The organism is Pseudomonas sp. DCB_AW, from assembly GCF_026240895.1.
In the GTDB taxonomy this organism is placed as follows: domain Bacteria; phylum Pseudomonadota; class Gammaproteobacteria; order Pseudomonadales; family Pseudomonadaceae; genus Aquipseudomonas; species Aquipseudomonas kermanshahensis.
Genome location: NZ_JAPFCE010000002.1, coordinates 229,513 through 286,987, shown reverse-complemented (window position 1 = coordinate 286,987; position 57,475 = coordinate 229,513). Strand labels below are relative to the sequence as shown.

The 57,475-nt window shown below is 61.8% G+C and carries 49 protein-coding genes and 1 pseudogene (2 of these 50 running past the window's edge); 18 read left to right on the top strand and 32 right to left on the bottom strand.

Translation table 11 applies throughout. The features are described from left to right. Positions 1 to 1,275 carry the 3' portion of an MFS transporter gene (locus tag OO306_RS03175; protein ID WP_265967660.1) on the top strand. It extends 18 nt beyond the left edge of the window, so only the last 1,275 of its 1,293 coding nucleotides appear in the window; its start codon lies beyond the left edge, outside the window; the stop codon is at positions 1,273 to 1,275. 11 nt (positions 1,276 to 1,286) lie between these two features. Further along, the gene (locus OO306_RS03170) at positions 1,287 to 2,261 is read left to right on the top strand and encodes a D-glycerate dehydrogenase (RefSeq protein ID WP_265967659.1); all 975 of its coding nucleotides are present in this window, start codon (positions 1,287 to 1,289) and stop codon (positions 2,259 to 2,261) included. An 18-nt stretch (positions 2,262 to 2,279) separates the two neighbouring features. Here the strand turns inward: OO306_RS03170 and OO306_RS03165 are convergent, their stop codons facing one another. The 7 genes from OO306_RS03165 to OO306_RS03135 form a co-directional block, all read right to left on the bottom strand. Further along, positions 2,280 to 3,245, bottom strand: a complete 966-nt coding sequence (locus OO306_RS03165; RefSeq protein ID WP_265967658.1) for an endonuclease — start codon at positions 3,243 to 3,245, stop codon at positions 2,280 to 2,282. 198 nt (positions 3,246 to 3,443) lie between these two features. Continuing rightward, the gene (locus tag OO306_RS03160) at positions 3,444 to 5,081 is read right to left on the bottom strand and encodes a BCCT family transporter (RefSeq protein ID WP_265967657.1); all 1,638 of its coding nucleotides are present in this window, start codon (positions 5,079 to 5,081) and stop codon (positions 3,444 to 3,446) included. 72 nt (positions 5,082 to 5,153) lie between these two features. After that, positions 5,154 to 6,290, bottom strand: a complete 1,137-nt coding sequence (locus OO306_RS03155) for a hybrid-cluster NAD(P)-dependent oxidoreductase (protein WP_265967656.1) — start codon at positions 6,288 to 6,290, stop codon at positions 5,154 to 5,156. A gap of 5 nt (positions 6,291 to 6,295) precedes the next feature. After that, on the bottom strand, positions 6,296 to 7,552 hold the full coding sequence (locus OO306_RS03150) for an aromatic ring-hydroxylating dioxygenase subunit alpha (protein ID WP_265967655.1): 1,257 nt from the start codon (positions 7,550 to 7,552) through the stop codon (positions 6,296 to 6,298). A gap of 257 nt (positions 7,553 to 7,809) precedes the next feature. Further along, entirely contained in the window at positions 7,810 to 8,943 is a 1,134-nt protein-coding gene (locus OO306_RS03145; RefSeq protein WP_085272986.1) for an MFS transporter, read from the bottom strand. A 249-nt stretch (positions 8,944 to 9,192) separates the two neighbouring features. Then, entirely contained in the window at positions 9,193 to 10,422 is a 1,230-nt protein-coding gene (locus tag OO306_RS03140; RefSeq protein WP_265967654.1) for a pyridoxal phosphate-dependent aminotransferase, read from the bottom strand. Next, on the bottom strand, positions 10,419 to 11,087 hold the full coding sequence (locus OO306_RS03135) for an RraA family protein (RefSeq protein WP_265967653.1): 669 nt from the start codon (positions 11,085 to 11,087) through the stop codon (positions 10,419 to 10,421). Before OO306_RS03135 ends, OO306_RS03140 begins: the two co-directional genes overlap by 4 nt. A 104-nt stretch (positions 11,088 to 11,191) precedes the next feature. On the opposite strand from OO306_RS03135, the gene OO306_RS03130 reads away from it, so the two are divergent. The 3 genes and pseudogenes from OO306_RS03130 to OO306_RS03120 form a co-directional block, all read left to right on the top strand. Further along, complete coding sequence (locus OO306_RS03130) at positions 11,192 to 12,088, top strand: LysR family transcriptional regulator (protein ID WP_265967652.1); 897 nt, start codon at positions 11,192 to 11,194, stop codon at positions 12,086 to 12,088. A 93-nt stretch (positions 12,089 to 12,181) separates the two neighbouring features. Then, complete coding sequence (locus tag OO306_RS03125; protein ID WP_265967651.1) at positions 12,182 to 12,997, top strand: alpha/beta fold hydrolase; 816 nt, start codon at positions 12,182 to 12,184, stop codon at positions 12,995 to 12,997. 57 nt (positions 12,998 to 13,054) lie between these two features. Further along, positions 13,055 to 13,586, top strand: a pseudogene (locus tag OO306_RS03120) (alanine:cation symporter family protein); the annotation flags it as partial. Positions 13,587 to 13,864: 278 nt separating this feature from the next. On the opposite strand, the gene OO306_RS03115 reads toward OO306_RS03120, so the two are convergent. From OO306_RS03115 to OO306_RS03070, 10 genes are all read right to left on the bottom strand, one after another. Then, positions 13,865 to 14,860 carry an aldo/keto reductase gene (locus tag OO306_RS03115; RefSeq protein ID WP_265967650.1) on the bottom strand — a complete coding sequence of 332 codons (996 nt, stop codon included), beginning with the start codon at positions 14,858 to 14,860 and terminating at the stop codon, positions 13,865 to 13,867. Between the two features lie 116 nt (positions 14,861 to 14,976). Beyond that, a complete protein-coding gene (locus OO306_RS03110) occupies positions 14,977 to 15,828 on the bottom strand; it encodes a LysR family transcriptional regulator (RefSeq protein ID WP_085272897.1) in 852 nt (283 codons plus the stop codon). Positions 15,829 to 15,865: 37 nt separating this feature from the next. After that, positions 15,866 to 16,486 carry a TetR/AcrR family transcriptional regulator gene (locus OO306_RS03105; RefSeq protein WP_265967649.1) on the bottom strand — a complete coding sequence of 207 codons (621 nt, stop codon included), beginning with the start codon at positions 16,484 to 16,486 and terminating at the stop codon, positions 15,866 to 15,868. 2 nt (positions 16,487 to 16,488) lie between these two features. Next, complete coding sequence (locus OO306_RS03100) at positions 16,489 to 17,313, bottom strand: CoA ester lyase (RefSeq protein ID WP_265967648.1); 825 nt, start codon at positions 17,311 to 17,313, stop codon at positions 16,489 to 16,491. Beyond that, positions 17,310 to 18,152, bottom strand: coding sequence for a MaoC family dehydratase N-terminal domain-containing protein (locus OO306_RS03095; protein ID WP_186702760.1), 843 nt, complete (start codon positions 18,150 to 18,152; stop codon positions 17,310 to 17,312). The genes OO306_RS03100 and OO306_RS03095 overlap by 4 nt, the downstream gene beginning before the upstream one ends. A gap of 40 nt (positions 18,153 to 18,192) precedes the next feature. Further along, entirely contained in the window at positions 18,193 to 19,395 is a 1,203-nt protein-coding gene (locus tag OO306_RS03090; protein ID WP_265967668.1) for a CaiB/BaiF CoA-transferase family protein, read from the bottom strand. Between the two features lie 63 nt (positions 19,396 to 19,458). Continuing rightward, positions 19,459 to 20,622: an acyl-CoA dehydrogenase family protein gene (locus OO306_RS03085; protein ID WP_265967647.1), complete on the bottom strand. Its 1,164-nt coding sequence runs from the start codon at positions 20,620 to 20,622 to the stop codon at positions 19,459 to 19,461. 69 nt (positions 20,623 to 20,691) lie between these two features. Beyond that, on the bottom strand, positions 20,692 to 21,288 hold the full coding sequence (locus tag OO306_RS03080; RefSeq protein ID WP_265967646.1) for a thiamine pyrophosphate-dependent enzyme: 597 nt from the start codon (positions 21,286 to 21,288) through the stop codon (positions 20,692 to 20,694). Next, positions 21,276 to 21,806 carry a thiamine pyrophosphate-binding protein gene (locus OO306_RS03075; protein ID WP_027593331.1) on the bottom strand — a complete coding sequence of 177 codons (531 nt, stop codon included), beginning with the start codon at positions 21,804 to 21,806 and terminating at the stop codon, positions 21,276 to 21,278. Before OO306_RS03075 ends, OO306_RS03080 begins: the two co-directional genes overlap by 13 nt. A gap of 201 nt (positions 21,807 to 22,007) precedes the next feature. After that, positions 22,008 to 23,375, bottom strand: a complete 1,368-nt coding sequence (locus tag OO306_RS03070; RefSeq protein ID WP_265967645.1) for an MFS family transporter — start codon at positions 23,373 to 23,375, stop codon at positions 22,008 to 22,010. 190 nt (positions 23,376 to 23,565) lie between these two features. Here OO306_RS03070 and OO306_RS03065 point away from each other — a divergent pair, with 190 nt between their 5' ends. Further along, entirely contained in the window at positions 23,566 to 24,489 is a 924-nt protein-coding gene (locus tag OO306_RS03065; protein WP_027593329.1) for a LysR family transcriptional regulator, read from the top strand. On the opposite strand, the gene OO306_RS03060 is transcribed toward OO306_RS03065, so the two are convergent. Then, positions 24,486 to 25,685, bottom strand: a complete 1,200-nt coding sequence (locus OO306_RS03060) for an MFS transporter (protein WP_265967644.1) — start codon at positions 25,683 to 25,685, stop codon at positions 24,486 to 24,488. The two genes, OO306_RS03065 and OO306_RS03060, sit on opposite strands and share 4 nt — an antisense overlap. Before the next feature lie 92 nt (positions 25,686 to 25,777). Beyond that, complete coding sequence (locus tag OO306_RS03055; RefSeq protein WP_265967643.1) at positions 25,778 to 26,713, bottom strand: LysR family transcriptional regulator; 936 nt, start codon at positions 26,711 to 26,713, stop codon at positions 25,778 to 25,780. Positions 26,714 to 26,819: 106 nt separating this feature from the next. Here OO306_RS03055 and OO306_RS03050 point away from each other — a divergent pair, with 106 nt between their 5' ends. Beyond that, entirely contained in the window at positions 26,820 to 27,092 is a 273-nt protein-coding gene (locus tag OO306_RS03050; RefSeq protein WP_027593326.1) for a PepSY domain-containing protein, read from the top strand. Between the two features lie 7 nt (positions 27,093 to 27,099). Here OO306_RS03050 and OO306_RS03045 read toward each other — a convergent pair whose 3' ends face one another. Further along, positions 27,100 to 28,023 (bottom strand): LysR family transcriptional regulator, encoded by a 924-nt coding sequence (locus tag OO306_RS03045; RefSeq protein ID WP_085272891.1) that lies wholly within the window; start codon positions 28,021 to 28,023, stop codon positions 27,100 to 27,102. Positions 28,024 to 28,125: 102 nt separating this feature from the next. On the opposite strand from OO306_RS03045, the gene OO306_RS03040 reads away from it, so the two are divergent. Then, positions 28,126 to 28,878, top strand: a complete 753-nt coding sequence (locus tag OO306_RS03040; protein WP_265967642.1) for an SDR family NAD(P)-dependent oxidoreductase — start codon at positions 28,126 to 28,128, stop codon at positions 28,876 to 28,878. A 51-nt stretch (positions 28,879 to 28,929) separates the two neighbouring features. On the opposite strand, the gene OO306_RS03035 is transcribed toward OO306_RS03040, so the two are convergent. Together OO306_RS03035 and OO306_RS03030 are read right to left on the bottom strand one after the other, a co-directional pair. Then, the gene (locus tag OO306_RS03035; RefSeq protein ID WP_265967641.1) at positions 28,930 to 31,476 is read right to left on the bottom strand and encodes an HWE histidine kinase domain-containing protein; all 2,547 of its coding nucleotides are present in this window, start codon (positions 31,474 to 31,476) and stop codon (positions 28,930 to 28,932) included. A 186-nt stretch (positions 31,477 to 31,662) separates the two neighbouring features. After that, positions 31,663 to 32,670, bottom strand: a complete 1,008-nt coding sequence (locus OO306_RS03030; RefSeq protein ID WP_265967640.1) for a zinc-binding alcohol dehydrogenase family protein — start codon at positions 32,668 to 32,670, stop codon at positions 31,663 to 31,665. A gap of 234 nt (positions 32,671 to 32,904) precedes the next feature. Here OO306_RS03030 and OO306_RS03025 point away from each other — a divergent pair, with 234 nt between their 5' ends. Continuing rightward, positions 32,905 to 33,849: a GlxA family transcriptional regulator gene (locus tag OO306_RS03025; RefSeq protein ID WP_265967639.1), complete on the top strand. Its 945-nt coding sequence runs from the start codon at positions 32,905 to 32,907 to the stop codon at positions 33,847 to 33,849. A 39-nt stretch (positions 33,850 to 33,888) separates the two neighbouring features. Here OO306_RS03025 and OO306_RS03020 read toward each other — a convergent pair whose 3' ends face one another. From OO306_RS03020 to OO306_RS03000, 5 genes are all read right to left on the bottom strand, one after another. Beyond that, on the bottom strand, positions 33,889 to 35,265 hold the full coding sequence (locus OO306_RS03020) for an amino acid permease (protein ID WP_099454213.1): 1,377 nt from the start codon (positions 35,263 to 35,265) through the stop codon (positions 33,889 to 33,891). A 625-nt stretch (positions 35,266 to 35,890) separates the two neighbouring features. Then, positions 35,891 to 37,279, bottom strand: a complete 1,389-nt coding sequence (locus OO306_RS03015; protein ID WP_265967638.1) for a tripartite tricarboxylate transporter permease — start codon at positions 37,277 to 37,279, stop codon at positions 35,891 to 35,893. Beyond that, complete coding sequence (locus tag OO306_RS03010) at positions 37,276 to 37,752, bottom strand: hypothetical protein (RefSeq protein ID WP_265967637.1); 477 nt, start codon at positions 37,750 to 37,752, stop codon at positions 37,276 to 37,278. Before OO306_RS03010 ends, OO306_RS03015 begins: the two co-directional genes overlap by 4 nt. Before the next feature lie 58 nt (positions 37,753 to 37,810). After that, positions 37,811 to 38,713: a hydroxymethylglutaryl-CoA lyase gene (locus tag OO306_RS03005; protein WP_265967636.1), complete on the bottom strand. Its 903-nt coding sequence runs from the start codon at positions 38,711 to 38,713 to the stop codon at positions 37,811 to 37,813. Then, on the bottom strand, positions 38,713 to 40,122 hold the full coding sequence (locus OO306_RS03000; protein WP_265967635.1) for a hydroxymethylglutaryl-CoA reductase, degradative: 1,410 nt from the start codon (positions 40,120 to 40,122) through the stop codon (positions 38,713 to 38,715). The genes OO306_RS03005 and OO306_RS03000 overlap by 1 nt, the downstream gene beginning before the upstream one ends. Before the next feature lie 15 nt (positions 40,123 to 40,137). Between OO306_RS03000 and OO306_RS02995 the strand changes: the two genes are divergently transcribed. The 3 genes from OO306_RS02995 (at position 40,138) to OO306_RS02985 (ending at position 42,657) form a co-directional block, all read left to right on the top strand. Continuing rightward, positions 40,138 to 41,517, top strand: coding sequence for a PLP-dependent aminotransferase family protein (locus OO306_RS02995; RefSeq protein ID WP_265967634.1), 1,380 nt, complete (start codon positions 40,138 to 40,140; stop codon positions 41,515 to 41,517). A gap of 85 nt (positions 41,518 to 41,602) precedes the next feature. Then, positions 41,603 to 42,025, top strand: a complete 423-nt coding sequence (locus OO306_RS02990) for a hypothetical protein (protein WP_265967633.1) — start codon at positions 41,603 to 41,605, stop codon at positions 42,023 to 42,025. Between the two features lie 14 nt (positions 42,026 to 42,039). Then, positions 42,040 to 42,657: a dTMP kinase gene (locus OO306_RS02985; protein ID WP_265967632.1), complete on the top strand. Its 618-nt coding sequence runs from the start codon at positions 42,040 to 42,042 to the stop codon at positions 42,655 to 42,657. A gap of 38 nt (positions 42,658 to 42,695) precedes the next feature. Here the strand turns inward: OO306_RS02985 and OO306_RS02980 are convergent, their stop codons facing one another. Beyond that, positions 42,696 to 43,586 (bottom strand): LysR family transcriptional regulator, encoded by an 891-nt coding sequence (locus OO306_RS02980; protein ID WP_265967631.1) that lies wholly within the window; start codon positions 43,584 to 43,586, stop codon positions 42,696 to 42,698. A gap of 143 nt (positions 43,587 to 43,729) precedes the next feature. Between OO306_RS02980 and OO306_RS02975 the strand changes: the two genes are divergently transcribed. Both OO306_RS02975 and OO306_RS02970 read left to right on the top strand, forming a co-directional pair. Then, positions 43,730 to 45,070 (top strand): aromatic acid/H+ symport family MFS transporter, encoded by a 1,341-nt coding sequence (locus tag OO306_RS02975; RefSeq protein WP_265967630.1) that lies wholly within the window; start codon positions 43,730 to 43,732, stop codon positions 45,068 to 45,070. Positions 45,071 to 45,239: 169 nt separating this feature from the next. After that, positions 45,240 to 46,487, top strand: coding sequence for an OprD family porin (locus tag OO306_RS02970; protein WP_265967629.1), 1,248 nt, complete (start codon positions 45,240 to 45,242; stop codon positions 46,485 to 46,487). Positions 46,488 to 46,529: 42 nt separating this feature from the next. Here the strand turns inward: OO306_RS02970 and OO306_RS02965 are convergent, their stop codons facing one another. Genes OO306_RS02965 through mdlC form a run of 3 tightly spaced genes read right to left on the bottom strand, consistent with a single transcriptional unit; the run spans position 46,530 to position 50,387 of the window. Continuing rightward, a complete protein-coding gene (locus OO306_RS02965; protein WP_265967628.1) occupies positions 46,530 to 47,609 on the bottom strand; it encodes an enolase C-terminal domain-like protein in 1,080 nt (359 codons plus the stop codon). Continuing rightward, positions 47,606 to 48,790, bottom strand: a complete 1,185-nt coding sequence (locus tag OO306_RS02960) for an alpha-hydroxy-acid oxidizing protein (protein WP_265967627.1) — start codon at positions 48,788 to 48,790, stop codon at positions 47,606 to 47,608. The genes OO306_RS02965 and OO306_RS02960 overlap by 4 nt, the downstream gene beginning before the upstream one ends. A 10-nt stretch (positions 48,791 to 48,800) precedes the next feature. After that, positions 48,801 to 50,387, bottom strand: coding sequence for a benzoylformate decarboxylase (gene mdlC / locus OO306_RS02955; protein WP_265967626.1), 1,587 nt, complete (start codon positions 50,385 to 50,387; stop codon positions 48,801 to 48,803). 149 nt (positions 50,388 to 50,536) lie between these two features. On the opposite strand from mdlC, the gene OO306_RS02950 reads away from it, so the two are divergent. The 4 genes from OO306_RS02950 (at position 50,537) to OO306_RS02935 (ending at position 57,357) form a co-directional block, all read left to right on the top strand. After that, positions 50,537 to 51,238, top strand: coding sequence for a helix-turn-helix transcriptional regulator (locus OO306_RS02950; RefSeq protein ID WP_265967625.1), 702 nt, complete (start codon positions 50,537 to 50,539; stop codon positions 51,236 to 51,238). A gap of 100 nt (positions 51,239 to 51,338) precedes the next feature. After that, positions 51,339 to 52,826: an indoleacetamide hydrolase gene (gene iaaH, locus OO306_RS02945; protein ID WP_265967624.1), complete on the top strand. Its 1,488-nt coding sequence runs from the start codon at positions 51,339 to 51,341 to the stop codon at positions 52,824 to 52,826. Positions 52,827 to 52,834: 8 nt separating this feature from the next. Beyond that, positions 52,835 to 54,145, top strand: a complete 1,311-nt coding sequence (gene mdlD, locus OO306_RS02940) for an NAD(P)-dependent benzaldehyde dehydrogenase MdlD (protein WP_265967623.1) — start codon at positions 52,835 to 52,837, stop codon at positions 54,143 to 54,145. Positions 54,146 to 54,507: 362 nt separating this feature from the next. Further along, positions 54,508 to 57,357, top strand: a complete 2,850-nt coding sequence (locus tag OO306_RS02935) for an HD domain-containing phosphohydrolase (protein ID WP_265967622.1) — start codon at positions 54,508 to 54,510, stop codon at positions 57,355 to 57,357. Positions 57,358 to 57,447: 90 nt separating this feature from the next. On the opposite strand, the gene OO306_RS02930 is transcribed toward OO306_RS02935, so the two are convergent. After that, positions 57,448 to 57,475: the end of a hypothetical protein gene (locus OO306_RS02930; RefSeq protein ID WP_265967621.1), read on the bottom strand. 506 nt of this gene lie beyond the right edge of the window; the window shows 28 of its 534 coding nt (coding positions 507–534); its start codon lies off the right edge, out of view — the gene reads right to left on this strand; its stop codon occupies positions 57,448 to 57,450.

Genomic DNA, 57,475 nt, shown 5'->3' with positions numbered 1-57,475 from the left:
GCGCGTCGCCGTTGGTGGTACATCATCCCAATCGTGTTCATCACCTACAGCCTGGCCTACCTGGACCGTGCCAACTATGGGTTCGCGGCAGCGTCCGGCATGGCCGACGACCTTAAAATCACCCCGGTGCTGTCGTCGTTGCTGGGGGCGCTGTTTTTCCTTGGTTACTTTTTCTTCCAGGTACCTGGGGCCATCTACGCCGAAAAACGCAGCGTCAAGAAGCTGATCTTCGTCAGCCTGATCCTCTGGGGCGGCCTGGCCACGCTGACCGGCATGATCAGCAATGTGTACATGCTGATCGGCATCCGCTTCCTGCTTGGCGTGGTGGAAGCCGCGGTGATGCCGGCGATGCTGGTGTACCTCTGCCATTGGTTCACCCGCGCCGAACGGTCGCGGGCCAACACCTTCCTGATGCTCGGCAACCCGGTGACCATCCTGTGGATGTCGGTGGTGTCGGGCTACCTCATCAAGCACTACGACTGGCGCTGGATGTTCATCATCGAAGGCCTGCCTGCGGTGATCTGGGCGTTCTTCTGGTGGCGCCTGGTGGACGACCGCCCGGCTCAGGTCAAGTGGCTTAGCGAGCAGGAAAAGACCGATCTAGAAAACGCCCTGGCAGCAGAACAGCAGGGCATCAAACCGGTGAAGAACTACCGCGAAGCGTTCCGCTCGTCTCAGGTGATCATCCTGTCGATGCAGTACTTCTGCTGGAGCATCGGCGTGTACGGCTTCGTGCTCTGGCTGCCGTCGATTCTGAAACAGGCGGCCAACGTCGACATCGTCCAGGCCGGCTGGTTGTCGTCGGTGCCCTATCTGGCGGCGGTGCTGGCCATGGTCGGGGTGTCCTGGGCGTCGGACCGCTTGCAGAAGCGCAAGCGCTTCGTCTGGCCGCCCCTGTTGATTGCGGCGCTGGCGTTCTATGGGTCCTATGCCTTGGGCAGTGAGCACTTCTGGTTGTCCTACGCATTGCTGGTGGTCGCCGGCGCCTGCATGTACGCGCCCTATGGGCCGTTTTTCGCCATCGTGCCGGAGATCCTGCCCAGCAACGTCGCCGGTGGCGCCATGGCCTTGATCAACAGCATGGGCGCGCTGGGTTCGTTCGGCGGCTCGTGGCTGGTCGGTTACCTCAATGGCGCCACCGGCGGGCCGGGCGCCTCGTACCTGTTCATGTGCGGTGCACTGCTGACGGCAGTCGCGCTCACGGCGGCGCTTAAAACCTCACACACCGCTGGCCGGGCCAAGCGCGGCGGCTCTCATCTGGCCACGAGCCACTAGGAAATCCTGCTATGAAGAAGCGAATCGTCCTTTACAAGCGCCTGTCCGACACGTTGATGGCGCGCCTGCAGCAACAGGTTGACGTGACGTGGGTGGACACGGCCGGGCCCGATGGCCTTGCCCGCCTGCGCGATGCGTTGCCGGGCGCTCACGGGCTGTTGGGTGCCAGCCTGCGCTTGGACAGCAGCCTGCTGGACCTGGCCCCGCAACTGGAGGTGGTCGCCAGCGTGTCGGTAGGCGTGGACAACTACGACATCGCCGACCTGACCCGGCGTGGCGTGATGCTCACCAACACGCCCGATGTACTGACCGAAACCACCGCCGACACCGGCTTTGCCTTGATCCTGGCCAGTGCGCGTCGGGTCGTGGAGCTGGCGGGCTGGGTGCGTGACGGCCAGTGGCAAGCCAACCTTGGGCCTGCGCACTTTGGCACGGATGTGCACGGCAAGACCTTGGGCATCATTGGCATGGGGCGGATTGGCGAAGCGTTGGCCCGGCGCGGCGCGGCCGGTTTTGGCATGCGGGTGCTTTACCACAGCCCACGCGCCAAGCCTGCGGTGGAGGCCCGTTACGACGCCCGCCATTGCAGCCTTGACGACCTTCTGCAACAGGCCGATTTCGTCTGCCTGACCGTGCCGCTGAGTGCCGCCACCGAGGGCTTGATCGGCGCGCGTGAGCTTGCCCTGATGAAGCCTGAGGCAATGCTGGTGAACATTGCGCGTGGGCGCGTGGTGGACGAAGCCGCGCTGATCGAGGCCTTGCGGGAGAAACGCATCCGCGGCGCGGGCCTGGATGTGTTCGTCCAGGAGCCGTTGCCCAGTGATTCGCCGCTGCTGCAACTGGACAACGTGGTGGCGACCCCGCACATCGGTTCGGCCACCCACGATACCCGTGAGGCCATGGCGCGCTGTGCGGTAGACAACCTGCTCAGCGCGCTGGCCGGTGAGCGCCCGGCAAACCTGGTGAACCCAACAGCCGGGCGTTGATGCACCGAAGCGCAGCGGTTACCGGCAGTTGCCCGCCTTGCGGTAGCCGGCCGCTTGCGCCTCGCCCTCGGAGCCGAACATCACCTGGTTCTTCGAAGCCACCTGGGTGTAGCCCGGGCAGCCATTGGCCAGGTGATAGACATGGCTGTTGCGGTTGCCGAGCACAGCGCCTGTTGCTGCAGTGCTGGCCAGGCTGGGCTTGGCCGCTTCGCTGACCGGTTTGGGCGGCATGGCTTGCACGACGCCACTGCCAGCAGGCTTGTAGTCGGCTGTCCATTTGCGTTCGCCCGTCACGAACGGGTTGGCGTGCCCCATGATGGCGGCGATGCGCCGGTCACGTTCTTTTTCCCAGGCCGAGACGGGGTGCTGTTTGTCCCAGGCCATCAGCAGTTGCTGCTGTTGACGCGACATGCTCAGCTTATAGCGGTCGAACATGTAGAAGGTGGTACGGGCAACCAGGCCCTTCACTTCGTCACGCGGCTCGGCGGCGCGCTGCACGAAATCGACCTTGGTCGAGCACTGGCCGTATTGCCCGGCGTTGCCAGCGACCATGCCGTAGTTGAAGTTGCTGCGGTCACCGTTGACTTCGCCCACGGCCGGGTAGAGGTTGAACAGGTCGGCTTCCATCGCGCGGAAGACCGGGTCGTCATCGACACAATGCTCGCGGCCGCCGTTTTTCCAGCATTGGCGCTGATTGCCGAAGGTGTAGGCCGGCACAATGTGTTCCCACTCGGTACGCTCGGCGCGGTTTTGCTGTTTGCGGGTTTCATAACCGCAGGAGGCAGCATCGATGCGCCCACCTGACTTGCCCACCCAGGTCCATTTGCAGCCGCAATACAGGTCGCCCATGGCGCTGCTTGCCTGGTCCAGGTAGACCTTTTGCTTGGCGACGACCTTGGCTTCGGTGAAGGTGGAAGGCGGGTTGGCGAAGGCGGGGAGGTTGACGGCGAGCAGGAGCGATACGGCATAAAGCAGTTTTTTCATGGGGGGCAGCAGGTCTCAGTTAAGGAACTGCATTCTAATCGAAATCTAACCTGTTGATTTGGATTGAATCCCCCTCCGGTCAAGCGCGGTCCTGGTAGGAGCAGCCTTGAGCTGCGAAGAGGCCGGTACAGACCACAGTATTTCGTCTCTGGTACTGGCCTCTTCGCAGCACAAGGCTGCTCCTACAATGCGATGACGTCAGCTGGCTGCCAGTTCGTTGGCAGGCTGCGGCGTTTCTGCGCCCGCATGCACCGGCGCCGGTCCAGTAATCACCGCATCACTGGCAAACAAGCTGCGCATCAGGCTGTACCCGGTCATCAGCATGTAGAACGCAATCGGCAGGCCGACCACGATGCTGGCCATCTGGATCGCCAGCAAGCCGCCGGCAATCACCAGGCTGGCCGCGATGGCGCCCTCCAGCACACACCACAGCACGCGTATCCAGTTGGGTGGGTCGATGCTGCCCAGCGAGTTGAGCATGCACAGCACCTGGGTCCCGGCATCGGCCGCAGTGACGAAATGCACGGCCAGCAGCAGGCAGATGATCACGCTGAGGATTGCTCCCAGCGTCGGGCCGTCGAGGCGGTCGAGCAAGATGAACATGGCCGTGGTGGTTTCCTTGCGCGTGGCTTCCAGAACCGGGCCACCCTGGAACGCGCCGGCCGCTGCCTGCTCGGCGACCGGCAATGCTTGATAGGCGTGGCGCACTTGCTGCTCATCCTTCAGTGCGGCACCGCCGAACACGGCCATCCACAGAATAGTCACCAAGGTCGGCACCAGCAACGCGCCGAACACCAGTTCGCGGATGGTCCGGCCACGGGAAATCCGGGCAATGAACAGGCCAACGAACGGCCCCCAGGTCATCCACCACGGCCAATAGAAAGCGGTCCAGCTCTTCTGCCAACTGCTGTCGGCCTGGGCGTCGGTCCAGAAACTCATGCCGATGATGTTCTGCGCGTAGTCGCCCGCCGACTCGAACAGCAGGTTCATGATGTAATGGGTTGGGCCCACGGCCAGCACCACCAGCATCAGCCCCAGGGAAATCCACATGTTCAGCGTCGACAGGCGCTTCATGCCGCGCGATACACCGGCCACCAGCGAGATCGAGGCGATCACGGTGACGACGGCGATGATGCTCAGCTTGAACGACAAGGTGACTGGCGTGCCGAACACCTGATGCATGCCCATGTTGATCTGCTCGACGCCCAACCCCAGCGATTGCGACACTCCGAATGCAGTGACCGCGCCACCAATGATGTCAACCGTATGGCCAATCGGCCCGTAGATGCGGTTGCCGATGATCGGGTAGAGGATCGAGCGCAGCGCCAGCGGCAGCCCTTCACGGTAGGCGAAGTAGGCCAGGCCCAGGCCGATCACGGTGAAGATCGCCCAAGGGTGCAGGCCCCAGTGCAACAGGGTAATGCGCATGGCCATGGACGCGGCCTGGTCGGTGAGCCCCGGTGTGAACGGGTTGCTGGCGTAGTGCAGCACCGGCTCTGCAACCGACCAGAAGATCAGCCCAACGCCCATGCCCGCACTGAACAGCATGGCGATCCAGGCGGCAAAACTGAACTCGGGTTTTTCGTCGGGGCGCCCGAGCTTGAGGGTGCCATAGCGGCTGAAGGCGATGTACACCAGTAAGCCGAGGATGGCGCTGACCAGCGCCAGGTAAAACCACTTGAGGTGGTCGAGAATGGCGTCCGACGCGCCTTTGAATACACCCGCGGCTTGGTCGCCGTGTGAGGCGCAGAGCACCACGAACGCCACCACGATTGAGATCGACCCTACCGTTACAATAGGGTTCAGGCCTTTGAAAAGGCCTTGTTTTGCACGCATCGTCCATATCCTTTTTATTTTCGCAAGACGGCAAAAAAGGACGCCCCAGTAACAGGGCGTCCTTGTCGAATGTCAGAGGTCGATCACCAGGTCCGACGTCGGCCGGCTGCAGCACAGCAGCCGCAGGCCTTTGTCGATTTCACGCTGGCGAATGCCGCCGTTGTGCTTCATCTCGACGCTGCCCTGCAATACCGCGGTCTTGCAGGTACCGCATACACCTTGGCTGCACGAGGAGGGGACTACGGCACCGGCTTTTTTGGCAGCGGCCAGTACGGTCTGGTCGGCGCTCATGGTGAATGCCTTGCCAGAGCGGGCAAGGCGTACGGTGAAGCTGTCCAGGGCCTGGCCGGGGGCGGCGGGGGCGGCTGCCAGCTCGGCTTCGGCGTTGATGTCGAAGCTTTCCTGGTGGTAGCGGGCCAAGTCGAAACCAGCACCCGCCAACAAGGCCTTGGTCGCCTCCATGTAGCCTTTTGGCCCGCAGGTGAATACCGCCCGCTCCTTGAAGTCGGGGATCTGGCGCTGCAGTGCGTCCAGTGACAGGCGCCCGATCGGGCCGTCCCAGTCGGGCTCGTCGCCAGCGCCTTCGCAGAAGAACAGCGTCCGCAGCCCTGGCATGGAGCGTTCGAGGCGCGCCAGTTCATCGCGGAAGATGATGTCTTTAGGCGTACGCGCACTGTGCACGAAGACGATGTCCAGGTCGGCGTGCAGGTCGGCGGCGGCGCGGGTCATCGCCATCAGCGGGGTGACGCCGGAGCCGGCCGACAGGTACAGCAATTTGCGCGCAGGGCCCGCCACTGGGGTAAAGACGCCCGCGGGGCCAGAGGCAGCCAGGGCGTGGCCAGGGCGCAGGTTATCGTGCAACCAGTTGGACACCGTGCCGCCCGGCACCCGCTTGACCGTGATGGCAAAGGTGAACGGCCGGGTCGGTGTCGAGGACAGGGTGTAGCAGCGCGACACGCTGGCCCCCGCAATCACAGGCGACACGGTGAGGAACTGGCCTGGTTCGTAGGCAAGCGCCGGGTAGTCTGGGCTGTGGAAGGTGAAGGTCTTCACGTCGTGGGTCTCGTCCACGACGCTCAGGCATTCGATGCGTTTGCTTTCACCGCTGGCCCACTGGGCACCATGGGTGGCCCAGTGGTCGGTGTCGGTGAAGCGCTGGTCGGCACGCAGGCCGGCAATGTTCTGGGCAAGGTTCTCGAGCACGGTCATCTCCTTCACACCCCATGTGCCGCGAGGCGCGAGGTGTACCAACGGGCGAACTGGTCGACGTACGGCTCGGTGTAGGTGGAGTAGGGGCCTGGGACGAAGGCGGGGTCTTGGGTGCCACTGTGGGTGATGGCGACCAGGGCTGCGTCCTGTTGGGTGGTGGCGACCCAGACCTCGGTCAGGCGCTGCAGGTTGTAGTCGACCCCTTCGACGGCATCGCGGTGCACCAGCCATTTGGTGCGCACCAGGGTGCGGTCCGGCGAGAGCGGGATGATCCAACTGATCATGGCGTGGTCGCTCATCACGTGCGCCCAGGCGTTGTTGCCCCACAGGTGGGTGTCGCCCAGGTCGCGACGGGTCAGGTTGCCCAACAGTTTACGGCAGGCAACCTGGGTATCGAGTGTCTGCGATTCACCCGCACCGGCGATGATCATGCGCTGGGTGCGAAACTGCGTGGGGGCGTCATCCTGCAAATGCTCCACAGTCTCGTAGAGCAGGCCCGAATTGGCCCAGTCAGCTTCGATGCCGGCCTTGCGAATTTGATAGGCATCGTAGGACGCGCGAGCCTCGTCGCTCATCTCTTCCAGGCTGACGCCAAGGTCTTCGGACTGGTAGGACACGATCAGTTCCGGGTGGGTGCCGGCGCAGTGGTAGCACTCCCGGTTGTTCTCCATCACCAGCTTCCAGTTGCCGTTCTCGATGTAGTCGAGTTCGTAGGCGATGCGGGTATTGGTCAGGTCGAACGGCGCGAAGCGCGGCCCCATCACCGCTTCGAGGTCCTTGATGTCTTCAGGCGGGTTGTCGCCCAAGCACACCAGCACATGGGCCCCGACAACCTTGCAGTGCACCGGGATCAGGCTGCGGCACTTGGGGTCGAAGCCCTTGCCCATGTGGCTGGCATGCTTGAGGCTGCCGTCCAGGTCGTAGGTCCACTGGTGGTAGGGGCATACCAGCATGCCGACAGTGGATTTGCCTGCTTCTTTCAGGCGCGCGCCGCGGTGGCGGCACACATTGCGGTAGGCGCGGATCTGTTCATCATCGTCGCGCAGGATCAACACCGACGATTTGCCGATATCGACGGTAAAGACATCACCGGGTTCATCGACATCGGCGGTAACGGCGACCTGTATCCAATGCTGGTTGAAGAAGATTTCCATGTCGGTTTCGAAAACATCCTGGCGGCTGTACAACGCGCCATTCATGCCAAAACCAGGTTGGCGGGATGCAATCAGTTCGCGATGGGTTTTGCTCGATGAAGGGCGCATTGTTGTCCTCAGGCACTTTTATTTTTAATCGACCAAGACGTCTGGCGCGGATTATTGAAGTGGCCCTGAAAAGGCGTCAATGCGCTTAATTTTCTGTGTGGTATTACTTGAGGTTATGCGAGCGGAGGCCTGTAGGGCGGGGGTTTTGAGCGATATTACGGATGGGACAATTAATAGAAGTTTGCTGCGTTAATTAATCAAAGTTGTTCTGCTTCATAACGGGATCGGAGGCGCACAGCGCCCCCGAATAACCGGTTTTAATGCCCACCCTTCATACGCCGGGCAACGAGATAAATGCCCAAGCCGACCAACGCGGTTGCAGCGCCGATATAACCCGTACTCGTCCAGCCCATGCCTGCGGTGATGGCCATGCCACCCAACCACGGCCCAAGCGCATTGGCCAGGTTGAACGCGGCGTGGTTCGAGGCTGCTGCAAGGCTGGGGGCTTCATGGGCAATGTCCATCAGGCGGATTTGCAAGGGGGCTGCCAGTGCAATCATGGTGCCCACCAGGCCGACGCCCAGCAGCAGGGTCCATAACGAATGCGCTGCAAAGGTGAAGAACAGCAGCACTGCAATCGACCAGATCAGCACCAGCCCGACGGCGCGGAACTGCAAGCGGTCGAACAACTTGCCACCGGCGATGTTGCCGACGATGCCGCCGACCCCAAAGGCCGCCAGGCCGAAGGGGATCCACTGCGGCGATACCTGGGTCACGTGCAGCATGGTGGGCGCCAGGTAGCTGAACACACAGAACATGCCGGCAAAGCCGATCGATGCAATGGCCAGCGCCATCCACACCTGGGGCAGGGCGAACGCTTTAAGTTCCTTGCGCGGGTCGCTGCGCACTTCATCGTGCGGTTGCGGCACGAAGCGCCAGACCAGGGCGATGGTGCACAGGGCGATCGCCCCGACCAACACAAAGGCAGAGCGCCAGCCGAAGTACTGGCCCAGTAAAGTGGCAACCGGGTTGCCCAGCAACATGGCCAGCGTCAGGCCCATCATCACCCGCGCCACGGCACCTGCCCGTTGGTTGTTGGCGACCATGCTCGATGCCACCACCGCAGCGATGCCGAAGTAGGCGCCATGGGGCAGGCCGCTGATGAAGCGGAAAGCGACCAGGCCGCCGAACGAGGGGGCGAACGCCGTGGCCAGGTTGCCAAGGGCATACAGCGCCATCAACAGCAGCAACATGTGCTTGCGCAGTAGCTTGGCCCCCAAAATCGCCAGGGTCGGGGCACCGACCATCACGCCCAGCGCGTAGGCACTGATGGCGTGGCCCACCTGGGGCTCGCTCAGCTGCAGGTTGCTGGCGATGTCCGGCATCAACCCCATAATGGCGAATTCGCCGGTACCGATGGCAAAGCTGCCTAGCGCCATGGCGGCTTCCATCTTGGCGACAGTGCTTTTCGGCAGGGCTAGCGGTGGTGCTTCATGGACAGACATTTGAATCCCTTTTGAAACATGCTGAAACGTTCAACGCGGGATCATAGACAATCTCTGGCCAAAACGTCGAGGCCGCAGCCTCGCCCACAGGCGCAACCCTTCGGTGTAGGCGCAGCCTTGTGCTGCGAAGAGGCCGGTGACAACACCCTCAATCTTCGCTGCTTGCACCGGCCTCTTCGCAGCACAAGGCTGCTCCTACCTGGCCGCGCGACAGAAGCGCCCGAGCGCATCACACGCTGCCATCAGCGACGCATCATCCAGCGCGTAGGCAATGCGCAGGTAAGGCCCGAGCCCGAAGGCACTGCCATGCACCACGGCGACATCGGCTTCGTCGAGCAGGGCCAGCGCGACATCCTCGTCAGTGGCCAGGTAACGACCACCCGGGGAGGTCTTGCCGATCAGCCCGGCGCAATTGGCAAAGGCATAGAATGCCCCGGCCGGTTGCTCGCAGTGCAGCCCTGGGATCCCATCAATCGCCTTCACCATCAGGTCACGGCGGCGCTGAAACACGTCCCGGCTTTGATGGATGAACGCTTTCGGGCCTACCAGCGCAGCAACCGCCGCCTGCTGAGAGACCGAACACGCACCCGAGGTCTGTTGCCCCTGCAGCTTTTCCATGGCCGCCAGCAGCCAGCGCGGGCCCGTGGCGAAACCGATGCGCCAGCCCGTCATGGCATAGGCCTTGGATACGCCGTTCATGGTCAGCGTGCGTTCGGCAAGCCGAGGTTCCACTTGGGCCAGGGTATGGAAGCGCTGATCGTCGAAAATCAGGTGCTCGTAAATGTCATCCGCCAGCACCAATACCTGTGGGTTTGCCAGCAGCACCGTAGCCAAGGCCTGCAGCTCGGCAACGCTGTAGACCGCGCCGGTCGGGTTGGACGGCGAGTTGAGGATCAGCCAGCGGGTGCGCGGCGTGATCGCGGCACCAAGCGCTTCAGGCGTCAGCTTGAAACCGCTGCTGGCCTCACACGTGACGATCACGCTGCGGGCGCCACACAGTTGGACCATCTCCGGGTAGCTGACCCAGTAGGGCGCTGGCACGATGACCTCGTCGCCGGCATTGAGGGTCGCTGCCAAGGCGTTGTAGATCACCTGTTTGCCGCCGCTGGCGACCAACGTGTCCTGCCACTCGACCTGCAAGCCATTCTCGTGGCGGAACTTGGCCGCCACCGCTTCGCGCAGGGCGCGGCTGCCAGCGACTTGGGTGTAGCGCGTATGGCCTTGGTCGATCGCCTGCTTGGCGGCGTCGCGGATGTGCGCTGGTGTGTCGAAGTCTGGCTCGCCCGCGCACAGCGAAATGATCGTGGCCCCCGCCGCGCGGCGTTGGGCAACGCGGTCCATGATGCCGTAGGTGGCCGAGGGGCGGGCGCTGGCCAGGTTAAGGTTCAGGCGCTGGATGCCGCCGTCGGTGTCCTGCTCGCTCATCGGTGGTGCTCCGTATTGATCGCATCAAATTGGCTGTCATGCATCACGTCGGCCACCGAGCGGCCATCGCGCACGGCATCCACCATGCCGGCCTGGCGGCGGGCGATGCGCTCGGCCAGCTCCAACACCTTGGCGATGTGGGCTTGGGTGACGAAGACGGTGCCGCAGTTGTCGGCAATCACGTAGTCGTTTTCATCCACTGCTACACCTGCCACCTGGACGGTGCAGGCTGCGTCGACCTGGACCACGCGATTGCGTGCGCTGACCATGGTCACGCCACGGCCATACACCGGATAACCGATGTCGGCGCTGCCGTCGATGTCGCGGCTGCAACCGTCGATGATGCTGCCGCGCACGTGCCGGGCCACGGCGGCATTGGCCAGAATGTCGCCCCAGCAAGAGATCCCGTCGATGCCGCCGGCGATCACCAGTACGCGGTCATCACTGGCGATCGCTTCGATCACCGGGCTGATCAAGTGCACGGTCGGTGCACGGTCGGTCTTGGCGGCCAGTTGCACAGTGCTGGCGCGGCCGACCACCTTGGGGCAGTGCCATAACGGGCGCAGACCGAACGTGGCGCCAGGCAGGCCGAGGAAGTCGAGGGCGTCGGACACGGTGTTGGTGTCCAGCGCCGCCAGGCGTTGTAGCACGCTGTCTTGGCTCATGGGTGAACCTCTTTGGTGAAGGAGGCATGAGTGTCCGACAGGCTGTTTGATAGGTATATTCCTTATCAAGGATGTTAAACATATGCCCAACCTATGGAACCGCCATGATCAATTTCCGCCTTATCCGCCACCTTTGGCTGTTCCTGGCTGTTGCTGAGGAAAAGAACTTTGGGCGGGCCGCCAAACGCCTGGGCATGACCCAGCCGCCGCTCACCGAGCAGATCCAGATTCTTGAGCAGGCATTGAAGGTCAAGCTGTTCGACCGTTCCCGGCGCGGTGCGGCGTTGACCCCGGTGGGCGCCGCCATCCTGCCGGCGGTGCGCAAGTTCGCCGACCAACTCGAACGCCTGGAACTGGCCGTGGAAGAAGCCGTGGCGGGCCATCAGGGCATGGTCACCATCGGTGCCATCTCGTCGGCCATGTTCGACGTGCTGCCGGAGGTGATCGAGCGCTTCAAGCAGGACCACCCTCAGGTCACGGTGTCGGTACGCGAAATCGACAGTGTCGAGGCGGTGCCTTCGCTGAAGGCGGGCGATATCGACCTGGCGTTCGCGAGGCTGGATGGCGACCTGGGCAAGGGCATTGAATGGCGCCCGTTGACCGAAGAGCAACTGATGGTGGCACTGCCGGTTGATCACCCTCTGGCGAACCATAGCGAGATTGCGCTGGCGAGCCTGGCCAGCGAGCCGCTGGTGATGTTCGCGCGCAAGGTCAGCCCCTTGTACTTCGATAACCTGATTGCCACCTGCCGCGCCAACGGGTTTTCGCCTCGAGTGCTGCACGAAGTGCGTTCGGTGGCGTCTCAGATAGCCTTCGTCAGCTGCGGGCAGGGTATCGCCCTGGTACCGGCGGCCATGAAAAAGCTGGCCCCGGCGAACGTGGTCATACGCCCGCTGGCGCAGCAGGTGAGTGTGGTGACCACCACCTACGCCTGGAATGCCGAGCGCGCCAACCCACTGGTGCAGGCATTGGTAAACCAGCTGAGCGAATGCATTTCATAGGTTTGACCTATGAAATTGATCGCTGATGAGGAATTTACAGATTGTTGGTGGGCGTCGAGAGTGTGCCTCTCAACTACAAGAGGAGTTTACGGCGTGCCCGAATCCCAATCGTTCCGCCAGTTCGTCCTGCCTTTGAACGTGGAGGGCGTCGACCTTGAACTGTCCACTGTCCACCGCGAGGGCCGTGGGGCGCCGATCCTGTTTCTGCACGGGTTCGGCTCGACCAAGGAAGACTATGCCGGGCTGACACGCCAGCCGGCGTTTGCCGGCCGCCCATTCGTGGCCTACGACGCACCTGGGTGCGGGCAGACCCACTGCAGCGACCTTTCACGTGTTTCGATTCCGCTGCTGCTGGCGACCGCGTTGCAGGTGCTGGAGCACTTCGGTATTCAGCGTTTTCACCTGGTGGGCCACTCGATGGGCGGCCTGACGGCGTTGCTGCTGGCGCATGAATGCCCCGAGCGGGTGATCAGCTTCATCGACATCGAAGGCAATATCGCCCCGGAAGACTGCTTCCTCAGCCGTCAGATCGATGACTACCCGGCCAATGATCCGCAGGTGTTCTTCGACGCGTTCATCGAGCGCACCCGGCACAGCAGTGACCCGGCCAGTGCCTTGTACGCTGCCAGCCTGCCTTACAAAGTGCGGGCAGAGGCCGTGCGTGGGATCTTCAGCTCGATGGTAGAGCTGTCTGACCACGGCGACCTGATGAGCAAATTCCTCGGCCTGCCGTGCCCACGCATGTTCATGTATGGCGAGCAGAACAGTCACCTGTCTTACCTGGCGGACATCCAGGCGCAGGGTGTAGAGCTGGCCAGCACCCCCGCGTGCGGGCACTTCCCGATGTATTCCAACCCTATCGAAATGTGGCGCCGAATCGCCGGCTTCCACGCGCGTCACGCCGGCTAAGGCTGTCAGCACCCCCGGCTTCGCGGGGGTGCCATTTCCACCCTAAAGAATCGATGTGCGGCCGCGGGCCTGGAACCGGCGTTTGCGGGCCTGGTGGGCAGTGCAATCGTCATGGGCGTGAAGCGCGGCGTGTTCGCCAACGAGGCTGGGCTGGGCAGTGGTATTTATCAGCGTTGCGCTGGCGCTGTTCGTGTTTACTTCGATTCTTTACAACTACTACCTGGGCGAAAACAATTTGCGTTACCTGGCGGGTAACCGACGGTGGCCGATCCTGCTGTATCGTGGCGTGGTGCTGTTGCTGATTCTGTGGGGTTCGGTGCAGAACCTGGGCACGGTGTTCGCGTTTGCCGACATCACCATGACCTTGCTGGCCCTGATCAACCTGGTAGCACTGGCGTTGTTGGGCAAGGTGGTGCTGCGCCTGATTGACGATTATGACCAGCAGCGCAAGGCCGGGGTGCAGATACCGGTATTTGATGCTAGCCAGTTCCGCGATCTAGACCTGGACCCACGCGCCTGGCCGGAGGGCGATCAGGTTGCGGCTGAGGGGGAGGGGCGTAGCGAGACGCGCATGCCTCAAGCTCTTTAGCGCCTGCGAGATCGAGCGCCGCCCGCGCGGCGCTTCGCAGCACAAGGCTGCTCCCACATCTGTTTCGGGCCAGTGAGGCCTGTGATGTTTGCGCGCGACCGCCTTGTGGGTTTGACGCAATATTGCGCCATGCACCAAGACGGTCGCGTGCGTTTGCCCCAGGAATAATTGGCCCGAAACAAACGTAGGAGCGAGCGTTGCTCGCGATGCGCCGCGCGGGCGGCGCTCGATGTCTGCAGCCCCACAAAACGCCAGCCTTGCACCAGGGCCTACAACCCCTACTTAAACCCGGTAACCGCATGCGGCACATACGGTGCTTCCAACCGCGCAACCTCTTCATCAGACAACTGCACCCCCAATGCCGCAATGGCATCGTCAAGATGCCCAGGCTTCGATGCGCCAATAATCGGCGCCGACACGGCGCGGTGCCTGAGCACCCAGGCCAAGGCAACCTGAGCCATGGGTAAGCCACGCTCGCTGGCAATCTGCTCGACTACATCGATCACACGGCCATCCTCGACTTCCGTCCCTGCATAAAACGACTTGCCAGAAACATCGCTGAGCGTGCGCGCGGTTTCCTGGCCCTTGGGCCGGGTCAGCCGGCCACGGGCCAGCGGGCTCCAGGGCATCAGCCCGACGCCCTGGTCCTGGCACAAGGGGATCATCTCCCGCTCTTCTTCCCGGTACAGCAGGTTGAGGTAGTTCTGCATCGACACGAACCGGCTCCAGCCATTGGCCGCTGCGACGTGCTGGGCTTTGGCGAACTGCCAGGCATACATCGAAGACGCCCCGATATAGCGCGCCTTGCCGGCCTTGACCACGTCGTGCAGGGCTTCCATGGTTTCTTCGATCGGCGTGTGATAATCCCAGCGGTGAACCTGGTAGAGGTCGACGTAATCCACGCCCAGGCGGGTCAGGCTGGCGTCGATGCCGCTGAGGATCGCCTTGCGTGACAGGCCTTGCTCGTTCGGCTTGCTTGCGCCTTGCCACATGTTCGCCGGGTAGAAGACCTTGGTCGCGATGACGGTGTCTTCACGGCGGGTGAATTCCTTCAGCAATTGGCCCAGGATCACTTCCGATGTACCCGCCGAGTAGCTATTGGCTGTGTCGAAGAAGTTGATGCCTTGCTCTACCGCGTGGCGAATGATCGGGCGGCTCTGTTGCACATCCAGGGTCCAGGGATGGGTACCGGCATCCGGGTCACCGAACGTCATGCACCCCAGGCACAGTCGGGAGATGTCCAGGCCGGTGTTGCCGAGTTTGACGTACTGCATCTGTGAATCCTCTTGGTCAGCATTGCCCGGCGTGTGCAGCCGAGCGATGGAACAAGGTTAGCGGCGCGACGTGAGCGTGCAAATTCCCAGGATGTGCAGGTGATATCTGCAAAAATTCACAAGCGCAGCAGGGGTTTGACCTGCTCGAGCAGAAAATCCGTTACGGCTTTGATGCGGGGGGTGTTGCGCACGTCCTCGTGCACGGCCAGCCAGATTTCGATGCTCATCGACCTGTCGTCCTCGCAGGCTTGCTTGAGCCCGTACTCCTCGGCCATGAAGGCGGGCAGGCAGGCTACCCCCACGCCACCGGCCGCAGCCTGGGCCTGGATGCGCAGGTCGTTGCTGTGCAGGGCGAAAGGGCGACCTGCGGCCTGCTCAAGCAGCCAGCGCTGCTGTGGGGATTTCGCCTGAGAGTCGTCGTAGCCGATGTACAGGTGCGGTTCGCGTCGGCGCACGTAGGGCGCCGATGCGTACAGCCTGTATTCGAGATGCCCGAGCAGGCTGGCCACCAGGGTTGGCTCGGTGGGCCTGGCCAAGGTGATTGCCACGTCCGCCTCGCGGCGGGCCAGCGACGCGCGCGACTTGCTGCCGACCAAGGTGAGTTGCAAGGCAGGGTAACGTTTGTACAGTTCGCCCAGCCTACGCGCCACCATGCTGCCCAACAGCGCGGGCGGGGCGGCAATCACGACTTCGCCTTCAACGGCCTGTTGGTCGGCACTGGCAAAGTGCTCCAGCGCAAACGAGGATGCCAGCATCTGCTCGGCAAACTCGCCAACGCGCACGCCCTGCTCAGTCAGGGCGTAAGCCCGTGGGCGGCGGTCCACCAGCTTCAACTGCAGCGAGGCTTCCAGCGAACTGATCCGCCGCGCCACGGTGGCATGGTCAACCCCCAGGCGCTTGGCAGCGGCCGACAGCGAGCCGGCGCTGATAAATGCAGAAAAATGACGCAGGTCTTCCCAATCGAACATGACAGGCCTCTGGTGTGAGGCCCGATGATACGCGGTTTCAGGCGGCTCCCGTCAGCCGGGCGGCGCGTGCCGGTCGTTTCGCAGGCGGGCATGCTGACAGCAGCGCATGGCTCATCTGTATCACCCAGGCCTCGATTTTCGCGTCATCCACCGGCATTGGCCGACGGCGCATACCTTCGGCGGTATCTATCAGGGCCAGAATCGCCTCGGCTGCGCTGGCGATATCCCCCACCGTGAAACGCCCCTGTTGCTGGCCGTGTTCGATGATCTGGCACAAAGGCGCTCGTGAACGATTGAGCGCCTGCTCCAGCCACCCTCGTTGGCCAGGCTCGACATGGCGTGATTCGTGGCGCAGCAACAGCGCCTCAAAGGGATGCGATGCCTGGCGCGCGAGTTGAAACCGCAGGTAGCCGCGCAGGTCGCGGGTGTAGGGCCCTCGGCGCCAGGCTTCGAGGCGCTGGGCGAGAATGTCCAGCAATACATCGAGCAGCAGGTCCTGTTTGCTCGCAACGTGGTGGTAAAGGCTGCCCGGCTGCAGGCCAGCCCGGGCCGCGAGCTGGCGCATGCTCATGGCGCCATAGCCGACTTCTGCCATCAAGCCCTGTGCCACAGTGAGCAGAGGGCTGGGGCAATGTTGCACGTGACGGGCGTCGGGCATGGCTATTCACCCTTGCCTGCGGCGTGCACAAGGGCACGGGCGCGCAGGATCACCGGCGCATCCACCATCTGCCCATCCAGGGTGAACACGCCGGCACCGCCTTCGGCCGCAGCCAACACGCGGTGCGCCCATTCCAATTCGTCGGGCGAAGGTTGCAGGGCGCGATGAATCACGCTGACCTGGCTGGGGTGAATGCACAAGGCCCCGCCAAAGCCCATGTCGCGAGCGAACTGTACGTGCCGCTGCAGGCCAGCGACGTCCTGAATGGCCGGGTGCACGCCATCGAGCGGCGGCGCAAGGCCGGCAGCGCGGCTGTGCAGCAAGACGGCATAGCGCGCATGCCCGAGCACCTGTTCGGCGGCTTCGCTGGCCGTGCGCAGGTTCAGGTCCAGGCCGAGGTCGAGGCTGCCAAAGGACAAGCGTTCGACGCCCTCACAGGCCGCCAGCAAGGGCAGGGCGACCAGCCCACGTGCGCTCTCGATAATTGGCCAGACCGGCTTGCCGGTAGCACGCGCACGCTGCACCTGCTCGACCGTTTCGGCCTTGGGCAGCAGGATGCCACTGACACCGGCATGACGCTGGCACAGCGCAAGGTCAGCCGCGTGCGCCCAATGCTGCGGGGCGTTGACCCGCACCAGCACGCAGGCCTCGGGCTGCTCGGCCAGAAATGCCTGCAGGTTGTCCCGCGCCTGCGCCTTCGCCGCTTCTTCAACGGCATCTTCCAAATCCACAATCACCCGATCAGCGCCGCTGGCCAGCGCCTTGGCGATACGTTCCGGGCGGCTGGCCGGGACAAACAGGGCAGAGCGCACAATGGCCTGGCTCATTGGCTGGCCTCCAGGCTGAATTCGACTTCTGCGGTTTGCGCCATGCCCGCTTCGGCGGTTGCCCAAAGCTGCGCCTTGCCGCGTTCGAGCAGGCGCCCACCCACCTCGAAGGTGTTCGGCGAAATCAACGGCCGCAAGCCGCGGAAGCTGAATCGGCGTATCTGGGCGGCGGGGTTGGCACGGGCAAAGGCGCGCAGATTGAGCGTGGCAATCAAGGGCCCGTGCACCACCAGCCCCGGGTAGCCTTCGGTGTCAGTGACATAGGGCCAGTCATAGTGGATGCGATGGCCATTGAAGGTGACGGCCGAGTAGCGGAACAACAGGGTTGCGTCGGGCGTCACGGTCTCCTGCCAAGCGCCGGCGGGTGCCGGCTCGGTACCGCCAAGCTTGGGTGGGGTAGGCTCGCGGTAGACGATGTCCTGTTCTTCGATCAGCGCTTCATGGCCATCCTGGACATACACGTGCCTGACCGTGACAAACAGCAGCGACCCGGTGCGGCCGTGTTTTTCTTCGACGTTGAGAATCGTCGAGTGGCGTGCTACCTGCGCTTCCACCTGTAAAGGGCTGATGAAGGTCAGGCGGCTGCCGGCCCACATCCGGTTGCGGTTGTCTGCTGGCGGCAAGAAACCGCCGCGCGCGGGGTGGCCATCGGCGCCCAGCCCGGTGGCCTCGACGGGGTCCTGGAAGAACGCCCAGTGCCAGAGCAGGGGCAGGGGTTCTCCCGCCGAGGGTGCGGGCTCGCTGAGGGTCGCTGCGAGGCGCTTGACCAGGTTGTGGGTGATGCGATCGTGGCTGGTTTCGCTACGGCCAATCCAGCGGCTGAGGTCGTGTGTTGTCATTGTCGTGGTCCTCGATCATTTAACGCTGTGCCTGAAGGGGTCAGATGACCCCATCGCGGCGCAGTTCCTGTATACGTTCGGCAGACAGCCCAAGCTGGGCGAGGATGCATTCGCTGTGCTCCCCCAAGGCTGGCACTGGGTCCATGCGTGGGCGGTAGGCATTGCTGCTGGCCGGGGGCAGCAGGCTGGGTATGCTGCCGTTTGACGTGGCTACCTGGCGCCAACGGTCGCGGGCTTGTAACTGCGGGTGCTGCCACACCCCCTGCATGTCGTTGACCCGTGCGTTGGCAATGCTGGCGCTATCGAGGCGCGCAACCACCGTGTCCAAGTCCAGGGCGGCGAACGCCTCGATGATCAGCGCACGCAATGCCTCACGGTTGGCGACCCGCAGGTAGTTGGCAGAGAACCGCGCATCGTCGGCCAGCGCGGGTTGCAGCAGCACCTGCTCACAGAACAGGCGCCATTCGCGCTCGTTCTGCAAACCGAGCATTACGGTATTGCCATCGCCGGTGGGGAAGGGGCCGTACGGGTAGATGGTCGCGTGCGCCGCGCCGGCGCGTGGCGGCGGAGTCGCGCCTTCGTAGGCGTAGTACAGCGGGTAGTTCATCCACTCCACCAGGCTTTCCAGCATCGACACCTCCACATGGCTGCCTTCGCCGGTGCGGCCACGCAGCAGCAGGGCCGACAACACGCCGGTGTAGGCGTACATGCCGGCCGCGATGTCGGCAATCGAGTTGCCCGCCTTGGCCATCTGCTCGTCACCCGGGCCGCCGGTTACCGATAAAAAGCCGCCTTCGCTCTGAATCAGCAAGTCGTAGGCCTTTTTCTGTTCAAAAGGGCCGCCCGCGCCGTAGCCCGAAATGTCGCAGACGATCAGCGTGGGGAACCGCGCATGCAGCGCCTCGAACGACAGCCCCAGGCGCGCAGCGGCGCCCGGCGCCAGGTTTTGAACCAACACGTCGGCCTGCTCCAGAAGCTGGTCGAGAATGTCGCCGGCGATGTCCTGCTTAAGGTCCAGAGCAAGGCTTTCTTTCGAGCGGTTGGTCCAGACGAAGTGCGAAGCCAGGCCGTTGACCCGTTGATCGTAGCCCCGCGCAAAGTCACCGACCCCCGGCCGTTCGACCTTGATCACGCGGGCGCCAAGGTCCGCCAGTTGGCGAGTGCAGAAGGGCGCAGCAATGGCATGTTCGAGGCTGATGACGGTGATGCCGTCTAGCGGGCGGATTGCCGTAGGCTGGCTCATGATGGTTATCTCTCTTGTCATGGCAGGGCCCCTTGGCGCCTTGGCGGCCAGGGGCGGCATCGGTCAGAACGAGCGTGGCAGTTCCAGCAGGTGCTCGGCGACGTACGACAGGATCAGGTTGGTCGAGATCGGGGCCACCTGGTACAGGCGCGTCTCACGGAACTTGCGCTCGACGTCGTATTCGTTGGCAAAGCCGAAACCGCCGTGGGTTTGCAGGCAGGCGTTGGCGGCTTCCCAACTGGCCTTCGCCGCCAGGTACTTGGCCATGTTGGCCGCGGCGCCGGCGTTCTTGCCGCTGTCGTATTCGGCACAGGCACGCCAGCGCATCAGGTCGGCTGCTTCGATCTCGATGTGCGCCTCGGCGATCGGGAACTGCACGCCCTGGTTCTGCCCGATTGGGCGGCCGAACACCACGCGGTCGCGGGCGTACTGGCTGGACTTTTCGATGAACCAGCGGCCATCGCCGATGCACTCGGCGGCGATCAGCGTGCGCTCGGCGTTGAGGCCGTCGAGGATGTAGCGGAAGCCTTTGCCTTCTTCGCCAATCAGGCTGCTGGCAGGGATTTCCAGGTTGTCGAAGAACAGCTCGTTGGTCTCATGGTTGACCATGTTGGCGATGGGCTGCACGGTCAGGCCGTTGCCGATGGCTTCGCGCAGGTCGACGAGGAAAATCGACATGCCTTCGGATTTTTTCTTCACCTCTGCCAGCGGTGTGGTACGGGCCAGCAGGATCATCAGGTCGGAGTGCTGGATGCGCGAAATCCAGACCTTCTGGCCGTTGATGACGTACTTGTCGCCCTTGCGCACGGCCGTGGTCTTGATCTTGGTGGTGTCGGTGCCGGTGGTGGGCTCGGTGACCCCCATCGACTGCAGGCGCAGTTCGCCACTGGCGAGTTTTGGCAGGTAATAGCCTTTTTGTTCTTCGCTGCCGTTACGCAGCAGTGTGAACATGTTGTACATCTGGCCGTGAATGGTGCCGGAGTTACCCCCGTATCGGTTGACTTCCTCAAGAATCACCGAGGCCTCGGCCAGGCCCAGGCCGGAGCCACCGTACTCTTCCGGAATCATCGCCGAAAGCCAGCCCGCATCGGTCATGGCCTTGACGAAGGCCTCCGGAAAGCCCTTTTCTTCGTCGATCTTGCGCCAGTATTCGGCAGGGAAATCACCACACAGGGCGCGCACGCCCTCGCGGATGGCGTTGAGTGCTTCGTTGTCGTAGTCGCTCATTATTGTTCTCCAGGCGGCGCAGGCTGGCAGCCTTGTCGTGGCTCGGTTGCCACCCTGCGCCTGACACAGTCAAAGAGGCTGGAAGCCCAGGGCAGCGCGGAAGCGGTTCTTGATGTAGTGGCCGTCACGCGGCGGCAGCACGCGGGGTGGGTTCTCGGCCTTGATCTTGACGGTAGCCAGCTTCACACCTTCTCGGCTGGCGAAGCGTTCGCGCAGGTCATGCACGCCTTCCATGTCGCCAATCTCGCGGGTCCAGCTGAAGCCGCAGGTCTGGGCAACCTGGTCGAGCTTGATGCCGAAACCGGCATGGCTGACCTGCATGCCGGTCTCGCCGAAGTGGCCGTTGTCCAGCACCACAATGGTCAAATTGGCAGGCTTCTGCAGGGCGACAGTCGCCAGCGCGCCGAAGCCCATCAGCAACTCGCCGTCACCAGTGATGACCACCACCGACTTGTCGGGTTGCGCGTTGGCCAGGCCCAGGCCTACGGTGATGGCGCTGCCCATGGCCGCCCAGAGGTAATAGTTGCCATCGTGGTCACCGGCAGCCATGACGTCGTAAGACGCCGAACCCAGGCCGGTCACGACCAGTACATCCTGGCGATCAGCGAGCAGGGTACGCACCACCTCACGGCGGCACAGCGTGTGGTTGGCGCTTACTTGACCCATTTCTTTTCTCCGATCAGGCGCTGGCCGAGCAGCAAGGCAGTGGCGGAATCACCATTGAAGGCCATGGTGGCGGCGCCATGCAGCAGTGGCGCGACGTCTTCTGGCACATCGGCACGCCAGGTCATGACTTTCATCAGTTGCAGCGAGGCCTCGGTGGCCTGGCCCATGGGGTTTTGCCAAGCGTTGAACTCGGCCCAGTCACCGCGCATGGTCACCACCATCAGCAGGGGGAAACCCGCGCAGTTCTGCAGGGCCAGGGTGTTGATGCAGTTACCGACGCCGCTGGACTGCATCAACAGTGCACCGCGTTCGCCGCCCAGCCAGGCGCCGGCCAGATAACCAATGCCTTCTTCTTCGGTGGTGAGGACGACGGCCTTGATATCAGGGTCCTGGTACGACATGCGGATCGCGGCCGAATGGCCGGCGTCCGGAACGAACACGACATGCTTGACGTCGTGGGCCTTGAGGACGCGGAAAACGTCTTCTTGCCAGCTTTGTTCAGCTTCTTGCGATGACATGGTTGTCTCCAGTGCTGCTCTTGTTTTGCCTCATCATGCAGGCAAGGCGGGGTGCCGACGACTACCGTTTTTCTCTTTGAGATATGCCGGCGTGGCATAGCTCATGGAGTGGCCGGCCAAGCGAAACGAAGCGGCCCTGGTGGCTTTCTTGAGGAAGCCATCAGGGCCGCGCGGGTCAATAAAGGGGCAATGTTGGCGAGGTCAGGCCTTGGCGGTCTGCACCTTGCTGGCCGGCATGCCGGTATTCTCCTCGACCCTGCCATCGCCACTGATGTACCCATGCCGCGTCAGGTTGGGCATCAGCATCGATGCGATGAAGGTCACGCACAGGACGGCGGCCACGTAGAAAAAGAAGTAGTCCTCGACCCCTTCGGCCCTGAACGACAGCGCGACATATTCAGCCGTCCCGCCAAACGCCGCGTTACCGATGGCATACGGGAACCCGACCCCCAGCGCACGCACTGCGGGGGGGAACAATTCGGCTTTTACGATGCCTGCGATCGGGGTGTAGAGCGAGGCGATGACAAGCCCGCCGAAGACCAGCGCAAAGGCCAGGAAGGGGTTGTGGGTATGCTTGATGGCGAACAGCAGCGGGATCACCAGCAACACGCCCAGGCTCGAGAACATCAGCATGTGCGTCCTGATCCCGAGCCGGTCTGCCATCAGGCCGAACAGCGGCTGGCAAAGCATGAAGCCGATCAGCGCCGAGGTCATGATGAAACTCACCGTGGCCGCGTCGAAGCCTGCCGATATCACCAGAAACTTCTGCATGTAGGTGGTGAAGGTATAGAAGTACAGCGACCCACCGATGGTAAAGGCGATCACCAGCCCGACGGCACGCTTGTGCTTGAACATGCCGCGCAACGACCCAGCACCCTCGCGGTGCATGTCCTTTTTCGAGGCGGTTTCGTGCATCGAGCGGCGCAGGTACACGACAACCACGGCGCTGATGGCGCCAATGAAAAACGGAATGCGCCAGCCCCATTCACGCAACTGCTCATCGCTGAGCGTCTGCTGCAGGATGACTACGGTGAACAGGGCCAGCAATTGCCCGGCGATAATCGTGAAGTACTGGAACGAGCCATAGAAGCAACGCCGGCCTGGTGTCGCGATTTCGCTGATGTAGGTTGCGCCGGTGCCGTATTCGGCACCCACCGAAAGGCCCTGGATCAGCCGTGCAACGACTAGCATGATCGGTGCGGCGATACCTACCGTTTCATAGGTCGGCATCACCGCGATCAGCAGTGACCCGGCGCACATCATGAACACCGAGATGATCATCGAGACTTTGCGCCCTCGGGTGTCGGCCAGCCAGCCGAAAATCCACCCACCCAGGGGCCGCATGAAGAAACCGACGGCGAACACACCCGCGGTGGCCAGCAACTGCGTGGTGGTATCGCCTTTGGGGAAGAACGACGCCGCGAAGTAGATTGCCGTATAGGCGTAGATGAAAAAGTCATACCACTCGACCAGGTTGCCGGAGCAGGCCCCCATGATCGCTCTGACACGATTGGGTTGGCGGGCGGGGGCATCTTCGACGAGGGTGGTGCTGGAGCGGGGAGTTGGCATGGTAGTCAGCCTCTGGTCTTATTCTTGTAGCGGGCGTCCGATCGGTGATCGACCCTGTTTTCACGCTACTCCAGAGTGGCCCCGTCAATAAGGGGACTAGCTGACTAACTGATATGCTGAAATTCTATAGCTGCTGACAGGTGTGCTGTTTAGACTGCCAGTTACCTTCTGCCTCGACACGGGCCTGCCGATGGACGTCGTTCAACTCAAAACCCTGATCCATGTTGCCGAGCTTGGCAGCCTCAGCAAGGCCTCCGACCGGCTGCACATTGCACAGCCCGCCTTGAGCCGGCAGATCCGGCAACTGGAAAAGGAGCTTGGGGTCTACCTGTTCGAGCGCCATGGCCGCGGCATGATCATCACCGACGCCGGCAGCGAGGTGCTGCAGCACGCCACGCGGATCATGGATGAACTGGAGGCCATTCGCAGTTCGGTAGTGGGCGGGCATGCATCGTTTCGCGGGGCCGTGGCGATCGGCACCACACCGACCATCGCGGAGATCGTCACCGTGCCCCTGGTGACCCGGATCCGCGAAGCCCACCCGGACTTGTCGATCCGTTTCTCGTCGGCCTTCAGCGGTTACCTGGTGGACTGGATTCAGCGTGGCGAACTGGAGCTGGCGATCTCTTATGACCTGGAGCCGCTGCACACTTTGCGCATCGTGCCGGTGATGATGGAGAACCTGGTATTGGTCGGGCCGCCCAGCGCAGGCTTGGCGTGGGACAACCCGGTCAACTTCGCAACCTTGGCCCAGCAGCAGTTGGTGCTGCCCAGCCCGCGCCATGGCCTGCGCAAGATCATGGACCACTGCGCCGCGGACGTCGGCTTCAAGATTGCCGCCAATGTCGAGGCCGATTCGTTCGGGGCGATGATCGACCTGGTGCGTCATGGCTTCGGCTTGACCGCGCTGCCCTTGGCCTCGATCTACACCCACCTGCAGAACGGCACCTTGTGTGCAGCGCCACTGATCGAGCCGACACCGATGCGCAAGCTGGTCATGGTGTCGCCTGCGGACAGGCATGTCAGCCCAGCCACGCGCTATGTGGGTGAAACCTTCGTCGAGCTTGCTTCAGAGCTGGTAGCGCAGGGCATCTGGGCGGGGCACATGCTTTAAGCGCTGGGTGCCTGAGGCTGCAGCCGCGCCACGGCGGGCACACACAGCAACGCCAACAGCGCCACCCCTGCGGCCACATAGCCCAGCGTCGACACCCCGAATGTCGGGATGACCAGCCCACCCAACAGCGCACCCAAGCCAATACCGGCATTGGCGGCAGACACGTTGGTGGTGCCAGCCAGAGCCTGAGAGTGCGCCACCGAATGCATCACGCGCACCTGGCAGATGGGGTAGAGCGCCGTATTGGCGATGCCCCACAGTGCCAGTGCGCCCCAGAGCGTTACAGGCGCAGCGGCCAGTGGGCTGAAGGCCGCCATACCCATCGCCAGCAACACAAGAAACAGCGCAGTGGCCTTGATCGGCGAATGCCTGACAGCTCGCCCCCCCAGCCAGTTGCCCAGCAAACCAATGGCACCGAAGCCCATCAGCCACCAGCCGACATCCGCAGTTGCAACACCTGCGGTACGCTCGAGCATGTCGGCCAGGTAGGTGTAGGCAATGAACATCGCGGTGAACACCATGATCGACAGCGCCACATTGGCGAGGAAGTTCGGTTCACGGAAGATCCGCGCCTGGTGGCGCAAGTCGACCCTGGGCAGGCGCGCAACCACTGGCATCCAGGTGAGCACGGCAAAGGCCATGGCCGCCGATGCAGCAGACAATATCCAGAAAGCGCCGCGCCAGCCTATGGCGTCAGCCGCCAACGTCCCTAATGGAATGCCCAGCAACAGCGCAGCTGAGATGCCGAGGTAGACCCGCGCGACGGCCTGCCCTTGGCGATCGGGGCTGACCATGCTGGCGGCCGTTTCGCTGGCTGTACCCCAAAAGACAGGCAGTGCCAGGGCGGGCAGGAAACGCGCCACTGCCAAGACCCCGATGTTTGGCGCAAGGGCCGCCAACGCATTGGACGCCGCGAACAAGGCGAGGATGGCTGCGAACAGCTTGCGCCTGTCCAGGTGGGCAAGTGCCGCCGTCAACGGCGGGCCCGCCAGCATGACGGTGAAGGCAAACAGCGTGATCAACTGCCCGGCAGTCGAAATCGAGACATCAAGGTCGCGTGCCAGCCCGGGCAGCAGGCCGACCATCAAGAACTCGGTAGTGACAATTAAAAAGGCGGAGGCGGCGAGGACCAAAGTCCCCAAGGTCGCGCGTTGGTCGGTCGCCAAGCCCACGGGTGGGCGTTCAACAGCAGTCATGCAGGCAGTTCCTCAATCAGGGGCTGCCATTGTATTAATTCTTAAAAAGCCTATTACTGGCAATATTTCAGATGGCACGCGAATTATATTCACTAATTGCAGGGCGCTAGGCGGTGGCCGTCTTTTCGCAGTGCGTTCAGCAGCACATCCAGCAGCGCCCTGACGCGGGGGAGGGCCTCGCGTTTTTTGAGCCACACCACGTTCATCGGCAGCCCATCTGTTGCCAAGTGCGGCAACACTTCAATCAACGCGCCACTTTCCAGCTGTTGATTGACCAGCCAGGTGGGCACCTGAGTGACCCCCAAACCCTGCACGACTGCCTGTACCACCCCTTCGCCATCGCCGATGGCAAGCCGCGCCGGCATGAAGCGCCGCTCCATCTCACCCGGCTGCATACCGGTCATGTGCCAGGGGCTGCCCACCCCGTCGGGCTGCCCGTAAACCACACAGTCATGGGCTTGCAGGTCCGCCTCATCGAGCGGTGTGCCACGGGCTTGCAAGTAGCCCGGTGAGGCACAGAAGATGAACCGTTGAGCACCGATGAACTGGTGCCCCAGGTCCTCCGGCCAAACGTCCGGGCCGCCGATACGTACCACGATATCGATACCCTGCTCGGTCGGGTTGACGAAGCTGTCGGTAAAGGACACGTGTGGCTGCAACTGGGGATGGCGTTTGAGGTAGTTGAGAATGACCGGCAAGACGTGCAGCCGCCCATACGCTGCGGGCAGGTCGATGCGCACCCGGCCCCGTGGCTCGAAGTAGTCTTCATGCAGGGCCAATTCCGATGCTTCGAGGTCGGCCAGCACGCGTGAGCAGGTCTTGTAGAACGTTTGCCCCGCATCGGTCAGGGCAAGCCGACGCGTCGTGCGCTCGAACAGGCGTAAGCCCAGGCGAGCTTCCAGCCGCGCGACACCTTTGCTGACAGCCGAGCTGGTCAGGTTCAGGCGCTGCGCCGCCGCGGCAAAACTGCCGAGGTCTGCCACGCAGACAAAAACGTCAATGCCCTTCAAACGTTCGGAGGAGTGCACCGTCAACCCTTTGTGTAATGAACGTGGCTGCAAGCGTAACGATGATTGAACCGAAACGACAGCGCCCAGGTCGCATCCTTTAACTCAGGCAAAAAGGATGTTGACGATGAAAACCATGACGCGCGTATTGACGGGGTTGGCACTGGTTGGCGCACTGGGCGCTAGTGCCGCGTGGGCTGACCAACCAGGTGCCGACTGGAAGGTGAACAAAGACCAGGCCGAGACGGTGCTTAAAGGCGCCGGCTACACCCAGATCACCAAGATCGAAGCGGATGACGGCCACTGGGAAGGCGAGGGCATCAAGGCCGATGGCAAGCAGTACGAATTCCACGTTGACCCACACTCCGGCAACATCACCAAGGATGAACTGGATAATTGAGCCACCGTCAGGTCACGTTTGGCGTCAGCCATTGTGACCCGGCCAGCCGCTCAATGAAAAAATCAGCCAAGGCCTGGACCTTTCTCGGCCGGCTTCGGGCTGAAGGTGTGACGAAATACAAGCCGCCTTGGGTCATGCTCCACGTTGGTAGCAGGTGCTCAAGGCGGCCGTCCGCCAAGTATTCGGAGGCGATGAAATCCGGTAATTCGGCGATCGCCAAGCCCTCAAGCAAGGGCGCCACCAACGCATCCGAATTGGTCACACGCAGGGGCCCCCGCGGCACGACGTCTTGTTCGGTGCCGTCACTGTGGGTGAACCGCCAAACCTGGCTGCGGGCGCGGTAGGCGTAGCTCATGCAGGCATGGTCAACCAGGTCGCGCGGGTGCTCAGGGCGTCCATGACGCGCAAGGTATGACGGCGCGGCTACCAGGTATTGCGTGACCGCACAGATACGTCTGGCCACCAAGGACGAATCCGGCAGTGCTGCAATGCGCAGTGCTGCATCGAACCCCTCGGCAACCAGATCGACTGTCGAATCTGACAAGTGAAGGTCGAGTTCCAACTGGGGGTACCTGGCCATCAACGCGGGCAGCAGCGGCGCTACCCAGCGCAAGCCGAATGACATAGGCACCGCCAGGCGCACCAAGCCCCGTGGCTGCACCGACATCTCCTGGGCGGCGCTTTCCATCTCTTCTGCCTGGCGGTACAACGCGCTGGCCTGTTCGACCATGCGCTGGCCGAACTCGGTGACGCAAAGCTGGCGTGACGTGCGATTGAACAGACGACCGCCCAAGCGTGCCTCCAGACGCGCCACCGCACGCGATACCGTCGGTACCGACACGCCCATGGCGCGCGCCGCCGCTGCGTAGGAACCTTCTTCCGCCACTTTGGCGAACATTGCCAGCCCTTCGAAATCGGGGATTCTTGCCATTTCAATTCTGCAATGATGAGTTTCAAATGATTCTATTTTGAAAATAACGGTGCGTCGATAAGCTTCTCCCACAGCCAATCACTACCCCTCGGGAGAAACACCATGAGCAACAAACTTGAAGGCAAGATCGCACTGGTAACCGGCGGCACCACCGGTATCGGCCTGGCCACCGCCAAACGTTTTGCAGAGGAGGGCGCCCATGTGTACATCACCGGCCGCCGCCAGAGCGAGCTGGACAAGGCCGTAGCGCTGGTCGGTAACGCCACCGGCATCGCCGTCGATTCGACCCGGCTTGACCAGTTGGACGCGCTGTATGCCCAAATCGGCCAGCAACAGGGGCGTCTGGATGTGCTGTTCGCCAACGCGGGTGGCGGCTCGATGCTCCCTTTGGGAGACATCACCGAAGCCCACTACGACGATACGTTCGACCGCAACGTCAAAGGTGTGCTGTTCACAGTGCAGAAAGCGTTGCCGTTGCTGGCGCCGAACGCCTCCATCATTCTTACGGGCTCTACCGCCGGTAGCTCCGGGACTGCGGCATTCAGCGTGTACTCGGCGTCCAAGGCCGCTGTTCGGGCATTCGCACGCAGCTGGATCCTCGACCTGAAGGACCGCGGGGTCAGGGTCAACACTCTCAGCCCAGGTGCCACGCGAACGCCAGGCCTGGTTGACCTGGCGGGCCCCGATGCAGAGCAACAGCAGGGGTTGCTCGACTACCTGGCCTCCCAGGTGCCACTGGGGCGTGTGGGTGAGCCTGTGGAAATTGCCAATGCCGCCGTCTTCCTGGCGAGCGATGACTCAAGCTTCGTCAATGGCGCCGAACTGTTTGTCGATGGCGGTCAGGCTCAGGTCTAGGGCGTGATTCTGGGCCAGGGTAGGCAGCGGGCGATCGTGTGCTCCCGCTGCCTACTGCCCGCTGTCGATCAGGCTTTCCAGGTTCGACAGAATCGTCAGGGCATCGTAGGGCTTGCGCACAACAGGGACGTGCTTCAAATGCGCAGGAATGCTAATGCTGTCGCCATAGCCGGTGGCGAACAGGAACGGGATGTTTTTGCGCGTGAGTTCTTCGGCGACGGCAATCGACGTGCCCGTCCCCAGGTTGATATCCAGCACCGCGACATCCGGCCTGCGGCTGGCGAGCAGCTTCATCGTCTCGGCTTCGGAGCTTGCGGTAATTACGTCTTCGACCAGCGCATCTGCCAGAATCTGTTCGAGGCCTACTGCAATAACCAGCTGGTCCTCGAGAATCAGCACGCAGGATTTGACCAGGCCCGAGCCGCTGACATGAGGCGCAGCCGGTGGCGCCATTGGCGCAACGGCATCGACCGTTTCGACCTGGGTCAGGTGTTTGGCAGGGATCTTGAAATACCCCTGCAGCCCTTCTGGCCTGTATTCGAGCGTGCTGGTGCCGCCGAGGTCGAAGGGGATGCTGCGTTCGATCAGCACCGAACCGAAACCACTTCGGCTGGGTGGGCGAACCGTTGGCCCACCGCTTTCGCACCACGTGATGTCGCACGCCCCACTCACATCGACCTGCCAACTCACGGCCAGCTTGCCACCTGCCCGAGACAGCGCGCCGTACTTGGCGGCGTTGGTCGCCAGTTCGTGGAGCACCAAGGCCAGCACCGAGTAGGCGCGGGCATCAAGCAGCAGGCTGGGGCCGTTCAGCTCGATGACATCGGCCGAGGTGCGGTAGGGCGACAGCTCGGCGTCCAGAAGCGTGGAGAAGCGCCCACCGCCATCCCCTCGCACGACCTGGTCATGTGCAAGGGAAAGCGCCTGGATGCGACCCTTGAGCGTTGCCACGTAGCTGTTGAGGGTCTGATTTTCGGCGGTGGGGTGGGCCACCAGCGCACCGATCAGCGAAAGAATGTTCTTCACCCGGTGGTTGAGCTCTTCGTTGAGCATCCGTTGGCGGACGTCCGCCTTGGAGCGCTCGTCGGCCATGAGCTCACTGTTATGCAGCACCACCTCGACTATCGCGGCGCGGATGGCCTCGCCAAACTGGCGGTCTTGCTCGGACCAAGGCTGTGAGTGGTGGTGAACGGTCTGTTTCCACACCGCGAAGCTCTTGCGTGGCGTCAGGCGTTCACCTAACGGGCCGCTGTCGTAGGTCTTGTTAGGGTCGCCGGCCCAATCCAGGGTCTCGATCACCTCTTTGCGAAACAGCATCAGGTAATCCCGGGGCTGCTGAGACATCGGAATGACCAACACGCCCGAAACGTCGACGGCGTAATCCTGGGCAGGTGGGTGCGCCATCGAGAGGCAGTTCGAAGCCCAGGTACGGCCCTCGGCGACACCTTCGGCGAATCTCAACAAACCTGGCAACGCCACGTTTGGCGGTGTCAGTGCCTCAGCGGTCCAGCGGCCTTGCAGCGACATGCCGATGCCGTCGCAGGGGATGAGCGCCTTGAAGTCCGTCATGCGAGCACGCAGCAGTTCCCCGAAGTCGGCGGTGCGGTGTGCATCACGCAGCAGGTTGTCGAGCACTTCGCGTGCGTAGGCGGCGGCCTCCAGGCTTTGTTTGGCGCGTAGGGTCTGGATATGCAGCGAGAAAAATTCGCCGAACATTTCTGCCGCGACGCGTTGGCCCATGGACAACGTGCGGGGTGCGTAATGGTGGCAGGCAACCAGCCCCCAGAGCGCGCCGTCGACGATGATCGAAATGGACATGGACGCGCCCACGCCCATATTGCTCAGGTACTCGCAGTGAATGGGCGAGACGCTGCGCAGGTGCGCGTAGGACAGGTCGAGCGGTTCACCATTCAGGTCCAGCACAGGGGTGATGGGCACGGTCTTGAACTGGGCATCGGAAATGATGCGGACCGGATTGCGCAAGTACAGGGCGCGCGCCTGCTGCGGAATGTCGGACGCGGGGAAGTACTGCCCCAAAAAGCTTTCCAGGCCGCTGCGCTTGGCCTCGGCAATCACCTTGCCAGCGCCGTCAACGCCAAGCTGGTAGATCATCACCCGGTCGTAACCCAGCAGTGCTCGCACACGTCGGGCGGTGTCGGCAAACAGCTTCTCGGAGCGGTCGATCTCGCGCAGTTGGGCGATGACGGTGCGGACCAGCTCCATCGGCTCGGCGATGCTTGCACCGCAGGGCTCGAACTCGAGGATGGCGGTGCCTTTGTAAATATGCGCGGCAATATCGAACGCCTGTCCGGACGGCAGGCTCACGGCAAACGACAGTGCTGGGCGAGTGCCCTCTTTGCCCCGTGCCAGTGCGTTGCGAAGGGTATGCGCAGCCTCGGTGCCGATAATTGCTTCGAGGCGTTGACCGTTGATGTCCCCGGCAACGCCCAGCATGCCTGGGGTATTGGCCGAGTGACGCAGGACCACGCTTGCTGACGCATTGCAGGCCAACAGGCAACCGTGCGGCTGGATGCTGCCCGGAATCTGGATGGGTTCGCGATCGCAGTTGGTCAGATTGACGGGAGGTTGCAAAGTCATAGGCGGCCCCTGCCGGTTTACCAGACACCGGCTGCCTGTATGACCGCCGAACAGTTTCAGGCAAACGAAGTGTTTACGGTCACATTCAGCGTTTGATTCTAGCGGGCGCGTTACGCTTCGTCATCAGGGGCGCAAGAGGGCCAGCGCAAAGTTGGCCCTCTTGGAAGTTGCAACAGTGTGCCGGGCTCAGAAACCTTCCAAAACAATCTTCCCCCGGGCCTGGCCACGCTCTATGAGGGCATGGGCACGCTTGAGGTTTTCCGCGTTGATGGTGCCGAAGTGCTCGCCGACGGTGGTCTTGAGTACACCTTCATCGATAAGCGCTGATACTTTCTCGAGTAGTTGGTGTTGTTTGATCATGTCTTCGGTGTGGTAAAGCGAGCGCGTGAACATGAGTTCCCAGTGCAGCGAAAGCGATTTGCGCTTGAGTGGCATGACGTCCAACTGCGCGGGGTCATCGATGAGTGCGAGTTTGCCTTGTGGGCGAAGCACCTCCACAAGCTGCGGCAGGTAGGTATCGGTATGTGTCAGGCTGATCACATAATCAACGGGATTGCCCCCAAGTGCTTCCAGTTGCAAGGCGATCGAAGCCGAATGGTCGATGACATGGTGGGCACCCAGTTCGCTGACCCATTGCTGGGTTTCGGGCCGGGAGGCGGTGCCGATGACCGTGAGTTGCGTGAGCTGCCGGGCCAGTTGCACCAGGATTGAGCCGACGCCGCCACCAGCCCCGATCACCAACAGGCTTTGCCCCACGCCACCGTTCGGTGCGATACCCAGTCGATCAAACAACAGTTCCCAGGCAGTGATGGAGGTCAATGGCAACGCGGCGGCACTGGCATCGTCGAGGCTACGCGGTTTGTGCCCGACAATGCGTTCGTCGACCAGGTGATATTCGCTGTAGCTGCCCGGGCGATCGATGGCGCCGGCATAGAAAACCTCGTCGCCTGGCTGGAACAACGTGACCTCGGCGCCTACTTCGCGCACGATCCCCACCGCGTCCCACCCCAATACCTGCGGCTGGCCGGTCTGGCGTGAGGCGCGCACTTTGGTATCGACCGGGTTGACGGCAATGGCCTTGACCTCGACCAGCAGGTCTCGGGCGCCGGGTGTTGGCTTGGGCAGGTCTGTTTCGAACAGCGAATGTGGGTCTTGAATCGGCAAACCGGCTTGGGTGTATACGACGGCCTTCATTGGCATTACCTCAGTGGAATGGGAAGTTGGGCGCAGGCTATCCGCTTGGGTTTAGTACAGAAACCAGCTGAATGAAGTAAGACTTTCACGCTGGGGGTGAAAATGGCGGAGCGAACGCTTTGGGTCGTGGTGCAGCTCGGCGGGTAGGGACTGGCGCCATGATGCTCAAGATTGCCTGCGGCTTAAATGACGCATAAAGTACTGATTCAGGACATGGCATTAAGGAGCACAGCAATGCATCGAGTCGGTTATCTGATCACGGAGGGCTTCCAGGTCATGTCCCTGGCAACGCAGACCGTGTTCGAGTTCGCCAACCTTGTGGCGGGCGAAGAGGTCTACAGGATTCAGAACTATTCAATCGGCGGGGGGACTGTGCGCTCTTCTTTAGGGATGCACATCGATACGCTGCCCTTGGGGGCGCCGGGCCTCGCTGACAGCTGGATGGTCACCGGAACACTCACCCCGTTGACGCCGCCTTCCGACGACGTGCTGAAAAGCGTGCGGGGGTTTGTCGACGGCGCGCGTCGCACTGCTGGGTTGTGCACCGGTACATTCGTGCTCGCCCAAGCGGGTGTACTGGAGGGCCGTCGCGCCACCACGCACTGGGCCTACGCCAAAGCCTTGCAACGGATGCACCCGCAAATCAAGGTCGAGGACGACAGTATCTTCATCGTCGACGGCCCTGTGTGGACCTCGGCGGGGATGACCGCGGCGTTGGACATGGCGCTGGCGATGGTGGAAAAGGACTTGGGGGCCGAGCTCGCCCGTTCTATTGCGCACAAGCTGGTGATGCATCAACGCCGCTCTGGCGGCCAGTCGCAGCATTCGGAATTGCTGTCGCTGGCGCCCAAGTCAGACCGCATCCAGAGCGCGCTGGACTACGCGCGCAAGCACCTTAACCGCCCGCTCAGTGTTGAGGAACTGGCGGATGTGGTGCACCTGAGCCCCCGGCAATTCACCCGTGTGTTTACTGCGGAGACGGGGCAATCACCGGCCAAGGCGGTGGAAAGCCTGCGCCTGGAGGCCGCCCGGTTGATGATCGAGCAAAGCCGCCACAGCCTGGATACGGTGGCGAGGGAAACGGGGTTCAGGGATCGCCGCCATATGCGTGAGGTGTTCATGCGCGGCTTTGGCGTGCCGCCGCAGGCCGTGCGCAGGGATGCACGGCGGGTTGTGTAGTGCCTGTCCCAGCCCTATGGGCTGGGATCAGGCTGACCATCAGCTACCTACATAGCCAACTGTCTTCCCCGCCAGCCGATTACGCATTACCCAGTACGCCCCCAGCACAACCAGTGAGGTCACCGAGGTGAACCAGAACTGGAACCGCGAAGCCGGGTCGAACGCTTGGGTGATAATCACCGCCAGCAATGCGAACAGCGCAACGATGTTGGCGTAAGGGAAGAACCACGCCCGGAACGCCGTAGGGTCGACCGCTTCATGCCGGGTTTTCCAGCGCATGGCGAAGTGGGCGACGATGATGAAGATCCACACGATCATCACGAACGTGCCGCTGCTTTTGGCCAGGGTCATGAACAGGTCGCCGCCGCTGACAAAGTGCACGGTCAGGATCAACAGGCAGATGCTCAGGCTCAGCAGCAGCGCATTGAGCGGTACCCCTTTGGACGTGGTGCGAGAGAACAGCTTCGGCGCATGCCCACGCTGGCTCAGCGAGAACAGCATGCGCGAGTTGGAGAACATGAAGGAGTTCATCACCGACATGAACGAGATGAACAACACGATCTTCATGGCCACTGCGGCGCCACTGAACCCAGCCAGGCTGAACAACGACACATACGGGGACGCCAGGTTCTCCGTGTCTGTCCACGGCAGGCAGAGGATCAGGATCGACACCGAACCGACATAGAACAACATCACCCGCAGAATGACGCTCTTGATGGCCCGGATGACGTTCTTGCGAGGGTTCTCTGATTCACCGGCGGCAACGGCAGCGATCTCACTCCCGCCCAGCGAGAAGATCACCACCACCACACCCGCCATGACCGGCGACAGGCCATTGGGCATGAAACCATCGTGCGCGGTCAGGTTGACCCAGCCAGGGGAAGGGATGTTGCTGTGCAGGCCGAGCAGAATCGAGAGCCCCAGCACCATGAAGATCAGAATGGTGGCGACCTTCATTGCGGCCAGCCAGTACTCCACTTCAGCGAAGGATTTGACCGAGTAGGCGTTGCTTGCCATCAATGTCACCAGCATGATGAACGCGCCGGCCCAGATGGGCAGCCAAGGCAGAAAATCGTTGAGGATGGCGCCCAGCAGTACCGCCTCCAAGGTGATGGTCAGCATCGACTTGAGCCAGTACAGCCAGCCGACGGTAAACCCTGCCCATTCGCCGAGGTAGCTGTTGGCATAGGTTGAAAACGAGCCTGCATCCGGGTTGCGGCAGGCCATCTCGCCGAGCATGAACATCACCAGGGTGACCACAATGCCGCCGATAAAGTACGACAGGATGGCGGCAGGCCCTGCCGAGGCAATCAACTTGCCCGACCCCATGAACAGCCCCGCGCCGATCACCCCGCCCAGCGCGATCATGGTGATGTGCCGTTGTTTCAGGCTTTGCTTCAGACTGTTGGATTGCATTTCCTTGTCCTCTCTTATTATCTGGGAGGCGTCGGCAATGTTGCTGCAGTGCAAGGTTTGCCACTGCAGACATTGTCGCCCCACCCACAGGCATCGTCGTGCGCCTGCGTCCACGCCCTGCAGCCTTTTATTCAGGCAATAGCTGTCAGGCTGGCCACCATGGGCAAAGCGGCCGTGCATCTCAAGCGAATTCTGCGCACAACATCCTGCGTTTTTTTCCTATGGGCGAAATGATGGGCAAGAATGGGTGCGATTTGTTGGTTGGGGAATTGGGTGAAATGGGTTGGGGAAATGGTGGAGGCCCGCGATCGCCTGCCTTGGGTTTTGAGGTTGGGCGTAGATCCAGCGCCGCCCGCGCGGCGCATCGCGAGCAACGCTCGCTCCTACGTTTGTTTCGGGCCAATTATTCCTGTGGCATAGGCGCGCGGGCCCTTGGCGACTGACACGATATCGAGTGGGACCAAGAAGGCGGTCGCGCGCAAACATCACAGGCCTGACTGGCCCGAAACAAACGTAGGAGCGAGCGTTGCTCGCGATGCGCCGCGCGGGCGGCGCTCGATCTGGTAGGCGCTGAATAGGTTGTGGCGAACACCCCTGCTGATCGTATGCGGCAAAACCGGCAGGCTTATACCCCCAACAGGGCAATCATCGCCGGCACGGTCAACACCGCGGTGTAGTAACCCATGAACTGCACGCCGATGTTGAAACCGAGAAAGCGTGAGAGAAAACCACCCAGCAGGCCAATGGTGACAATCACCAGCAACCCCAACAGGCCGCCTTCCCAGATCCCAATCACCAGGATCAGGCCGACAAAGGTCGCGATCACTGCTTCATGGCTGATCTTGCGCGACACATAGGCAGCAGCTCGGTGCGCGTAATTCATGGTGAAGGGGTAGGCGATCAGGATCGCGACCACCACCGCCAGCATGCCGTAGCCCAGAAACTCCCAGGTACTGAGCAACGAATGCAGGTTATGCACCTCACCGCTTGCGGCATCGACGCTGAAGCGGGGCGGGGCGTTGAACAGCGGTGCGGCAGGGCCGGCAGCGACCGGGCTCAGCGGCAGGCCGAAGGCGATTAGCGGAATCAAGGCTTCGGCCAGGTAAGTCGATTCGGTGACGCCGTTGCGCGCGGTGATGACCGTGGTCAGGCGATGGTAGACGTGCTTGACCCGTGAACCGACGGCCTCGCCCATGATTACGGTCATCGCCACCGGGCTGAACACGAACGTGGCGCTGGAGACAACGGCAGTGATCGCCGTCCACAGGGTTTGCTTGCTGTCCAGCACGCGCAGCGGGTTGGGGAAGAACCCGCCCCAGCGCTTCACATCGGGCGACAACGAGAACGTGCGCACCTGCTGGCGGCCCATGCTGGCGCGTTCGGCGGGCGCGAGCAGGCAGAACAGCGCCGCAATCAACGGGCCGATAGCGATGCCGAGGAAGTAACTGACGCTGAGCTTAACGCCGTACTGCGCGGTCAGGCTTTGCAGGCCGACAATCACCATGACGAACGGGATCAAGGTCAGCACCGCTGCCAGGCGGCCCTTGGAGAACCAGGCGATGGCCACTGCCGCCAGCAGAAAGACCCAAGGCGCGGCCTGTTTGATCATGTCGCCGAACGGCGCCAGCATCACGGCGAATAGCACTGCCATTGGTACCGCGATCAACGCTGCGATCACAGCCCCGGAAATCATCTTGCGCAGGGCAATGTGCGGCACGCCCAGGTTGCGCAGGAAGTTGGCTTCGCGCATCAGTGGCGTTGCCATGGTATCGCCGGGGATACCCAACAGCGCGGTCGGTACCGCGTGGGTCATGTGCTTGGCCACGGCACCGGCCAGGAAGAACGTCAGCACACCGGCCGCCGGCACGCCCAGCAGCACCACCAGCAGGGTCAAGGGGGCGAGGGTAGTGGTTTCGTCGCTGCCGGAAATCAGGCCGATGCCGGCAAAGATCACCGCACCGAGGATGCCCATGCCCAGGGCTATGAGGAACTGATCCATCACCAAGGCGATCATGGCTGGCCTCCGTGGGCAGTGGCGGCCTGTACAGGGGCGGCAGCGGGGGCGCTCTGGTCGTTCTGCCGCGCAGGCAGGCCTTTTTCGTACTCGGCGAACAGGTCGTACAGGTCCATTTCTTTCAGCTCTGCAAGGGTCGCCGCAGGCAAGTCGGCGAGGCTGCCCAGCGGGCCGAACTCGTTCTGCAATTCGACCAGGATCTTGGCCCGCCAGGCAGGGTCGGCCAGGTGCTCGACGACATTGCGCTTGGGCTTGAACAGCGCGGCACTGATGCCGCCACCGACCAGGCAGCCGACAATGCCGATCAGCATTGCGTAGGCCCGTGCCATTTGCGCTGACGCCACCCAACCCACCAGCAGCTGCTGCGCGGTAAAGAACGCGCCGAGGCTGACCACGGCGCCAATGGCGATGGCGTAGACCAGGTGGCGACCGTCTACGGTGTCGCCCCAGACTTCGTACAGTTCGGACTTCATGAAGAATCTCCCACTGCCCTTGCGGGCTTTTATTGTTATGAACGTGAAGAGAGGACGTTTAAGCCATTGTGCGCTGGGCGAGCAGGGCGCGCGCTACCCTGGAGGCCGTTGGCCGGCCAAGCTGGGCACCGATGAATTCACCTGCTTCGATCACCGCATCCAGGTCGACACCGTGGCGCACGCCCAGGCCATCGAGCAGGTACAGCAGGTCCTCGGTGGCGACATTGCCGGTGGCACCTGGCGAATACGGGCAACCACCCAGGCCGCCCACCGAGCTGTCGAACACCCGCACACCCGCCTCCAACGCGGCATGGATATTGGCGATTGCCATGCCATAGGTGTCATGGAAGTGCCCAGCCAGTGCGCTCACCGGTACGACCTGGCGGCAGGCCTGGATCAGTGCCCGGGTCGCCGCCGGTGTACCCGCGCCGATGGTGTCGCCCAGGCTGATCTCGTAACAGCCCATGCCGAACAGTGAGGCGCTGACCGCGGCCACGGCCTGCGGCTTGACCGGGCCGCTGAACGGGCAGCCCATGACGCATGAAACATAACCGCGCACGCTAACACCGGCCTCGCGAGCGCGCACCAAGACCTGCTGGTATTGGCGCAGGCTTTGGTCTATCGAGCAGTTGAGGTTGCGCTGTGAGAATGCCTCGGAAGCCGCCGCAAACACGGCGACCTCGCGACAGCCCGCCGCTATGGCCGCTTCCAGCCCTCTGAGGTTGGGCACCAGCGCCGTCCAGGCCACACCTGGGCGCACCGGCAACGCCTTGAACACTTCATCGGAGCCGGCCATCTGCGGCACCCAGCGAGGCGAGACAAAGGCGCCGGCCTCCAAGGTTTGCAGCCCGGCGTCGGCCAGCCGCTGCAGCAGTTGCACGCGAATCCGCGGCGAAAGCGTCAGCCTTTCATTCTGCAGGCCGTCCCGCGCGCCCACCTCGACCAGCCGTACCGCCTCCATTACTGCGCCCGCTTGTGCTTGAGCAGTTCTGCGGCTTTGTCAGCACGCACATCGCGGGCCTCGACCATCTGCTTAACCAGCCAGTTCAGCTCGTCGCCGCGGGCACCCGCCGACAGCGCAATGTTGCGCGCGTGCAAGGCCATATGGCCGCGCTGGATGCCTTCGGTCGACAGCGCCCGTAGCGCGCCGAGGTTCTGTGCAAGGCCGACGGCAACCGCGATTTCGGCCAGCTCCTGGGCGGTTCTAACCCCCAAGATGCGCAGTGACAGCTGCGCCAGGGGGTGCGTCTTAGTGGCGCCGCCGACCAGGCCGACCGGCATGGGCATCTCCAGGGTGCCGACCAGATGGCCCTGGCTGTCCTTCTCCCAGGTGGTCAGCGAACCGTAGTGCCCATTGCGGCATGCATAGGCATGGGCGCCGGCCTCGACCGCACGCCAGTCATTGCCGGTGGCGACGATCAACGGGTCGATGCCATTCATGATGCCCTTGTTGTGGGTGGCGGCGCGGTACGGGTCGACCACGGCAAAGTTGTAGGCATCGAGGATGCCTTCGATGACCTCTTCACCTGTGTAGGCGCCGGTACTTAGCAGTTCTGGGGCAATACGCACCTGCGCGCGGGCCAGGCGCAGGTCGGCCAGGTTGGAGAGGATACGCAGGCGGACCTTGCCGCCGGTAATTTCTTCCAGCAAGGGCGCCACGGCCTCGGCCATGGTGTTGACCGTGTTGGCGCCCATGGCATCGCGTACGTCGACGATCAGGTGGGCCACCAGCATCGGCCCGCGCGGGCTCTGGGCGAAAGTATGCACCTCGATGTCACGGCAACCGCCCCCCAGGCTGTTGAGCAACTGGTCCTTGCGGTTGGCCAGTTCGATGATTTCGTCTTTGTGGCGCAACAGGCTCAAGCGTGCATTGAAGGGGTCGGCGACCTCGACGATCTGTACCTGGGCACGCATCAGCGGCAGCGAACTCGACGTCTTGAAGCCGCCGGCCTCGCGTGCCAGCTTGGCCATGAACGACGCCGCAGCAACCACCGAGGGTTCTTCCACCACCAACGGCACGATCACGTCGCGGCCGTTGATCTGGAAGTTGCTGGCCACCGCGTAGGGCAGCTCGAAGGTGCCGATCACGTTCTCGATCATGCCGTCGGCGATGTCCAACGGCAAAGCGCCGGCGTCTCGCAGCAGGGCGACGTCTGCCTGGGGCAGTTCGAGTGCGTCCTGCAAGTGGCTGAGGCGTTCAGCGGGTGACATGGCGCGGAACATGGGCAGGCGGGAGTCGATGCTCATGGGGAGGGTTACCTTGCAGTTATTGTTGTGAGTTGGCGCCACCGTAGTCCGATCTGTCTGGTGAAAGAAGGTACAGTTTGGCCAGACAGTACCTAAGCTGTACCCTTTGTTCAGACAAGGCATTCGGGACACCTGACGATGGCGCGGCAGACACTCGCAGAGCAACTGGCAGCATCCTTGGCAGTGCAGATCGGCAACGGCACGTACCGCATTGGCGAACGCCTGCCGTCCCTGCGCGAGTGCATGCGTTTGTTCGGCCATTCGAAAAACACCGTGATCAATGCCTATGAGTCGCTGGCCTCGCAAGGCCTGGTCGAGGCGCGCCACGGGCAAGGTTTTTTCGTCAAGCAGGGCGCGCCACGCAGCCACGAGCTAGAGGAGCCACTGCCCTACACCCGGGCGATGGACACCATTTGGCTGATGCGTCAGCAGTTCGTGCGCGAGCCTGGCCATTCGCCATTGGGCGAGGGCTTCCCGCCGGTGGAGTGGTTGATGGACATGCGCCTGGACAAGTTCACCCGGCAAATCATGCGCACCGGCGTCACCACGCTGTTTCGTTATGGCAACCGCCTGGGCAACGCCGGCTTGCGTCAACACCTGGTGCAAAAGCTGGCCAGCTATGCAATCACCGCCAGCCCCAGGCAAATCGTCACCACCCACGGCGCCAACCATGCGCTGGACCTGATCATTCGCCGCTTCATCGCCCCAGGCGACAGCGTGCTGGTGGAAGACCCTGGCTACTACCCGCTGTTTGGCAAGCTGCAGTTGCAAGGCGCACGCATGCTCTCAGTACCTCGGCTGGCAGATGGGCCGGACATCGAGGTGCTGGAGCAGCACCTGCGCCTGCATAAACCCAAGCTCTTCTTCATTCAGTCTGTCGGCCACAACCCGACGGGGTCTGATATTTCACCCAGCAAGGCGCATCGGTTGGTGCAATTGGCTGAAGAACACAACTTCATGCTGGTGGACGATGATGCAATGGCCGATTTCAAACCGGCCGCGGCAATCAAGGTGTCGGCATTGGACCAATTGCAGCGCTCACTGTATGTCGGCAGCTTCTCCAAGTCGGTGTCTGCGGCCTTGAGAGTGGGCTTTATCGCCGGCAGCAAAGAGGTGATCGATGAACTGGGCGACCTCAAGATGCTGCTGCACACCAGCACCTCGGAGCTGTGCGAGCGCACGGTCGACGTCATCCTCACCGAAGGGCACTTCCTGCGCCACGTGATCCGCCTTCAAGAGCGCTTGAAAGCCGCTACCAGCGCGGGCTTGCAGATGCTCGACGGGATCGGCGCCGAGGTATTCGCGCGACCCGAGCAAAGCCTGTACCTGTGGGCCAGGTTTGCCCATGTCGACGACGCCAGGGAGTTGACCCGGCAATTACTGCCCAAGGGCTTCATGATTGCCCCGGGGCATATCTTTGCGCCGGAGCAGGCGCAGGTTAACCCTTGGACGCGCTTGAACGTGGCCTATTTGAATGATGCGTTGCTCAAGGCGGTGTTGGGGCGTGAGGCAGGCTAGGGTGCCCTGTCAGCGCAGCCAACGGCGTAGCGCGTATTGCCGTAAACTGGTTATCAAGGGTTTACCTGTGCAGGAGGCCTTCATCATGCGCAGATTCATGCTGTTGCTCGCTATCTCAGCGATTGCGGGGTGCCAGGCGCCCATGCCGGCCGCCAATCCGCAGATGGCCTGGGTCGATTTCTCGGTGCCGTTTCCCAACGACAGGGTGCTGATGGCCGAACGTCTCGACAATCAGCGCCTGCGCGACGGTCGCTTTTTCCAGGTCAGCCCTGGCAGCCATGAGCTGATTGTCCGTTTCGACTTCGAGGCCAGCGGTGGCTCAGGCATGAGCATGATGGGGGGCAGCACCGTTCGCGAATGCTACCTGACCCTCAACTACCCGCACTTCAAGGCGGGCCAGCGCTACGTGCTGGAGGCACGCTCAATGGCCTTGACGCCGGAGGCGCGGTTGTACGATGCCCAGGGGCAGAAGGTTGCAGAGGTGAGCGAGTTCTATTGTCTTATGTGAGTGAAACCTGCCGTATGAATCGTCCGCTGTTCGTTTCTCTGGATGGGCCCAAAGGCACCGGCAAGACCACCTTGCTGGAGGCCATTACGAAAGTATTGAGGGCAGGCAACAACAAGGTAATCCGGCTTTGCGAGCGCAATAACGACCCCAACAGGGGTGAAACCATGGCCTTGGTCAACCAACTTGCCAGAAACCCCTGCCGGGAACTGGAATTGGGGGTTTGTGAGCGCTTGGCCGATAGCCGAAGCTGGATCTCACAGCATGTGCTGCCCAAGCAGCCGCCTGGCAGCATCATCCTGATCGATCGCTGGTACCCCTCCGATGCCGCGTTTCGGCGGACAGTGCCGTTTGCGGAGATTCTGCGGTTGAACATCGAGCGAAACGTGCGCGTGCCAGACCTGCATGTCGGCGTGGTCACCGACCCTGAGGTTTCATGGGCGAGGGCTGCGGCGCGCTCGCGTGGGTTGGGGAGCACGGTGATGTTCAACCTGGGGGAACAGGTGGCCAGTACCGAGGCATTCGAGCGGGTGGTGGCGGAGCAGGGGTGGGTGTTGTGCCGGAATGAAGGGACGGTGGAAGAGGCGACGATGCAGGTGGTTTCGCAGATTTACAGGGTGCTGGGATGCCCGTGACGCGACAGGGGTTGAAGATTTTAGAGCAGCGCTCACCTTCACAGGCATGAAATCGTATCTTTCAGGAATTGGCAGAACCAAAGCTGCGCTGTGCTATCACCACTGTGTTCATGCCAGTGCAGGCTGACTTCGAACCTTGGAACGGTAAATGGCAGTTCCAAGGTCTTGAGCCTGTTGCGCTCGATGTACATCTTCGCGACCCGCTCGGGCAGTGTCACCAACAGGTCACTGGTTGAAATGATTTCTGGCAGCACGCTGAAATGCGGGACCCGCAGGCTCACAGTGCGCTCGACGCCTGCTTCCCTCAAGCGATCTTCCACGAAATGGTGACCCGTCCCCGCGGATACCACTACATGCCGCTCCTCGAGAAACTGCTCCATGGACAGCGTGTCCCCCACGCGCGGATGATCCAACCGGGCCATGCAAACGTACCGCTCCTCGAACATGAGTTCGCACTTCGCCTGAACCGGCAGGTAGCTTCGATTGCACACCGCAGCGTCGATTTTTCCGGTTTTAAGCCACTCATCCAACCGCTCGATCTCGATCTGGATGACTTCCAGCTCCACCAGCGGTGCCTTGGCCTGCAACCCACGCAGCACATGCGGAAGGAAAAACACCTCACCCAAGTCTGACAGGGCCAAGCGGAATCGTCGCGTTGATTGGTCGGGCTCGAATTTCTTCGTGAGCGCTACTGCGCGCTCGATGTCCGCAAGCGAGGGCCTGAACGAGCCATAGAGCTGAGACGCTAGAACGGTGGGTTGCATCCCATCCCGGGTGCGTTTGAACAGGGGGTCGCCCCATTGATCACGGAGCCGCCCTAGCGCATAGCTCACAGACGGCTGCGTGACATGCAGGCGTTCTGCCGCTCCGCTGACGCTGCCCGTTTCATAGATGGTGACAAAGACCCTGACGAGATTGAGATCGATCATATTCAAATAGAGGTGGCTTATTTTGTTTTCAAAAATATATCTATTTGATCTATCAGGCAACACTCCATAACGTGGCGCTTGGACGAAGCGTCGAGGTTTATCTGCCGATTCGATCCCTGAAAACAACAACAAGAGTACATGCCATGCAACGCATCAGTGCAGTCGGTATCCTCGATACCGCAAAGCTAAGCCGCTTTCATTTTCTCCTGGTTTTTTGGTGCTCCTTTATCATGCTGTTCGATGGCTACGACCTGGTCATCTACGGCTCTGTGCTGCCTCACCTGATGACAGAATGGAACCTGACGCCTTCGCAAGCGGGGATGCTGGGCTCTAGCTCTATGCTCGGGATGATGGTCGGCGCGGTGCTGCTAGGCACCACTGCTGATCGTTTAGGCCGGCGCCCCATTATCTTGTTCTGTGTCGCGCTCTTCAGCGTCGCGGCATTTGTGAACGCCTTTGCTGTCGATGCCGTCACCTTTGCGATCTGCCGTTTTCTGACCGGGGTAGGGCTGGGCGGTGTAGTACCCAACCTGGTGACCATCTTGAAAGAGATGGCCCCGACCCAGTACCGCAATCGCCTGATCAACCTCATGCTCAGCTTCTTCGCAGTGGGCGGCCTACTGTCGGCGCTGGCGGGTATCTATTTGATTCCGATGATGGGTTGGCACTCCCCGTTCTACGTTGCCGGGCTGTCTTTGCTCTGCCTGCCACTGTTGTACAAGACGCTGCCCGAGTCGGTTGCCTACCTTGTTCACAAAAACCGCCAAGAAGAGGTCGGGCTGCTTCTGCAGCGCATCAACCCCGCCCACCGTCACAGCAGTGGTATCCACTATGAAGTCGAGTCGGTCGCCAACACGGCAAGCACCTCGATGGCCTCGCTTTTCAGTGATGCTCGTGCTTTCGCAACGATGATGGTGTGGGTCGCGTTCGGCATGTGCATGCTGATGGTTTATGGGCTTAATACCTGGTTACCGAAACTGATGAACAGTGGCGGTTATCCGCTGGGTTCCAGCATTACATTCCTTTTGATCATGAACATTGGAGCGCTGATCGGGCAGCTCGCCAGTGGCTTTGTCGCTGACCGCTGGGGCTGCAAGCCGACGCTGCTGCTGTTCTTTGCAGTGTCCGCGATCTCGATCTCCTTGTTGGGTATTCGCCCTGGGCCGATGACGTTGTATGCGCTGCTGCTGGTGGCCGGTGGCGCGACGGTTGGATGTTTGTCTGTCGTGCACACCCTCGCAGCGGATATCTACCCCGCCAATGCACGTTCGACCGGGGTGAGCATGGCCGCCGCCGTGGGCCGTTGCGGCGCGGTGGCAGGGCCTCTTCTTGGGGGCTACCTCTACAGCTTGAGCCTGCCATTCGAGCAAAACTTCCTGCTGTTCGGGCTGCCCGGTGTAGTGGCCGTAATCGCCGTGATGATGATCGCCCAACGGCACGCCAACCGGGTGTCGGTGGACACCCCACTGAAACAAAACGCTTAAAACCTCCGTTTCACCCCGTTCTGGTTTAAAGCTCGCCTGCGAACGGGTTTTGGCGCGACGTTACCGTCGCGCCTTTTTATTCAACAACTTGCCCAGCGCTGCATTGACGGCCTGGGTGACTGCGCCCTGAAGAAACGCACATACACAATAATAATTCGGAGTGGGTTAAATGAAGCAGATTGGTCGGATAGGCTGGGCTATGACGGGCTTGGCGTCAGCGTTTGCAGTGCCGGGTCATGCGGATGTGTTAAAGGACAGCCATCTCACCTTGGGGCTTCGTAATTTTTATTACGACCGGGATTTCAAACAAACCGATGCCCCCAAGTCCAGAGTGGGTAGTTGGAGCCAGGGCTTCGACGTGCAATTCAAGTCTGGTTATACAGAGGGCCCTGTACAGTTTGGGCTGGACGCCTATGGCCAGTATGCGTTCAGGCTCGATGGCGGTGGCGGGCGCGGGCCAGACACTGTACTCCCTTACGATGACAGCAAGGGGCGACCGGTGCAGGACTACGGCCGTGCAAGCCTGGCTGCAAAGATGAAGTTCTCGAACACGCAGGTACGTATCGGGGAACATCGCCCGATGTTGCCAGTGGCGTATTACGACGACTCCCGCCAGCTCATCACCACCTATGAAGGTGCGACTGTCGAGTCCAAGGAGTGGGCGAAGCTCACCCTCAACGCGGGGCGTTTCTGGAAGACGGCGACCCGCGAGTCGTCTGATCGCGAAGATATCTACTTGTTTGGTGATACGCCCGCACAGAGCAGTGATGGGTTGAACTTCGCGGGTGCGCGCTACGATTTCACCCCCGCCTTCAATACCACCTACTACTTTGCGCAACTCGAGGATATTTACCAGCAGCATTATGCGGCTGCCGCGTACACCTGGGCGATGGGTGGTGGCTATACGCTGAAGTCTGATATTCGCTACTACAACACGCAGGATGAGGGTGCGAAGCGCTCAGGGGACTTGGACAACCGGTCTATCGGTTTCATGACGGCGCTGAACAAGGGCGGCCACACCTTTACTGCAGCCTACCAGCGTATGAGTGGTGATGACGCCTTCCCGTTGCTCAACGGTTATGCGCCTCAGCCTTTCCTGGTGAACTGGTCGACGATCGCGTTCTACAAGGCGCAGGAGCGCTCCTGGCAAGCACGCTACGACTACAACTTTGCGGCCATGGGCATGCCGGGGTTGAAACTCATGACGCGTTACTTGCGCGGTACGCAAATCGACCGGGGGCCTGGGCTGTCGGATAACGTCGAAAGCGAGACCAACGTTGTCATGTCCTATGTCATTCAAAGTGGGCCACTGAGCGGCCTTGCATTCGAAGGCCGTAACATCAAGGTCAAAACGCGCTACGGCGCGGACTTTGATGAGAACCGTCTGATCACCAGCTACACCTGGACATTCTGGTAACCGGTAAAGGGCTCGCCTGTGCGAGCCCGATGCACGTTCAGCTCACACCAGATATTGGGCAATCTGTTGCTCACGCCAGATGATGCCGGTACCCGGTAGATCCGGGATGACGGCATTACCGTTTGCAAAGGTGAGGGTAGGCTCGATGACGCTGCCGGCGAGATCCAGACGCTCCAACCAGTGCGCCGTCGGTGTCGCCGCCAGCAGGTGTGCACTGATTTCCTGGAACAGGTGGCTGGACATGGGGATGCTGAACTGTTGCGCCAGCGCGCTGGCGCGCAGCCAACCGGTTACGCCGCCGATCTTCATCACATCAGGCATGGCCAGCCGGCACGCACCCGCAGACAAGGCTTTGAACATTTCCTCTGGGCCAAGCCAGTTCTCGCCCATTTGCACGGGTACATCCAGAAGGCTCTGGATGCGCTGGTGCCCGGCATAATCATGCTGCAGCGTCGGCTCCTCGATCCAGGCGACGCCCTCGGCTTGCAACGCTTGGCTGCGCTTGATCGCCGCCGGCACATCCAGGCTCTGGTTGTAGTCCACCATGATGCCGAAACCATCGCCGACGGCTTCGCGAATACTGCGCACCACTGCCAAGTCACCCTCGAGGGTGGCGTAACCGATTTTGGTCTTCACGGCACGGAAGCCCGCTTCTGCTGCAGTCACAGCCCTTTCAGTGGCGAGCTTCACACCATCCAGGCTGTGGCTGTCATAGCTCTGGATCGGGCGTGCGCTGGCACCGAGCAATTGCACCAAGGGCATTTCATGGACTTTGCCCAATGCATCCCAGGCGGCCATGTCGATGCCCGCCGCCGCCATGCGGATCAAGCCGGTATAGCCTGCAAGGCAGAAACGTTTGGCCAGCATCGCTTCAAGGCTGACGGGCGCCAGGGGCTGGTTGACGATCAGTTGGGCCATGTCATCCAGAAGCTGCTTGAGGGATTTCAAGGCCACCGGTGTGTAAGCAAAGAGGTAGGCGTGGCCCACCACACCGGCATCGGTGCTGAGGTCGATGAGTACCAAGGGCGCTGTTCCGACAGTGCCGACCGCCGTGTGCACCGGATAGGCGAGTGGGACGTTGACTGCCCGCGTGCGCAACTGGGTAATCAATACTTCGCTCATGCGAGAGTTCCTTTACCAAGGGTTCGATTGATCGAGGAGGCTTCGACGCCCCCGTCGTTGAGGAGATACGCCGGAGACAGCGAGGCGACATCGGGGCATCCGATCTGAGCGAGGGTGCGATCGATATCCGTTTTGATGAGGGCTAACACCTCTTTAACACCGGTCTCTCCGCGGGCGGCCAGCCCATAGAGCGTTGCGCGGCCAAGGAGTACCGCTTCGGCGCCGAGGGCGAGTGCCTTCACGATGTCTGAGCCTCGGCGGAAGCCGCTGTCGATAAGCACCGGTTTGCCGATCTTCGCTACCGAGTCGGCGAGCACCTCCATCGGCGAAATCGCGCAGTCCAATTGGCGACCCCCGTGGTTGGAGAGAATCACGCCATCGGCACCGTGCGCGATGCAGCGATCTGCGTCTTCGGCGCTGAGCAGGCCTTTGACGAGCAGTTTGTGTGGCCACAGGTCCCGTAGCCATTTCAATGCTCGCCAGTCAAAACTGGCATCCATCTGCCGACTCATCAGGGCAGCTTGCATCTCCAGGCTGGAGGCCTGGCTGCTAGCAAAATTCGCAAGCTGCGGCATGCCGTGTCGTAACAGATCGAATGACCAGCGTGGATGCAGGCACCCCTCGAGCATAACCTTGGGGGTGTAGCTCATGGGCATTTTGAAACGGTTATGCAGGTCGCGCTCCCGGTAGCCGTTGACCGCAACGTCCGTGGTCAGTACCAGCGTCGTGTAGCCAGCGTGCAGGGCCTTGAGCACCATTGCCTGAGCAATCTCCCTGTGGATCACGTAGAGCTGAAACCACAGCTCTCCATCACAGTGTCGGGCGAGGTCCTCGATCGAGAGGTTGGACGCCGTCGACAGCACGAAAGGGATCCCAGCGTGGGTTGCCGCTCTGGCCAGGGCGAGGTCACCCTGTGGCCATAGCGCGCCGTTCAAGCCGGTAGGCCCGATCAACAACGGCATCGATTGGCGCTTGCCCAGCACCTGCGCCTGGAGGTTGCGTTGGCTTACGTCCACCAAGCGCTTGGGCTTGAAGCGCCATTGCTGGAAGACGTCGCGGTTGTGTTTAACGCCGTATTCGTCTTCCGCTCCGCCTTCAAGATAGTCGTACACCATTTTGGGCAAGCGTTTTTGCGCCAGTTTTCGATAGTCCTCGACGCTGAATAGGTTTTGCTGACTCATCGTCCGACCCTCACTGCACAGGGCTGACGGTGCTGACTTCGATCAGTACCGGCCCTTTGGCGGCCAGCGCTTCCTGCAAGGCGCCTGTGAGCTGCTCCAGGTTTTCGGCCTTCAACGCGTGCACGCCGTAACCCTTCGCGAGTGCGCCAAAGTCGATATTCGGAACGTCCAAGCCAGGGACATGCTCAGCTTCGAGTACGCCGGCAAACCATCGCAGGGCACCGTAGGTGCCGTTGTTCATGATCACGAAGATGGCTGGAATGTTGTACTGAGCGGCAGTCCACAACGCACTGATGCTGTAGTTGGCCGAACCATCGCCAATGACGGCAATGACTTGCCGATCCGGCTCAGCCAACTGAACACCGATTGCTGCTGGAAGGGCGAAACCCAGCCCGCCCGCGGCGCAAAAGTAGTAGCTGCCGGGGTGACGCATGTTCAAGCGCTGCCACATCTGAGCGGTGGTCGAGGTGGACTCGTTCAGGTAAATCGCATCTACCGGGGCCATCTCATTAAGCGTGTCGAACACGGTTTCAGGGCGGAGTCGCCCCGCGTCCTGGCTGAGCTTCTCAGGTTCAGGATTGGCGCATGGCATTGGGCGGTCGCTGTCACTCACGAGAATGGCGAGCGCAGAGGCCATTGCGCCGATGTCGGCAACGATTGCATCACCCATCGGTGCACGCGCGGCTTCAAGCGGGTCACAGGTCACAGAAATCAAGCGGGTGCCAGGTTTGAGGTATTGCCCTGGGTCGTATTGGTGGTAGCGGAATACCGGAGCGCCAAGCACCAACACCACGTCATGGCCTTCCAGCAGCTGAGAAATCGCTGCGATCCCGGCAGGCATGAGCCCCCGGAAACACGGGTGTCGGGTCGGGAAGGGGCAGCGCGGGGCGGACGGCGCCACCCATACGGGGGCTTTGAGGCGTTCGGCCAGTGTCACGCAGTGCGCATTCGCATTCGCTGCATCGACATCTGGGCCCAGGACGATCGCGGGGTTGGACGCGCTATCGAGGACTTCCACCAATGCTTCAAGGTCCTGGTCATTGAGCCTGACTGCCGAGCTGACGCTGCGATCGAACAGGTGATGGGACTGAGGGTCAGCGTCCTTGTCCCAGTCATCGTATGGCACAGACAGGTAGACAGGGCCGCGAGGCGCCATGCTCGCCATGTGGATGGCCCGGCTCATCGCATGCGGGACGTCTGCAGCGCTCGCGGGCTCGTAGCTCCATTTGACCAGCGGGCGCGGCAGGTTGGGGGCATCGACGTTGGTCAGAAGCGCTTCGACACCGATCATGGCGCGCGTTTGCTGGCCCGCCGTCACGATAAGGGGAGAGTGCGAGTTCCAGGCATTGCTGAGTGCGCCCATGGCGTTGCCGGTGCCGGCAGCTGAGTGCAGGTTGATGAACGCAGGCTTTCGCGTTGCCTGCGCGTAACCATCGGCAATCCCCACCACGCAGGCTTCCTGAAGCGCCAGGATGTATCGAAAGTCTTCCGGGAAATTTTTCAGAAACGGCAATTCATTCGAACCAGGGTTGCCGAAGACGGTGTCGATGCCCTGACGGCGCAGAAGCTCATACGTGGTGCCATGTACCGAAGCCATGATGATTGTCTCTTACCAAATGATGAGAGCCACGATAGAATCGAGGCATAAATAGATCAAATAGATAGATTAAACATTTATCTATAGAGACGGATTATATTGCTGTGAGTGTGGTCTTGAGCCGCTGCGCAGCGTTTAGGGAGGTTTGCATGGCGACCTTGCTGCGAGGCATTAACGTAGATCGCGTTGCCGAACTCGTTTGGCTACTGGCTGAGTCACAGGGGCGGCCCGACATCCGGGCAAGGTCGCTTCAGGCAGTGGCGGCGCTTCTGGAGGCGGAGCATGTGGCATCGTTCGTATGGGATCAGCACGAGCATCGCTCCACCCAGCCCGTTGCTTTCAACATCGATGGGCACCACCTGCAGGCGTATGAGCAGCACTTCCATCGCGTGGATGTGGTGACCCCGGTGATGCGCAAGGTAAGGCAGGCTGCCCGCGTCGATTGCCACGTGCCACGTGCCACGCTTGTAGCCAGCGAGTTCTACAACGACTTCCTTCGGCCGGCGGACATGGAGCACGGTCTTAATGTGTTTTTCTTCGATGGCAACCAGGACGTGGCCGATTTGAGGATCTGGAGGGGGCGAGGGCGAGTGCCATTCAGTGAGCGAGAGGAGCAACTGCTTCTGACCCTTGAGCCGTACTTTCTCAACGCATTTCGCACCGTACCCAAACAGCGTCAGGCCTTGTCGCTCAGAGAGGCTGAGGTAGTCAGGCTGGTGGCCGGAGGCGCCAGTGATAAAGAGGTCGCCCGAGCACTCGGCATCAGCTTTACCACGGTGCGTACTCATCTCAAGAACGCGATGGCCAAGCTTGACTGTCGGAACCGAACGCAGTTGGCCCGCTGTGTGTGAACCCGTGCTGGCAATCCTCAAATTTGAGGAGACCCTTTGTCGCAGGGCCACATTAACGTGTCTGGCGACAGCATCGTCAGCGCGGCCAAGAGAACAAGAAATGGATCAGCATGAAGGCAACACCGTGGAGCAGGTCAGTGAGTCTGGTATGCCTCAAAAGGCATTGTGGGAGCTCACGCTCACCGAGGCGTCGGCACGTATTCGAGAGGGTAAGGTCAGCAGTCGCAAGCTGGTTGAGGCGTTTCTTGCTCGGATCGCCGATTACCCTCAGCTAAACGCTTTCATCAGCGTCGACCCCGCTGCCGCGCTGGATCAGGCGGATGCGTATGACCGATATCTGGGGGAGGGTGGAGTGCCGCTTCCGCTGGGCGGCCTGCCGATTGCCGTGAAAGACAGCATTCACGTGATCGGCTTTGCCAACACGGCCGGAACACCCGCGCTGGCCAATTATTACCCCACGCGCAACGCCGACATTGTCGATGCCTTGCTCAAGGCAGGCGCCATTGTGGTTGGAAAGACCAACATGCATGAGTTGGCTTTCGGCACATCAGGCTACAACACCGCGTTCCACAGCCCAGGGGTCGTGGGTGTGCGCAACGCGTTTGACCCCACACGCATCGCCGGGGGCTCCTCTTCTGGCAGCGGTAGCGCTGTCGGCGCTCGCCTGGTGCCTGCTGCGCTGGGTACCGATACGGGAGGGTCTGTCAGGCAACCCAGCGCGCTGAATGGTTGCGTGGGGTTCCGGCCTACCGTGGGGCGCTATTCAACAGAGGGTGTCACACCTGTTTCACCGACGCGAGACACCCCCGGCCCCATGGCGCGCTCCGTTGAAGATGTCATCACTCTGGATACGATCATCACGGGGGCGCAGCCCATCGCTGCACCTGCAGCCTCGTCCATACGGCTGGGTGTGCTCAAAGAGTTCTGGGCGGATCTCAGTGAGCCTGTGCAGGCGCTCGCCCTCGCGGCGTTGAGCAAGCTGGAGCAGAGCGGTGTTCAGCTTGTGCGGCTGTCAGACCCTGAGATCTTTGCGTTGAACAGTGCTGTCAGCATGCCCTTGGCGCTGCACGAATGCAGGCCTGCACTGACCGATTACCTGTCGGTGAACGAGACCGGTGTGTCGTTCGACGGGCTGGTCGCTGCGATTAGCAGCCCGGATGTTCGAAGCATCTTCGAACAGCACATCGTGCCTGGTCAGCTGGGTAATGTGAACGGTCAGCCCGTGGACCTTGAGGGCGCTTATACGGCCGCCATCAAGCACAGCCGGCCCACGCTCATCGGGCGTTTCGACACCCTGTTCAAAGCGCATCAGCTAGATGCGCTTATCCACCCCACAACGCCAGATTTGGCCATCAAGAGTGAACCGGATGCGGCTCGCTTCGACGCGTTCGCACGCATGATCAGAAACGCCGACCCCGCCAGCAATGCGGGCATGCCCGGTATCAGTCTGCCCATCGGCCTCTCCGAGAAAGAGGGCCTGCCTGTAGGGATCGAAATCGATGGGCTGCCGGGTACTGACGCGCGCTTGCTGAGTATCGCGTTACTCATTGAAAGCACTGTTGAACCTGTAACCCCCTATCGAGAGTGATTCTGCCTATGAATTATCCATCTCCAGTGATGATCGACGCGCTGTTTGCGGCTCAGAAGGCTTTTTTCGCCACACGGGCCACGGCTGATATCGGCGTGCGCAAGCAAGCGCTCGAAAAGCTGCGCGGCGCTGTAATCAACAACACAGAAGCGCTCTATACGGCACTTGCTGAAGACTTGGGGAAGACCCGGGAGGTCGTTGACCTGGCGGAAATCGGAGAGGTGTTGCACGAAATCGATTTTGCGCTGGCTAACCTCGATGCCTGGGCCGTCCCCGAGCGGGTACCTACGCCAGACATCATCGCGCCCTCCGAGTGCTACATCGTTCAGGAACCCTATGGTGTCACTTACATCATAGGCCCGTTCAACTACCCGGTTAACCTGACGCTGACCCCGCTGATCGGCGCGATCGTGGGTGGCAACACCTGCATGATTAAACCGTCCGAAACCACACCCGCCACCTCGATTGTCATCGAAAAAATCATTTCAGAGGCGTTTGCACCTGAGTACGTCACGGTGGTGCAGGGTGGCCGCGTCGAAAACAGCCACCTGCTGAGCCTGCCCTTCGACTTCATCTTCTTCACCGGCAGCCCCACTGTCGGCAAGGTCGTCATGAAGGCGGCGGCGGAGCACCTTACGCCGGTTGTCCTTGAACTCGGTGGCAAGTGCCCGTTGATTGTTCTGCCTGATGCCGATCTCGACCAAACTGTGGATCAGTTGATGTTCGGCAAATTCATCAACAGCGGCCAAACGTGCATCGCGCCTGATTACCTTTACGTCCACCGAAGCGTTAAAGAAGCACTGTTGCAGCGGTTGGTGGCGCGGGTGAAAAGTGAGCTTCCCCACGTCAATTCCACGGGCAAGATCGTGACGGCTCGCCAAGTGGAGCGTTTGGTCGCCTTGGTGGCGGAAACACGCGGCACGGTATTGGTTGGGGCCCAAGCCGAGGTGGACAAGCGCGTGTTTAGCGCGACCGTGGTGGATAGCGTGAAATGGGATGATCCGCTGATGGCCGAAGAACTGTTCGGGCCGATCCTGCCTGTGCTGGAATTCGATGACATCAGCGGGGCTGTCGACATGATAAACAAACACCATCCCAAGCCCCTGGCGGTCTACGTTTTCAGTAAGGACGTTGTTCAGGCCAAGGGGGTCATCGACCGAATCCAATCGGGAGACGCACAGGTGAACGGGGTCATGCTGCATGCCTTTTCGCCCTATCTACCGTTTGGCGGTATCGGTGCGTCGGGGATGGGGGACTATCACGGGCACTACAGCTACCTGACCTTTACACATAAGAAGTCGGTGCGAATCGTGCCGTAACTTGCAGCGAAGCGCGCTTCGGCGCGCTTTGTCATATTCGTTGAGCTCGCTGAGTGACCCTTAACGCGCGTGAGGCGATATCCATGGGAGTACAAATGTGCTCCGCGCCCCGGGTTCTACCTATAACGTCAGACAGGGGCCAGAGTGCTGCCCGGCCGGGTACGGTCTATGCTGGAAACGTGAATCACGCATTTTCCTTCTGCAGCCTGCATCTTCGTCCTGGCTGATTACACTGTTCGCATCGCCACACATGGAGTACCCGGGATGGGCTGCATGTTGATCGCTCGTGCTGCTCTGAAGCCAGGCGGCCTATGGCTTGTGCTTATTGCTACCGCGCCTTCGGGCGGCAGAGGGTCGCAGGCATGAGCAATCCAGGGCGCGGCTATTCCTTGCAATGGCTGGTGGCGTTGGCCATTGTGCTGGGCATGTCGCTGTTGGGCGCGGGCCTTGCCTGGCAGGGCTATCGCGGAATCCAGCAGACACTGGTCGCCGCCGCCGGTGACACCGCTCGGCAGTTCGGCAAGACCATCGATGAACGCGCCCGGCGCTTGGTCGACCCCGTGCAGAGCAGCATCCGCCTGCTGGCCTTCAACCCGACGGCCAGCACCCTCGCGCAGCGCCTGGAGCGGCTACCGCAGCTGGTCGAAAGCCTCAACGCCAACAAGATGCTGAGCGCCGCTTATATGGGCTACCCCAATGGCGAGTTCTTGCTGGTGCGCAGGCTCAAGGACCCGCAACTGCTCCAGCGTTACGCCGCACCTGCAGGAACCGCGTTTCTGGTGCAGAGCGTCAGCAAGGGCGACGACGGCACGCTGCTGGGGGAGTGGCGGTTCTACGACCCGGCGCTGGCGCTACTCAAGTCCGAGGCCAAGCCGAATTACCGCTATGATCCCCGCGTACGCCCCTGGTTTGTCGAAGCATCCGGGCAATCCAGCACTGTCTTTACCCACCCCTACGTGTTCTTCACCACCCGCGAGATCGGCATGACCATGGCCCAGCGCAGCGTCGACGGCGGCTCGGTGGTCGGCATGGACGTATCGGTCGACGACCTGGCCAGCGAAACCCGCGACATGCGCATGACCGCAGGCACCGAGATCGCCGTGGTAGACGGGAAGGGCAGTGTGGTGGCGTACCCGGACCTGGCGCGGGTCATCGTGCATGAAGGGGAGGCCGTGCGCTTGTCCCGTATCACCGAGCTGGGCATCCCGAGCCTGGCACAGCTCTACGCGCACTTGCCCCAGGGCAGCCAGCCTCAAGCGTTCCAGGTGAACGGTGAAACCTGGTACGGCATGCTCGAGCAACTGACGACCCTGGCCGGGCAAGACTTGCAGGTGCTGATTGCCGTGCCGGCCCACGAACTGCTGGCCGACGCACGCAAGGTGCTGGTCGAGCAGTTGCTCTGGGCCGCTGTGCTGATGGGGGTGTTGCTGCCGCTCGGTGGCTTGCTGGGCCGGCGAATCGGCCGCCCGCTGCGCCTTCTGGCCGATCAGGTGCGTGGCCTGGCCAGCTTCGATTTCAGCCGTGAGGTGGGGGTTGAGTCGCAGGTGACCGAGGTGCGTGAGTTGAGCCGGGTGCTTGGTCGCATGTCCGGGACTATCCGCAACTTCCAGGCGATCACCCTGACGCTCAGCCGTGAAAGCCAGTTGGAACACATGCTCGACGGGGTGCTCACCCCACTGGTGGATGCTGCCGGGGCCAGCGCTGGCGCGGTGTACCTGTTCGATGCCGAGCGCGACGTGTTGCGCCTGGCCGCCGCCTGCCGAGGCGAGGGCTACCCAGAGGCGTTGCCGATTGGCGAGCACGCCCCTGATAAGCTGGCGAACGCCGTGACACAGGCCCTGGCATTACAGGGCCGCGGTCACGCGGTGGTGCTCAATGATCGTGGTCATGCGTTGCTCGGCATCCTGGTGCTGCAGCTGGCAAGTGAGCAGGCGCTTGATGGAATGGGCGAACCGTTCCGACGCTTTGTCGAGGAACTGTCCGGCGCTGCTGCCGTGGCAATCGAGACCCGCCAGCTGGTCGAGGACCAGCAGCGCCTGCTCGACGCCATGATCAAGCTGCTGGCCGATGCCATCGATGCCAAGAGTGCCTACACCGGAGGCCACTGCGAACGCGTGCCGCAACTGGCGCAGATGCTGTTGGACAAGGCCGTGGCGGCCGACAGCGGCCACTACGCCGGTTTCACCATGAGCGAGGCCGAGCGTTATGAGTTTCGGGTAGCGGCCTGGTTGCATGATTGCGGCAAAGTCACCAGCCCCGAATATGTGGTGGACAAGGCCACCAAGCTGGAGACCCTGTACAACCGCATCCATGAGGTGCGCATGCGCTTCGAGGTGCTCTGGCGCGACGCCGAGCTGGTGTACTGGCAAGGCGTGGCCAGCGGCGCGGATCGGCAGATGCTGCAATGTACGCTTGAGCAGAGCAAGGTTGAACTGCAGGAGGCGTTCGCCTTCGTCGCCAAGGCCAATATTGGCGGCGAGTGCATGCAGGACGAAGACGTCGAGCGCTTGCGCCGCATCGGCGAGCGGCGCTGGCAGCGCCATTTTGACAACCGCCTGGGCATCTCCCGCGACGAAGCGGCGCGCTTTGCCGGTGCGCCGCCTGTGCAACTGCCGGTGGACGAACCACTACTGGCCGACCGCAGCGAACACCGGGTGCCCTGGGGGCCGCGCAAACCACCGGTGGCCAAAGGCGACCCGCGCAATGTCTGGGGGTTCGACATGCGCCTGCCGGCCAATGCCAGCGATTACGGCGAGTTGTACAACCTATCAATCCGCCGCGGCACGCTGAACGACGAGGAGCGCTTCAAGATCAACGAACACATCGTGCAGACCATCATCATGCTCAGTTCGCTGCCGTTTCCGCGTCAGATGCGGCGTGTGCCCGATATCGCCGGCAACCATCATGAAAAAATGGACGGCAGCGGGTATCCGCGACGATTGGGCAAGGCAGACCTGGGCATCGCCGAACGGGTGATGGCAATCGCCGATATCTTCGAGGCACTGACGGCGGCGGATCGGCCGTACAAGGCGCCGAAGACCCTGTCCGAATCGGTGAAGATTCTGGTGTTCATGGCGCGGGACAACCATGTGGATGGTGAACTGCTGCGCTTGTTCCTGAGCAGTGGCGTGTATCGGGAATATGGCGAGCGGTTCTTGCGGGCAGAGCAGGTGGACGAGGTGGATGTTGGGTATTGGCTAGGGCAGATCTAGGGGGCGTTTTCAAAGGCATTGTTCCAAGGGCGCAGTAGTGCTCAGCCTTTGAGGCTGGGCAATGGCGTTGGGCGGTGTTTCATACAGCGCCTAGGGCGGTGAAATGGTAATCACCGTT

Bases quoted from the DNA above. Each gene is read 5' to 3' on its own strand.
- OO306_RS03170 (WP_265967659.1), top strand. From the start codon at position 1,287: ATGAAGAAGCGAATCGTCCTTTACAAGCGCCTGTCCGACACGTTGATG.
- OO306_RS03080 (WP_265967646.1), bottom strand. From the start codon at position 21,288: ATGGGTCAAGTAAGCGCCAACCACACGCTGTGCCGCCGTGAGGTGGTG.
- OO306_RS03040 (WP_265967642.1), top strand. From the start codon at position 28,126: ATGAGCAACAAACTTGAAGGCAAGATCGCACTGGTAACCGGCGGCACC.
- OO306_RS03020 (WP_099454213.1), bottom strand. From the start codon at position 35,265: ATGCAATCCAACAGTCTGAAGCAAAGCCTGAAACAACGGCACATCACC.
- OO306_RS02980 (WP_265967631.1), bottom strand. From the start codon at position 43,586: ATGATCGATCTCAATCTCGTCAGGGTCTTTGTCACCATCTATGAAACG.
- OO306_RS03085 (WP_265967647.1), bottom strand. From the start codon at position 20,622: ATGAGCGACTACGACAACGAAGCACTCAACGCCATCCGCGAGGGCGTG.
- OO306_RS03135 (WP_265967653.1), bottom strand. From the start codon at position 11,087: ATGAGCCAAGACAGCGTGCTACAACGCCTGGCGGCGCTGGACACCAAC.
- OO306_RS03105 (WP_265967649.1), bottom strand. From the start codon at position 16,486: ATGCCCGACGCCCGTCACGTGCAACATTGCCCCAGCCCTCTGCTCACT.
- OO306_RS03095 (WP_186702760.1), bottom strand. From the start codon at position 18,152: ATGACAACACACGACCTCAGCCGCTGGATTGGCCGTAGCGAAACCAGC.
- OO306_RS03075 (WP_027593331.1), bottom strand. From the start codon at position 21,806: ATGTCATCGCAAGAAGCTGAACAAAGCTGGCAAGAAGACGTTTTCCGC.
- OO306_RS02950 (WP_265967625.1), top strand. From the start codon at position 50,537: ATGGCGACCTTGCTGCGAGGCATTAACGTAGATCGCGTTGCCGAACTC.
- OO306_RS03155 (WP_265967656.1), bottom strand. From the start codon at position 6,290: ATGACCGTGCTCGAGAACCTTGCCCAGAACATTGCCGGCCTGCGTGCC.
- OO306_RS03025 (WP_265967639.1), top strand. From the start codon at position 32,905: ATGCATCGAGTCGGTTATCTGATCACGGAGGGCTTCCAGGTCATGTCC.
- OO306_RS03045 (WP_085272891.1), bottom strand. From the start codon at position 28,023: ATGGCAAGAATCCCCGATTTCGAAGGGCTGGCAATGTTCGCCAAAGTG.
- OO306_RS03050 (WP_027593326.1), top strand. From the start codon at position 26,820: ATGAAAACCATGACGCGCGTATTGACGGGGTTGGCACTGGTTGGCGCA.
- OO306_RS03090 (WP_265967668.1), bottom strand. From the start codon at position 19,395: ATGAGCCAGCCTACGGCAATCCGCCCGCTAGACGGCATCACCGTCATC.
- OO306_RS02990 (WP_265967633.1), top strand. From the start codon at position 41,603: ATGCGCAGATTCATGCTGTTGCTCGCTATCTCAGCGATTGCGGGGTGC.
- OO306_RS02975 (WP_265967630.1), top strand. From the start codon at position 43,730: ATGCAACGCATCAGTGCAGTCGGTATCCTCGATACCGCAAAGCTAAGC.
- OO306_RS03015 (WP_265967638.1), bottom strand. From the start codon at position 37,279: ATGATCGCCTTGGTGATGGATCAGTTCCTCATAGCCCTGGGCATGGGC.
- OO306_RS02965 (WP_265967628.1), bottom strand. From the start codon at position 47,609: ATGAGCGAAGTATTGATTACCCAGTTGCGCACGCGGGCAGTCAACGTC.
- OO306_RS02985 (WP_265967632.1), top strand. From the start codon at position 42,040: ATGAATCGTCCGCTGTTCGTTTCTCTGGATGGGCCCAAAGGCACCGGC.
- OO306_RS03070 (WP_265967645.1), bottom strand. From the start codon at position 23,375: ATGCCAACTCCCCGCTCCAGCACCACCCTCGTCGAAGATGCCCCCGCC.
- OO306_RS03010 (WP_265967637.1), bottom strand. From the start codon at position 37,752: ATGAAGTCCGAACTGTACGAAGTCTGGGGCGACACCGTAGACGGTCGC.
- mdlC (WP_265967626.1), bottom strand. From the start codon at position 50,387: ATGGCTTCGGTACATGGCACCACGTATGAGCTTCTGCGCCGTCAGGGC.
- OO306_RS03000 (WP_265967635.1), bottom strand. From the start codon at position 40,122: ATGCCTTGTCTGAACAAAGGGTACAGCTTAGGTACTGTCTGGCCAAAC.
- OO306_RS03110 (WP_085272897.1), bottom strand. From the start codon at position 15,828: ATGTTCGATTGGGAAGACCTGCGTCATTTTTCTGCATTTATCAGCGCC.
- OO306_RS03060 (WP_265967644.1), bottom strand. From the start codon at position 25,685: ATGACTGCTGTTGAACGCCCACCCGTGGGCTTGGCGACCGACCAACGC.
- OO306_RS03030 (WP_265967640.1), bottom strand. From the start codon at position 32,670: ATGAAGGCCGTCGTATACACCCAAGCCGGTTTGCCGATTCAAGACCCA.
- OO306_RS03130 (WP_265967652.1), top strand. From the start codon at position 11,192: ATGATCAATTTCCGCCTTATCCGCCACCTTTGGCTGTTCCTGGCTGTT.
- OO306_RS03065 (WP_027593329.1), top strand. From the start codon at position 23,566: ATGGACGTCGTTCAACTCAAAACCCTGATCCATGTTGCCGAGCTTGGC.
- OO306_RS03035 (WP_265967641.1), bottom strand. From the start codon at position 31,476: ATGACTTTGCAACCTCCCGTCAATCTGACCAACTGCGATCGCGAACCC.
- iaaH (WP_265967624.1), top strand. From the start codon at position 51,339: ATGGATCAGCATGAAGGCAACACCGTGGAGCAGGTCAGTGAGTCTGGT.
- OO306_RS03145 (WP_085272986.1), bottom strand. From the start codon at position 8,943: ATGGAAGCCGCCATGGCGCTAGGCAGCTTTGCCATCGGTACCGGCGAA.
- OO306_RS02995 (WP_265967634.1), top strand. From the start codon at position 40,138: ATGGCGCGGCAGACACTCGCAGAGCAACTGGCAGCATCCTTGGCAGTG.
- OO306_RS03160 (WP_265967657.1), bottom strand. From the start codon at position 5,081: ATGCGTGCAAAACAAGGCCTTTTCAAAGGCCTGAACCCTATTGTAACG.
- OO306_RS03165 (WP_265967658.1), bottom strand. From the start codon at position 3,245: ATGAAAAAACTGCTTTATGCCGTATCGCTCCTGCTCGCCGTCAACCTC.
- OO306_RS03005 (WP_265967636.1), bottom strand. From the start codon at position 38,713: ATGGAGGCGGTACGGCTGGTCGAGGTGGGCGCGCGGGACGGCCTGCAG.
- OO306_RS03115 (WP_265967650.1), bottom strand. From the start codon at position 14,860: ATGCAGTACGTCAAACTCGGCAACACCGGCCTGGACATCTCCCGACTG.
- OO306_RS03140 (WP_265967654.1), bottom strand. From the start codon at position 10,422: ATGAGCGAGCAGGACACCGACGGCGGCATCCAGCGCCTGAACCTTAAC.
- OO306_RS02970 (WP_265967629.1), top strand. From the start codon at position 45,240: ATGAAGCAGATTGGTCGGATAGGCTGGGCTATGACGGGCTTGGCGTCA.
- OO306_RS02960 (WP_265967627.1), bottom strand. From the start codon at position 48,790: ATGAGTCAGCAAAACCTATTCAGCGTCGAGGACTATCGAAAACTGGCG.
- OO306_RS03100 (WP_265967648.1), bottom strand. From the start codon at position 17,313: ATGAGCCAGGCCATTGTGCGCTCTGCCCTGTTTGTCCCGGCCAGCCGC.
- OO306_RS03150 (WP_265967655.1), bottom strand. From the start codon at position 7,552: ATGCGCCCTTCATCGAGCAAAACCCATCGCGAACTGATTGCATCCCGC.
- mdlD (WP_265967623.1), top strand. From the start codon at position 52,835: ATGAATTATCCATCTCCAGTGATGATCGACGCGCTGTTTGCGGCTCAG.
- OO306_RS02935 (WP_265967622.1), top strand. From the start codon at position 54,508: ATGAGCAATCCAGGGCGCGGCTATTCCTTGCAATGGCTGGTGGCGTTG.